The sequence below is a fragment of the Devosia ginsengisoli genome (assembly GCF_007859655.1).
In the GTDB taxonomy this organism is placed as follows: Bacteria; Pseudomonadota; Alphaproteobacteria; order Rhizobiales; family Devosiaceae; genus Devosia; species Devosia ginsengisoli.
Map to the genome: position 1 here is coordinate 3,740,713 of NZ_CP042304.1, position 56,420 is coordinate 3,797,132.

The following is a 56,420-nucleotide window of genomic DNA, read 5'->3' on the forward strand; positions in this document are numbered from 1 at the left end:
TCGCCGATGATTTTCTGCATGCTCGCACCCTGTTATCAGGCAGCAGACTAGCGCTTTGCGCCATCTTGCCCAAGACGGGAAAGGGCAAGCGTGTTACAGTCACACAAGATCAGTTTTGTGATTTTGTGGATTTGTGAAGATGGCGGCACGCAAGGTCTTTGCCGGGGCGCGATTGCGGGCTTTGCGCAGCCAGCACAAGCTGACGCAAAGCGAGCTGGCGGCGCGGCTCGATATTTCGGCCTCCTATGTCAACCAGCTCGAATCCAACCAGCGGCCGCTGACCGCTTCGGTGATGCTGGCGCTGGCCGACGGCTTCAATCTCGACCTATCCGAATTAATGACCGATGCGTCCGACCGGCTGGTGGCCGACCTGCGCGAGGCTTTGGCCGATCCGGTGTTTGGCGAGGCTGTGCCGAACCTGCAGGAACTCAAGACCGTCGCCACCAATGCGCCCGATATGGCGCGGGCCATGCTGCAGCTTTACGAGAGCTATCGGAAAACCAATGAGCGGCTGGCCGGGGTGGATGCGGCGCTGACGCGCGATCCGCAATCATCGATGCAGACGGCCTATGAGGAAGTGCGCGACTTCTTCCACTATGCCGATAATTACATCGACCCGCTCGACCGGGCGGCCGAGGCGCTGGCGACGGAACTGGGTGAATTCGGGCCCGACCGGCTGCGGCGGCTCGTCACCTATTGTGCCGAAATGCACAATATCCGCGTGACGCTGACCCCGCCGCTTCAGGGCGACACTATTATCCAGTTCGACCGCGCCAACCGGGACCTGCTGGTCAACAGCCGGCTCGATCCGTCGACGCAGTTCTTCCAGATCGCGGTGACCTTGGCGGGGCTGGAGCAGGCGACCTTGCTGGGGCAATTGCTCGATGGCGCCAGCTTCAAGACGGCGGAGGCGCGCGACATTGCCCGCATGGGGCTGGCCAATTATTTCGCCGGCGCCCTGCAAATGCCCTATGGCGCTTTTCTCGGCGCGGCCGAGGCGCATCGCTATGATATCGAGGAACTGGGCCATCTGTTCGGCGCCAGTCTCGAACAGGTGGCGCATCGCCTCTCCACCATGCAAAGGCCGCGCGAGCGGGGCGTGCCGTTTTTCTTCGCGCGGGTGGATGCGGCAGGGACGATCACCAAGCGCCATTCGGCGACGGCTTTGCAGTTTGCGCGCTTTGGCGGGGCGTGTCCGCTGTGGAATGTGCATCGCGCCTTCGAAGGGCGCGGCGAGATCATCAGGCAACTGGCCGAGACGCCTGACGGCAACCGCTATCTGTGCCTCGCCTGGTCCTCCGAGAAGCGCTCGGGCGGGTATCACGGCACGACGCGGCGCTATGCCTATGCTTTGGGTTGCGAGGTGAGCCATGCCGGGCGGACGGTTTATGGTGCGGATGTGGACCTGACCCACGCCGCGTTCGACCCGATCGGGATTTCCTGCCGCATCTGCGAGCGGCGCACCTGCCCGCAACGCTCGGTGCCGCCGCTGGCGGCGGCGATCAGCGTGCCCGCGGATCGGCGGAGCATTGTGCCGTATGAGATTGGGTGAGGCGCTACAGTCTCGCCAATGTCATCCCGGCCTTGAGCCGGGACCCAGCCTGAGATGGCACCGTAGCCGCAAGGTGAACCATTCTGCCACCGGACCAAGTCTTGTCATCTCAGGATGGATCCCCGCTTTCGCGGGGATGACACGGTGGTTGGGGCGTGCACCGGGCCTCCACTCGCTCGCCCCCGTGGTTCGACAGGCTCACCATGAGGGCTTTGAGAGAGCGGTGCCAGGCCGTGTCAGGCAGGCTCGAAATCGCTTGGCCTGGCCGTGACATCCACCATGCCGGCGGCGAAGCGCCTGGCGTTTTTCACGTAGCGGTCGGCTGAGGCGGCCAGGGCTTTGACGCCCTCTTCGTCGATTTCGCGGATGACCTTGCCGGGCGCGCCGACGACCATGGAATTTTCGGGGATCACCTTGTTTTCGGTGATGAGGGCATTGGCGCCGATCAGGCAGTTCTTGCCGATTTTCGCGCCGTTGAGCACGGTGGCGCCCATGCCGATCAGCGTATTGTCGCCAATGGTGCAGCCATGCACGATGGCGGAATGGCCGATGGTGCAGTTTTCCCCGATGCTCAGGGGATAGCCCTTGTCGGTGTGGAGGACCGTATTTTCCTGCACATTGGTGCGGGCGCCGATGGTGATGCGCTCGATATCGCCGCGGGCGACCACGCCGAACCAGATGCCGGCCTCGGCGCCGACCACGATATCGCCGACCAGGACGGCAGTGGGCGCGATCCAGCCGATATCGGGGTCGATCTGCGGGGCGATGCCGTCAAGGGCGTAGATGGGCATGGAGGCCTCCTCAGGGAATGATGCCATAGGCATCGCGCATCTCGGCGATTTCCGCCAGCGTACTTTCGAACAGGCCCCAATCGTCGGCTGCGGCAATGGGTGCCCAGACCGCTTCCATCTCCTCGATCAGCATGGTGCGCGGCCGGGGCCGGGCGAAATAGGGGTGATCGAGATTGACGTCACCGGCCGGGGCGTAGCGTTCCAGGCCGTCGGCGACGGCGCGGAAGGCTTCGCTGGCATAGAGTTCCGCCGATGGGCTGCGCGCGGCGCGTTCGGCGCTGAGACTGCCGCCGCGCCAGTCGAAGAAGAATTGTTCATAGGGCGCCTTGCTGGCGGAAAGGAAGCCGAACAGCTCGGTGACGAAGGCGCCATCGCTTTCGGTGTCATCAGGCTTGAGACCGAGGCGAGCCAGCAATTGGCGGGGCAGTTCGGTGCGGAAGGCGGGCCAGACGGTGTTGAGCGCCGGCTCCAGCTTTTCGATGCTGGAGAGGGGCAGCAGGCATTCGGCGAGGCGGGTGAGGTTCCAGGCCAGCGTATCGGGCTGGCGGCCGAAGCTATAGAGGCCGGTTTCGTCGAAATAGGCGGCGGTGAAATCGGGATCGTAGACCGGCAGGAACCGCCACGGGCCGTAGTCGAAGCTTTCGCCGGTAATGTTGATATTGTCGGTATTGAGCACGCCATGCACGAAGCCGGCGGCGATCCATTGCGCACCGAGACGGGCGACCTTGGCCACGACGGCTTCGAGGAAGGCGGCGGGCTTGTCGGGCGCCTCGGCCAGATCGGGATAGTAATTGGCGATGGCGTAATCGAGCAGTTGGGTGAGCCCTTTGGTATCTTCGAGATAGGCCAGGCGTTGGAAGGTGCCGATGCGGATATGGCTGTGGCTGAGCCGGACCAGTACCGATGATCTAGTGGGCGAGGGCTCGTCGCCGCGATAGAGATCTTCGCCGGTTTCGATCAGCGAAAAGCTCTTGGAGGTATAGACGCCCAGCGCCTCGAGCATTTCGGTCGCCAGCACTTCGCGCACGCCGCCCTTGAGCGTCAGCCGCCCATCGCCGCCGCGCGACCATGGCGTCGTGCCGCTTCCCTTGGTGCCGAAATCCATAAGGCGCCCATCGGACAGATCGTAGCCCTGCGCGAAGAGAAAGCCGCGCCCGTCGCCCAGATCGGCATTGTAGCTGCGGAACTGGTGGCCGTGATAGCGCAGCGCCAGGGGTTGCGGCAGCGAGCCGGGCAGGGGCGTAAAGCGGCCGAAATGGGCGAGCCATTCTGCGTCACTGAGATCGGCCAGCCCCATGCGCGTGGCCCAGCGCTGGTCGCGGTGGCGCAATATGGTCTGCGGGAAAATGGCCGGCGCAACGCGATCGAAGAAGGCGTCGCCGAGCATTTCGTGGTTGCGGGCGGGCTGGAAGCGGGTCATGGCGGCCATCATAGGTCATCTGCTGCGTCACTGCGCAACCCAGCCTTTCGCTGCCCCGCCTAGCGCCCAAGCGCAAATCGCCCTATATCGAGCGAGATGAAATCCCACAGCGACATCCTGCGCCTCGCGCCGTTCCAGGCCGTCATCTTCGATATGGACGGCACCCTGCTCGACACAGAAAGCGTCTTCAAGACCATCGTTTTCGAGGTCTGCACCGAGCTCGGCTTCGAGATGACCGATGCGGTGCATATGTCCATGGTCGGCGGCAGCCACGAGCGGACCAGCCAGTTGCTGATCGAAGCCTATGGCGTGACCTTTCCCTATTCCCTGTTCGACGAGCGCTGCCGGGTGATCATGCGCGAGCGCAGCCATGCCGGCGTGCCGGTCAAGCCCGGCGCCCGCGAATTTATTTCCGATCTGCGCGAGCGCGGCATTCCCACGGCGGTGGCGACCTCGTCGCGCAATCCCCATGCCACCCATCACCTGGGCGCGGCCGGCCTGCTCGATCTGTTCGAGACCGTGGTGACCCGCGACGATGTGGTCAATCCCAAGCCCCATCCCGAGCCCTACCTGACGGCGGCGCGGCGGCTGGGAATCGATCCGCTGCATTGCCTGGCGCTGGAGGACAGCAATGCCGGCGTGCGCGCCGCCCATGCCGCCGGCATGCAGACCATCATGGTGCCCGACCTGGTCTATCCGGACGAGGCCATTCGCGCATTGGGCATCGCGGTGATGGAAAGCCTCGACCATGTGCGGCTGGCCGCGTTCGACAAACGCTAGCCCGCTTTCCCTCCCCGCCGGGCTTCCCCGCCACACATCCACAGCAAAGCGCTGGCTTGCGGCACCGTTCCGTAAACTTTTAGCCATTGCCGAAAGTGCCCTTTCACCAAGGGGCAAGTCCTTCAATTTACAGGGTTTTCATTCGCCGCTCCCTAGGTTAACCCTAACTTAAGAAGCTAACCGGCATAGTTAACCAGCCGTAAATTTCGACTTCCATCGCCTTGTAACCTTGGTTAGGGTGCCGGCCGGGAAGTGACGAGGGTCCGCAATGACGGGCCCGAACGAAGGCCCGCCGGATATGGCTGGACGGGCTCAGGGGTAAGGACGGGGCATTGGGGCAGAGCTGGCAGAAGATTGCTGTGCGTGCGGTTTCGCATGTGCTTGCCCTGGGCGCGGTTGCGCTCGTTCTGTTCGTGACGCTCGTGCCTGCCCATGCCGAAACCATCCGTGTCGCCGATGTGACCCCGCTGCCGGTGCCGGCCGATCTGATCGCCCTGCGCGCCCAGCCTGCCATCGGGCCGACCATGGTGCCGCTGGCCCCGGGCCAGCAGCCGCTGACGCCGGCCCTGCTCGCCAATTATGTGGAACGCCAGAAGGCGCTGCGCGCTGTCAACGTGCTCGGCAACGAGGCCGGTGGCGAACTGACCTCCGATGTGCTGATGGGCTATATCGCCCGCGGGTCGCTCGGCGGTAACAGCGCCGTTTCGGCCATTGCCAGCTTTACCAGCCCAACCGCCCGGCCCGAGCCGGCGCTGAACCCGGCAGCGCTCGCCGCCTATATCGAAAATGGCTACCAGCCGCTCGCCCAGCGTCTCGAGCATGCCAATGCCGAGCGCGATTGCCTGGCCCAGGCCATCTATCACGAAGCGCGCGGCGAAAGCGAAGTGGGCCAGCTCGCGGTGGCCAATGTCATCGTCAACCGCGCCCGCTCCGGCAAATTCCCGTCCACGCTGTGCGGCGTCATCTACCAGAATGCCGACAAGGGCTATCACCGCTGCCAGTTCACCTTCGCCTGCGACGGCCGCACCGATGCGCCGGGCGAACGCCGTGCCTGGGCTCGCTCGGCCGCGCTGGCTGAGAATGTCTATGCCGAATTCGCCCTTGGCGAAGCCGTGGGCGCCGTGCCCGGCTCGGCGCTCTACTACCACACGACCAATGTGAGCCCGTCCTGGTCGCACACCTATAACGCCGTCGCCCAGATCGGCTCGCACATCTTCTATTCGCCCAACTGAGGGCGGCTCCCTGATTTCCGGCATGCCGAAGCGCCGCCTCGGCTCGCGCCTCGCGGTGTCATGCCAGGATGGCGGTAGGCGGACCCTGAGACGGCTGACGCCCCTGAGTAAATTAAAAACTGAGACGCTCGCCGCCTCGGGGTGCCGGTTTTTGGAACTGTACGGGGGTCGCGCACACGCTTCCGCCCGGACTCGAACCTGTGGGAGAGGCAAAGCCCCCCCACCCGGCTCACCCCGCCACTGTTCGCCTGCAGGCCGCCGCGCGGGGTGATGGGGAGATCATACGGGCCGTTTTGGGGACGGGGATAAGATGGATAAGGTTGTGCGTGTGACTACCCCCACCCTCATTCCCTCCCCACAAGGGGGAGGGAAGCCTGCTCCGTTACTGCGGAGGCATCGAGTGACGCTCGGAATGCAGTCATGCGCCTCCCTCCCCCTTGTGGGGAGGGAATGAGGGTGGGGGTGTTTGGTCCCGATATCCGGGCTGCCGACACCCAATCCCAACCTCCCCATCAAGGGGGAGGTGCGCTCCGTGGGCGGGGGAGAAATCGCACCGACTCCGACCTGACCCAGCTTGCGGTCGTGGCATGATCTCGGGATGGATTCCGGCTCAAGGTCGGGATGATATCGGGGGCGGGATGGGGCCATGCCACACCACACAAACAAAAAGGGCGCCCGGTGGGGCGCCCTTGGCGTCTCGGGAGGAGACGGTTACTCGGCGGCTTGCGCCAGGCGCGGGCCGGGTTCGGCATTGGCTTCGGTGCCGAATTTCTCGAAATTGCGGCGGAACAGGCCGGCCAGATGCAGGGCCTGGTTGTCATAGGCCTCGGCATCGGTCCAGGTGAGGCGCGGGGTCAAGAGGCGCGTTTCGACGCCGGGGACCGAGAGCGGCACGGCAAAGCCGAACAACTCGTCTTCGCGCATTTCGACAGTGTCGAGGCTACCATCGAGCGCCGCGGTCAGCAGGCGCCTTGTCGAGGCGATGTCGATGCGCTTGCCCACGCCATGCCCACCGCCGGTCCAGCCGGTATTGAGCAGCCAGGTCGCCGCGCCGGTCGCACGCAGCTTTTCGGCCAGCATGTCGCCATAGACGGTGGGATGCAGCGGCATGAAGGGCGCGCCGAAACAGGCCGAGAAGGTGGCCTGCGGCTCGGTGACGCCGCGCTCGGTGCCGGCCACCTTGGCGGTGTAGCCCGAAAGGAAGTGATAGACGGCCTGTTCCGGCGTCAGCCGGGCAATCGGCGGCAGCACGCCGAAGGCATCGGCGGTGAGGAACACCACGGTTTTGGGCGTGCCGCCCACGCTGCCCTTGGCAATGGCCGGCAACACATGGATCGGATAGGCGGCGCGGGTATTTTCGGTGAGCGAGATGTCATCGAAATCGGGCGTCCGATCTTCTTCGAGCACCACATTTTCCAGCACCGTGCCGAACCGTTTGGTGGCGGCGAAGATTTCCGGTTCCGCGCTGGGGCTGAGCTTGACCGTCTTGGCATAGCACCCGCCTTCGAGATTGAAGACGCCGTCTTCGCTCCAGCCATGCTCGTCATCGCCGATCAGGGGGCGATCGGGATCGTTGCTGAGCGTGGTCTTGCCGGTGCCCGACAGGCCGAAGAACAGGGCCGCTTCGCCATCCTTGCCCAGATTGGCCGAGCAATGCATGGGCAGCACGCCCTGGCGCGGGGCGTGGAAGTTGAACAGCGAGAACACCGATTTCTTGATCTCGCCGGCATAGGACGTGCCGGCGATAACCACGATATTGCGGCTCATGTCGAGCGCGATCACCGTCTCGGTGCGGCTGCCATGGCGCGCCGGATCGGCCCGGAAATGGGGGGCATGCACGATGGTGACCTGGGTCGGATTGGCGCCGGCCTCGACCATCTCGCCGGGGCGGATGAGCAGGTTGCGGATGAACAGAGCGTGCCAGGCGCTGGGGGTCATGACGGTAACGGCATATTGGTGGCGCGGGTCGGCGCCGGCCAGCAGATCCTGCCGCAGCACGCTATGCCCGCCCAGCGCGGCGACGGCGTCGGCCAGCAACGTGTCGAAATGTGCAGGGCTCATGGCGCCCGAATTATCCCACCAGACGGTGTTTTCCGTCAGGTTGTCGCGAACGATGAACTTGTCCTTGGGCGAACGGCCGGTAAAGGCGCCTGTGCGCACCGAGACGGCGCCATCGACCGTCAGCTCGGATTCCTCGCCCTGCAGCGACCGTGCAACCAGCACGGGGGCAATATCGTTTGCTGACACCGAGCCGGCCCGGCCGGCAATCTGGCTCCTGAGCGCTTCGTGGTCGAACAAGGTCATCTGGCGTATGCTCCGTCGTCGTCGGTGACATGGGCGCCACCTGCTAATGGAGCTGAAAATACGGGGTGAACTCGTCGTACAACCATCCCGAAATCGGTCTTAAGACGGAAGTTGCATCGCGCCGGAAGGTCGCACCACCGGTTGTGCTTCCCTTGGCCACGCCTTATTTAACGCGTAATTGTCGCCTGCAAGCAGGGTTCACGGCCAATACAGCCGATGCCTGCAAGCGTCCGAACAAGAAAGGCAGACCATGCCAAAGATCGCCCTGGTGGATGACGACCGCAATATCCTGACCTCAGTGTCCCTGACGCTGGAGGCTGAGGGTTACCAGGTCGCCACCTATACCGACGGGGCCTCGGGCCTCGAAGGCCTCACCACCGACAAGCCGGACCTGGCCATTCTCGATATCAAGATGCCCCGCATGGACGGCATGGAATTGCTGCGCCGCCTGCGCCAGAAATCCGACGTGCCGGTGATCTTCCTCACCTCCAAGGACGAGGAAATCGACGAGTTGTTCGGCCTCAAGATGGGGGCCGACGATTTCATCACCAAGCCGTTCAGCCAGCGCCTGCTGGTCGAGCGGGTCAAGGCCATCCTGCGCCGCGCCGCGCCGCGCGATCCGTCGGCTCCGGCCGGCTCCGGGGGCGAACCGGGCACCGGCAAGGCGCTGATCGAGCGCGGTTCGCTGGTCATGGACGAGGAACGCCATACCTGCACCTGGAAGGGCCAGCGCGTGACCCTGACCGTCACCGAATTCCTGATCCTGCAGGCGCTCGCTCTGCGGCCCGGCGTCGTCAAGTCGCGCAATGCCCTGATGGACGCGGCCTATGACGACCAAGTCTATGTCGATGATCGCACCATAGACAGCCACATCAAGCGGCTGCGCAAGAAGTTCAAGGCGACCGACGACGATTTCGAGATGATCGAGACGCTGTATGGCGTCGGCTATCGCTTCAAGGAGCAGTAGGCACGACAGTGGCCATTCTCGACCGGGAGACCGAGCCCAGGCCCGACGAAAAACCCGACGCGGCGCAGGAATGGCGCGCGCCGGGACCGGAGGAGTTTGCCGCGTCGCCCGGATCGGACGAGAGTGTTGCCAAAGCCACGCCCCGCCGCAAGCGCAGTCGCTGGCGACTGGTGGTCACGCCCTTTGCCAAGGTCGTCGGGGCGATTTTCCGCTTTCTCGACTTCACCATCTTTTCCAGCCTCACCCGCCGCATCATGGTGCTCAACCTGGTGGGTTTGCTGGTACTGGTGGTGGGCATTCTGTACCTCAACCAGTGGCGGGCCGGCCTGATCGACGCGCGGGTGCAATCCTTGCGCGTGCAGGGCGAAATCATCGCCGCGGCCATTGCCGCCTCGGCCACGGTCGATAGCGACGTGATCTCGATCAACCCCGAGCGGCTGCTGCAATTGCAGGGCGACGGCACGGTCTCTTCGCTGTCCTACTTCGACCCGATGCTGGAATTCCCCATCAATCCGGAACGGGTGGCGCCGCTGCTGCGCAACCTGATCACCCCGACCCGCACCCGCGCCCGCATCTATGACCAAGGCGGGCTGCTGATCCTCGACAGCGACAATATCTATGCGCGCGGCGAGGTGATGCGGCAGATCATCGAGACCAAGCAGAGCGACAATTTCTTCCTGTGGGACTGGTGGAACGCCATTCTCAACTGGGTGCCGGGCGATAATTTTCCCAAATACCAGGAATATGGCGTCGATGAAGGCAGCCGCTATCCCGAAGTGGCCTCGGCGCTGTCAGGCGCACCGGCCGATTTCGTGCGCGTCGACGGGCAGAACCAGCTTGTCGTCTCGGTGGCCGTGCCAGTGCAGCGCCTGCGCGCCACGGTTGGCGCCATCCTGCTGTCGACCGCGCCGGGCGACATCGATTCCGTGGTGGCGCAGGAGCGCTGGAGCATTCTGCGCATCGCGCTGATCGCCGCGGCGGTGCAGATCGCGCTGTCGCTGGCTTTGGCCGGCACCATTGCCGGGCCGATGCGGCGCCTGTCGGCGGCAGCCGAGCGGGTGCAGACCGCCGGCAATGCCCGCGCCGAAATCCCCGATTTTTCCGACCGGCCCGACGAGATCGGCCATCTGAGCGGGGCTTTGCGGCGCATGACCGACGCGCTTTACAACCGCATCGAGGCCATCGAGCGCTTCGCCGCCGACGTGGCCCACGAGCTCAAGAACCCGCTGACCAGCCTGCGATCGGCCGTGGAAACCCTGCCGCTGGCCAAGCGTCCGGAAGATCGCGAACGGCTCAACGCCATCATCCAGCATGACGTGAAGCGCCTCGACCGGTTGATAACAGACATTTCCAGCGCCAGCCGGCTCGATGCCGAACTGGCCCGCGAAAGCTCGGAACGGGTCGATGTGGAAAAGCTGGCCGAAGCCATGGTGTCGATCCAGGAGGATGTGGCCCAGGGGCGCGGTGTTACGGTGGAAATGGTCAAGCGCAGTGGCCGCGGGCCGGCCATCGTCAATGGCCATGAAAGCCGGCTGGCGCAGGTCTTCGCCAATCTCATCGACAATGCGGTGAGCTTCTCGCCCGAGGGCGGGGTGGTGCGCGTGGCGCTGACGACGGACCCCGAGAATATTACCGCGACGGTCACCGACGAGGGGCGCGGCATTACCGGCGATGTCGGCAAGATCTTCCAGCGCTTCTATACCGACCGCCCCGATACCGAGAGTTTCGGCGACCATTCGGGGCTGGGCCTCTCCATCTCCAAGCAGATCGTGGATGCCCATAAAGGCACGATCCGTGCCGAGAACCGCACCGACCGCTCCGGGGCCGTGTTCACGATTGTGTTGCCGCGCGCCCGCAAATAGATTGCGTTTATGAGCAAGCCTAAAAACGTGCATGGCACGGGTCTGTTGCTGGGATCGACCGGCCTGTTGCTGCGCGGTCCCTCGGGCGCCGGCAAATCGGTGCTGGCATTGTCGCTGCTGGACCGCTGGGAGGGACGCGACCTGCCCGCTTTCCTCGTTTCCGATGACCGGGTCGACCTGGTGCAGACTGGGCGCGATCTCAGCATGAAGGCGCCCGAAACCCTGGCGGGACTGATCGAATTGCGCGGCCGCGGCATCGTCAAGCGCCCGCATAGGAGCCTGGTGACGCTGAACCTAGTCATCGACCTGGTTCCGGACCTGGTGCGCATGTTGGAAGAGGACGCCATGGTCACCGAAATCGCCGGATGCACACTGGCCCGCGCGCCGGTGCCGGCGGCCGATGTGATCGGCGTCAACCACCAGATGCTGCTGGTTCTCGAAGCCATTGCCGCCCTCGATACCGAGACGGTTGCCCCGTGACAAAAAACAACTTGAATCGCTGCCCGTCCAAGCCGAGACTGGCCTCTACTCGTCCTTCTGGGCCGGGTTCGGGTTCGCCTGTTCGCCAGGCGAACGGGGGGGCAGGAATTACTGGAATGTCGTAAGCACCGCTCTGCCGGTGCAAGCTGGCAGGCTGGGGACGTTGCATGATTGGTCTGGTTCTGGTGACGCATGGCGCGCTTGCCAATGAATTCAAGTCGGCTCTCGAACACGTGGTGGGGCCGCAGGACCGCTGCGAAACCATCGCCATCGGTCCCGATGACAATATGGAAAGCCGGCGCAACGACATCCTTGCCGCCATCGACAAGGTGGACGATGGCGCCGGGGTTATCATCCTCACCGACATGTTCGGCGGCACGCCGTCGAACCTGGCCATTTCAGTGATGCAGAATCGCGATGTCGAGGTGATTGCCGGGGTAAACCTGCCCATGCTGGTCAAGCTCGGCCGCGTGCGCGCCGACATGGACATCAAGGATGCGGTGAACCTGGCCCAGGAAGCGGGCCGCAAATACATCACCGTCGCCAATTCCATCCTGGGAGCCGGCTGAGCATGGCCCTGAAAAGTGCGGCGCGGTTTTCAGATCAGGCCATGCGGAGCGACCGGTAATGGACGCGGCCGCAGGAGGCGACCGGGCTGTCGCGCAGCAATTGACCATCGTCAACACCAAGGGCCTGCATGCCCGCGCCTCGGCGCGCTTCGTGCGCACGGCCGAATGTTTCGACGCCACCATCAACGTCATCAAGGACGGCAGCTCGGTCAACGGCAACTCGATCATGGGCCTGATGATGCTGGGCGCCGGCCCGGGTTCGACCATCCTCGTGCAGGCCAGCGGCAAACAGGCTCGCGAGGCGCTGGAGGCCATCGTGGAGCTGGTGAATAACGGCTTTGACGAGGACGTCGAGGGGACGGCGGGTTAGCTGCTTAGGCGGCTGGCCGGGCCTTTGCTTTTCACCGGCCGTCACCCTCGGGCTTGACCCGAGGGCTCTTTACTTGCTGAGCGTTCGGTAAGTGCAACGCCCTCGGGTCAAGCCCGAGGGTGACGGCCGGTGGCAAGCGTCCCTCAGTTCCCGTCCTCGTCCCGGCGCATGCCGCCGCCCATGCCCATGCCCATGCCGCCGCCCCCGGCGCCACCACCACCGCCGCCACCACCTGACCCACCGCCCTCACCTTTGCCGCGGCCGCCGCCGCCGCTTTGCGGGCGGGTGGGGCCTTGCAGGGGGATGGTGACGTCGGTGGGGATGGGGTCGAGGTCGAGTGCCTTGCGGATGAAGTCGCGCAGCAGCACGACCAGTTCGGCGGTGTGGACGGGTTTGCCAGCCGCCAGGTCGCTGGCGGCCTGGGCGGCGAGCCGGACCTGTTCCTGCGTGCCGAGCAGCACGATGTCGGACAGGGCCGCTTCCACCGCGTCACGGATGCGGCGGGCCCGGTCCGATCCGCTCTCGCGACTGGGCGCGGCCGGTTCGTCGGCGGCTTCGGGGTCGATCGGATCCGGCGGGGCGACCCTCAGGTCGTGCAGATGTGCCGGATTGACGGTGAGGCGGCCGGTGAACGAACCGCCCAGCGTCTTGTAGGCCGCTATCAGCGCGCGCAGGCGCTCGTTGATCTGCCGGTTCATGCGCTGCTGCCGCTGCTGGATGGTCAGCATCATGACGATGCGGATACCCACCCCGATCAGGGTGAACATGGCAAGGCCGAGCACCGTGGCCAGGATGCCCTGCCAGGAACTGAAGTCGAAATAACGCACGGCGATCTCCGAACGGTGGTGGAAAGAGGATAGTACCGAACCCGGTTGCGGAACACTCTTTCCTCTCCCACATTGACCCTGCGAGGCGGAGGACAGGCATGCGGCGGATGATTGCCGGGATCGGCGGGTTGGGACTGGCGCTCGTGCTGAGCCAGTTTCCCGAATATGCCCAGCAATATACCCAGCGCCTGGGCGGGGCGGTGGATGAGCTGCGGGTCATCACCGAGGATTTCGATCGCGCCGCCGCCGCGGGCGGGCTGGACCGGCCCGCGGCGCTGGCGCGTTATGAAGCGTCCAATGACAGTTTTCTCGCCGGCCGCGGCACGTCAATGTCCGCCACCTTCCAACGCTATGACCAGCTCAGCGCCACGCTGACCCGCATCGAACATGCCGATGCGGTCGAGCGGCTGCAATCCTTGCCCGCCTATCTCGATACCGATATCGGCCGGCGTACGCTCGAAAGCTACAAGCCGGCCGTGCCTGTCACCATGGAAGGCATTCTCTATGCCGGGGGTGGGTTCATCCTCGGCTATCTGGTGCTGTCGGGCCTGTGGCGCTTCGTGACACTGCCGTTCACGCGGAAGCGGCGGGTGGTTTACCGCTAGGCGCCTTGCGCTTCGCCGACCCCGTGTTTGCTTTGGCGCACGATCAGCCATAGCGCCGAAACGAGGAAGTAGACGGCGCCGAAACCGGCATAGCCGGCGATCACGGGGAGCACGGCCGGCACGGCCTGCTGCGCCTGGAAGACGAAGAAGGCGCCGGCCAGCGCCGATTGACCGCCGCTCAGGACCATCGCCCATTGCGCGCCCGCCTTCCAGCGGCGGATCGCCGTCGCCAGCTGCAGCAGGCCCGACAGGACGGCCCAGACCCCGAAGACCGCAAGGACGGCGCTCAGCCCCATTTGCAGAGCCGCGAGCACGGCCAGGGCGGTAGCCGAGCTGACGAAGACGTTGATCGCCTGTATGCGGTTGCCGGCCAATCCCCCGTTCCCCAGGGCATCGACATAATTGGCCGCAGCATCCCAGAGCGGGTAGATCACCAGCAGGATGGCGCCGAGAACGAAAGATTGCTGGCCGAGCGTAAGAGCAGCGGCCACCCAGACTGCCGAGAACGCCGCACGGTAGAGGTAATATTGCTTGAGCCAGCGTGCCCCGGTGGATCGGGCGGTATTTGCAGCAATGGAAGACATCGGGTTTGTTCCTATCTACTAATTGGTAGGGGTAAAGGTATGGCCGGCCCGAGGGGTCGGTCGGTTAGTTGGAAAGGCGATTGAGCAGAGACGTGGTGATGACCCCGAACAGCTTGGGATCGTCATGGGCGCGCGCGGACAACATCCCGCCATGCACCGTGGCCATGAAACTCTCCGCCTCGGCTCGCGGCGTGGTCGAGGCGCGGAAAATGCCCGCTGCGGCGCCGCGTTCGAATGCCGAGGTCAACCAGGCCGACAGGGTCTCGAAATGCAGCCGCACTTCGGCGGCCACGGGGGCGGCAGCGCCGGAAGTTCGCTGGCCAGAAGGGCGCAGATGCAGAAGGGGTCGCTTGCATCCGCAATGCATTTTTCCCAGTAGCCGACATAGTTTGTGAGCTGATCGCGCGGATCACTGGCCGTCCGCTCGAGCGCGGCAAAGCCGGCTTTGGCGTCTTCGCGATAGCGCTGGACCAGGGTGCGAACCAGATCGACCTTGCTGGGGAAGTGATGGTGGATGCTGGCCTTGCGAATGCCCACCACTGCGGCAATGTCGGCATAGCTGAAACCGTTATAGCCGCCCTTGGTGACAAGGGTGCGGGCGCAGGCAAGGATGTCGTCGGCAGTGGAAGAGGGGTTGCTCATGAGCAGTTATCTACCTAGTGGTAGGTAGATAGTCAAGCCTTGATATGGGTGGCGGGGCTTTCACGAGATATAAGCATTTCTTTATATCCCGGTTGATCCAAGGCGCGCCCTTGCGTATAGCAGGAGGCACACCCCAATTGTCATTGCCGGAGCATTCTGATGAGCCAATCGACCGACTATGCGGTCAAGGATATTTCCCTCGCTGCCTTCGGGCGCAAGGAAATCGAGATCGCCGAGATCGAAATGCCCGGCCTGATGGCTATCCGCGAGGAATATGCCGCCGCCCAGCCGCTCAAGGGCGCCCGCATTGCCGGCTCGCTCCACATGACCATCCAGACCGCCGTGCTCATCGAGACGCTGGTGGCCCTGGGCGCCGAAGTGCGCTGGGTGAGCTGCAACATCTTCTCGACCCAGGATCACGCGGCCGCGGCCATCGCCGCTGCCGGCATCCCGGTCTTTGCCCATAAGGGGGAGAGCCTGGAGGAATACTGGGCCTTTACCGATCGCATGATGGATTGGAGCAATGGCCAGACCCCCAACATGATCCTCGATGATGGCGGCGACGCCACCATGTATATCCTCACCGGCGCCAAGGCCGAGAAGGACATTTCCATCCTCGACAAGCCGGGCAATGAGGAAGAGGAAATCTTCTTCGCGACCATCAAGAAGCGCCTGGCCACTTCGCCGAATTTCTTTTCGACCATTCGCGCTGCCATCCGCGGCGTGTCCGAGGAAACCACGACGGGCGTGATGCGGCTCTACCAGCTCCATGCCCGCGGCGAGCTGCCCTTCCCGGCCATCAACGTCAATGACTCCGTCACCAAGTCCAAGTTCGACAACAAGTATGGCACGCGTGAATCGCTGGTCGACGCCATCAGGCGCGGCACCGACGTCATGCTGGCCGGCAAGGTTGCCGTGGTCTGCGGCTATGGCGATGTGGGCAAGGGTTCGGCCGAAAGCCTGCGCGGCGCCGGCGCCCGCGTGCTGGTGACCGAAGTCGACCCGATCTGCGCCCTGCAGGCGGCCATGGAAGGCTTTGAGGTCGTGACGCTGGAAGAGGCCGCTCCGCGCGCCGACATCGTCGTCACCGCCACCGGCAACAAGGATGTGCTGACGCTCGACGACATGCGCAACCTCAAGGATATGGCCATCGTCGCCAATATCGGCCATTTCGATAACGAAATTCAGGTTGCCGCGCTCCGCAACTTCAAGTGGACCAATGTGAAGCCGCAGGTCGACCTGGTGGAAAAGCCCGACGGCAAGCGCCTGATCCTGCTGTCCGAAGGGCGGCTGGTGAATCTGGGCAATGCCACCGGCCACCCCAGTTTCGTCATGTCGGCGTCGTTCTCCAACCAGACGCTGGCGCAGATCGAGCTGTGGACCAATGGCGAGAAGCTGGAAAAGAAGGTGCATGTGCTGCCCAAGCATCTCGACGAAAAGGTCGCCGAACTGCACCTGGCCAAGCTGGGCGCCAAGCTGACCAAGCTGACCAAGGACCAGGCCGACTATATCGGCGTGAGCCAGAACGGGCCGTTCAAGTCGGGCGAATATCGGTACTGATCGGCTGCGTATGAATAAGGCGCCCGTGGCTTTGGCTGCGGGCGTTTTGTTTGGGATACCCCCTCCTAACCTCCCCCTGATAGGGGGAGGAATCTGGCCGGTGGTTGGGGTAGATCGCGCCAAAAGCTCGATCTGTTCCTCCCCCTATCAGGGGGAGGCTAGGAGGGGGGTATGAGAGCCCCAATGCCGGCATTGACCGCCCGTCGGACGTTTCTGCTTCGTTCTCCGTCAATCCCCGATATCGATACTTTGCCCCTCATGCACAGGCATTAAGACTCTTTTAGCCGATTCCCTGGGCCGGTATGGTCAGGGTGATTCGGCCGCTGGGGGACACGCGGTCGGTTCGAAGCGGACCGGATTCCCTGTGGACTCCGCGTTTGGTCCCTTCGCTCGAGTTGAAGCGTACCGGTTGCTCCGCAGCCGGGCTGGCAACAATGATTTTGACCTAGAGGGCAGCGCATGGCGCCGGATCGGTTCCGGAAGCATTGGGGATTCGCAGCACTGGCGGCGGCCCCTCTTACCCTGATGACGGCGGTCCCCGCCCTCGCACAGGGTCTCAATGCGGCAAGTTTCGCCAGTGCCGCGCCGCTTGCCATCGCGGTCGGCGCAGGCGCCTTCGCGCTGTTGGCCATGGCCGTGGTGCGCACCATGCTGGCCGATGGCAAGACCGCCCGCCGCCGCGCCGCCGGACAGATTGCCGGGCTGCGCGCCATGGTCGACGAATACGAAGCGCTGCTGTCAGGCACGCGCGAAGTCACCGTGCTGTGGACCGAGAACAGCGAGGGCGCGCCGCGCCTGCTCGGCCAGGCCGCCTCGGTGCTGCCGCCGGGGCGCCAGCCCGAAAGCGTGCTCAATTTCCCCTCCTGGCTGTCGCATGGCGATGCCGACAAGCTGGCCCGCCTGCTCGAAGACCTGCGCGTGCATGGCCATGCCTTCGCCGTCAGTCTCGATGCTCTCGATGGCCGCCTGATCCGCGCTGATGGCTGGGTGCTGGGCGGTGGCGCGGCCATGCGGCTGCGGCCCGCCTTCCTGCAACCGCAATCCGAACCGGCTTTGGCGCCGCCGCCCGCCACCGGCGATCTTGCCAGCATCCGTGCCCTTCTCGCCTCGCTCGCCGACCCGGCCTTCATCCGCAGTCGCGATGATCGCCTGGTCTATGCCAACCAGCCCTACCTGCAACTGGCCCGGGCGCTGGGCAAGACCGGCAGCGAAGCAGCGCCGCCCGAACTGCTCGACACCGCCCAGTTGCGCCAGCACCTGCTCGATTGTGCCAGCGCGGACGAGCCGGAAGCCATGACCATCGCCTGGCCGGGACAGGGCGCATTCGAGCTGGTGGAATGCGCCATTGCCGGCGGCCGGGCCGGCTATCTGCGGCCCCAGCCCGAGACAAGGCCGGCCGAAACAGGCCTGGCCCATATCGGCGGCATCATCGGCGCCCTGACCACGCCCATCGCCATTTTCAATGCCAGGCGCGAGCTGATCCAGTTCAACGAAGCCTATGCCAGGTTGTGGAATCTGAGCCCCAAATTCCTGGTACCCGGCCTCGATGAGCGGGCCATTCTCGACAAGCTGCGCACCGATGGCATGCTGCCCAATCAGGTCGATTACCAGACCTGGCGCAGCCAGCATCTGCAGTCCTATACCCGCAAGACGCCGCATGAAAACGAGCCCTGGCACCTGCCTGACGGCCGCACCATCAAGGTGATTTCGGCGCCATCAGGCCCGCAGGGCGGCGTGATCTATGTCTTTGAAGACATTACCGAAAGGCTGAAGCTGGAAAGCACCAACAAGGCGTTTTCCAATGTGCAGCGCGAAACCATCAATGCGCTGAGCGAAGCGGTGGCCGTGTTCGGCACCAATGGGCGGCTGACCCTTTCCAACCCGCGGCTTTCGGCGCTGTGGAAGCTGTCGAGCAACGAATTGGGGCAGAACCCCCATATCGACCAGATCGCCGAAGTCAGCGGCCGGGTTATCCCCGAGGACGGCGCCAGCATCTGGCGCGATCTCAAGCGCGGCATCATCGATCTCAACCCCACCCGCTCCGACCAGACCGGGCGGCTCAACCGCTCGGACGGGCGGCTGCTCGACTATGCCATTACCCGCCTGCCCGACGGGCAGACCATGATGACGTTCCTCGATGTGACCGAAAGCGCCAGCTATTCCAAGGTGTTGAAGGAACGCAACGATGCGCTGGTGGCGGCCGACCTGCTCAAGGACGCCTTCGTCGAGAACGTGTCCTACGAATTGCGCTCGCCGCTGACCAATATCATCGGCTTTGCCGACCTGCTGGCCGGCAGCGAGGGCGGGAGCCTCAACGAGCGGCAGCGGGCCTATATCGACTATATCCGCGCCAGCTCGGTGACGCTGGGCGTGCTGATCGACAACATTCTCGACCTGGCCTCGGTCGATGCCGGCATTGCCGAATTGCGGCCGGAACTGCTTGATATTCCAACGCTTATCGACAAGGCGCGGGCCGGGCTTTCGGCGACTTTCCCCGAAATATCGGGCGAAAAGCCGATCAATCTCGTGGTCGATATCGAGGACGGCATGCCGCCCTTCATCGCCGACGGCACGCGCATCGTGCAGGTGCTCTATAACCTGCTCAGCAACGCTGCCCGCTTCTCGCCGCCCGGTGGTGAAATCCGGCTGTCGGTGAGCCAGCGGGCCGACCGCATGCTCTTCGTCATTGAGGACGAAGGCCCTGGAATCACTGACGAAATGCGCGCCGCCATCCAGACCCGCATCGATACGCCGACCGGGCGCCAGCGCGGCGCTGGGCTGGGGCTGGCCATCGTCAAGACCTTCGTCAACCTGCATGGCGGCACGATCTCGGCCGAGAAGCGGGAGCCGCGGGGCTCGCGCATCATCGTCAACCTGCCGCGCGACAGCGCCATGGCCGGCGTGGCGGAATGAGCCGGCTGCTGGCCGACGACGCCGCGACCGAGGCGCTGGGCGTAGAGCTCGCAAACGCCCTGAAACCGGGCGATCTGGTGGTGCTGGAGGGCGATCTCGGTGCCGGCAAGACGGCTTTGGCGCGGGCCATTATCCGCGCTCTGGCGGGCGATCCGATGTTGGACGTGCCCTCGCCCACCTTCGCGCTAGTGCAGCCCTATGACACGCCGCGCGGGCCGGTTTTGCATGCCGATCTCTACCGGCTGGGTGATGCCCGTGAGGTGGATGAACTGGGGCTGCTCGACAATCCCGAAGCCATCGTGCTGGTCGAATGGGCGGCGCGGGCGCCCGAAATCGTGGCGGCGGCAACGGTCACGGTGAGCCTCGCCATCCCGCCCGGCGGGGTGGGGCGCGTGGTGACGGTGTCGCGTTAACGCGTCGGCCTTAGTGCTAACGGACTGTTAGCATCGAGCACAACCGGGTGCTGCATCCGACGCGGCAGAGTGCGCCTGCCGGGCGGGCAGAACCCGCGTGATCCGTCGGGATTTTCGCCTCTAGAGCCAGCGGCGCGTGGCGCCGGCATAGGTGAACCATTCGGCACCGAAACCCTGGGCCAGCCTCGCCTCCTCATGCGGCACGACGAAGCGGTCGAGCAACAGCCAGAGCAGCGGCAGGCCGAGCAACGCCCATTCGAGGCTGAGCGCCAGACAGGCTCCGGCCAGCACCAGCAGCAGCCCGATATAGAACGGGTTGCGGCTCCACCGGAACGGACCCGATGTCACCAGCGCCTCCGGCACCGCATTGGGCCTGGTAGTCGTTCCCGCCGCCGTCAGCGCCTGCGCCGCAAGCATTTCGAGCGCGAAGCCGCCAAGGGCGAGGATCACGCCGGCCCAGGTGAGCGGCGCGGTGAGCCCGGCCGGTGGCAGCAGCGGCAGCGGCGCGACGAAATCGAGCAGCAGCACGCCGGCAACAACCATGGCGGCATAGGCATCGGGGATAAGTGGCTGGCGCGGGGTTTCTGGCATGGCTCCATGATAGGCGCGGCAGGGCGCCGCGCGCAAACGGGGCGAGTATGGCACGGGCGTGGAGGGCGGGGATAAGCCGATGTTGCCGGCGCGGTGGCGCCATGCTTGTCTCGGTTTATGGGGCGGGATTACTTCGTTTACCTCATCACCAACCGCAAGCATGGGACGCTTTATACCGGCGTCACCAATGATCTCGTTCGTCGCGTGCATGAACATCGCGAGGGACTGGTCGATGGCTTCAGCAGGAGGCATGGCTGCAAGCATCTGGTCTGGTTCGAGATACACGGCGATATCGAAGCCGCCATCCTGCGCGAGAAACAGGTCAAGAAATGGCTGCGGCCATGGAAGGACGCGCTGATCGAGCAGACCAACCCCGATTGGCGGGATTTGTGGTGGGAGATCATCAAGTAGTGGAGGCCCTTCACCCGAAACCGTGTGTGCGGGGACATGGATCTGTGGACATCAAGCCCGCCACCCGCTCGATGTCATCCCGGCCTTGAGCCGGGATCCATCCTGAAATGGTCGGTCTGGTGCGGTGGTCGTTCGATCCACCTCGCGGCCGTGGCACGATCTCGGGATGGGCCCCGGCTCAAGGCCGGGGTGACACCGTGGGTGGGGAGGCGGTAGTGGTCGAGCGGCGCGATGCAGAAAGGGCCCCGCTCCCGTGGTCGCAAGTGCGCCGGGGTGACAAATTGCGGGCATTAATTCCCTAAGTCGTTGAGCAATATTTCGAAGAAAGCCGCATTTCGCTTTTCTGCATCCGAGACTAACTTGTCAAATCCAAAAACTTCAACAAATACATCAAACTCCTCGTGATATTTGTACAGTCCTCGTTTGTCCCATGTTTCATCAAAGTCATAACGCTTGGCCAAGGATCGCAGTGATGGCTCCAAGTCTGCAACAATAATTGCAGTAATTGGGGTGGCGGTCGGAATATCGATAGTTTTGCCAGAAGTAGTCAAAAACGACTTTCGGCGTATGGGGTCCGACCCCTCCTTGCCAAAGGAATAGTCATCCCTGCCAGGGCGTTTGAATTCAACGATAACGACGCTGGTATTACCTTGGCCACCCGTGACGTAACACTCATCGTAAAACGCTATGTCAGTCACTTTGTCGCCTAATTGGCGACGGCCACCATGCAATGTACGGTCACTAGAGATATAGGAGACAAATGCGAGGCGCTCATCAAGCATCCAGAGGTTGTGCTGGAATTGTTTGGCGCTAACAGAGTCTTGGTGTCTCGGGAATATTAGCTGATGAAATGCGTCTTCTCGTGTCATCGTGCCATTGTCATCGGCGCCTCGTAAGCGGTCGGCGATTTCGATTACTGCCTTTCGGTGCACGATGTATTCTGCAAGAGCATCTCGGTACGTATCCGAAACGCGTTGGAGCAACTGGCTTTTTCGTTGGTCAAACAGGTCCTTATCCGCAATTGTGTTCTGAACATATGCCGTCCATCTACGTTCCTCGCGTAGTCTTTGGACAGCTAGGTCGGAAACGAAGTTTTCTTGTCGCCAACTGTTAGGCTTAGATTTCACGTAGTCAGCTACCGTTGATCCACTCAGGCCGTAGCGGAGCAAAGGGTGTCGCTGAAGAAGATCAACCACCGTATCGCGTTGGTCATCTTTAATGAGTTCGTGTTGGGCGCTTTCGGTTTGCAATATTGCTTCACAGGCAATGTCAACAATGGTGGCGATTTGATCTTCGTCGACCTCGAGAGCGGTTCGTGCTTGGTTTGCGTGTGTATCAAGAAATGTGCCTGAAAGAGTGGCAATTACGACGTACTCTGTTCCGTCAGGCCTCTGGAAAGCAGAGCGGCCAATTTTGTTTTCTATCGCTCGTCCAGCACCCAGCAGGCGATTGTCAGCAAAGAAAAGCAATGTGTGCTTTGAAAAGGGTTTTCCTCGCTCGACGCGTGACACGTCGCATCTGAGATCGTGCGAAACGCCCTCAATTTCCACAGCAAGCAAGTGGGTTTGCTCGTGCTTGAAAGTCTTTGCGAAATGATCACGAAGGTTATGGTGCTTTCCTTCAACCTCGACCACGGTCTCCGGCATCCGACCGTCGACTAGGTAGGTAAGGAAATTGCTTGTCAAATGATCGAGAAGTTTCTCTTCCGATACAGCCTCCCACTGGCGATGGTAGGTCGGCCGGACGCTTTCGTATGTTACCGCGCACCCATTTATATACGGGAATTCGGGCTCCAAAACTAACTCGGTAATCTCTTCGTCTTTGGAAACGTCAAATACAAACGCCCTGGTCAGATCTTGGCCATCTTCATTGTACCGCGATTTGTATTGAATGCTTTCAAATACTTTAAAAGCGATAAAGCGGCCGAATCCTTTTCCGCCGCGGCGCAGCTTATTTCCGGTGAATGGAGTTCGGAACGCACGAAAATTCGTGTCATTCAATCCAGCTGCGTTATCTGTGATAGCCACCGAAAACTGTTCAGGCGTAGAACCCTTTGAAAAGGCAAAGGTTAGCTTCCCCTGGGTAGCAACATGATCAGCGCCCAAGTGCTCAATTAAAGAATGTATTGAATTTGAGCCGGCCTCATATACCGGCAGTAGAAATGAATCGAAGCTACCTGAAAGATGCGTTCTCTCTAATACAGCAGCCATGTCTGGCTTGAGTAGGTGGGTCATTGGTCCCCCTCACCAATGTTTGAGAGCGTTAGTGTATTCGAGACCAGCGTTAATGCAATGAACTATCTCGCTTCAATGCGCCCCGTCCCAGTCCCGTGCCGCATGCGCATCAACCTGGATGGGCACGGTTAGCCGCACCGCCGGTTCCGCCGCCCCCTCCATCACCTTCTTGATGACCGGCATGGCCACTTCTTCCGTACCCTCCGGCACTTCGAAGATCAGTTCGTCATGCACCTGCAAGAGCATGTCGGCTTCGATGCCGGCCTGTTTCAGTTCCGGCTCCATGCGGATCATGGCGCGGCGGATGATGTCGGCGGCGGAGCCCTGGATGGGGGCGTTGATGGAGGCGCGTTCGACAAAGCTCCGTTCGGCGGCGTGGCTGGAATTGGCGTTGGGGAAATTGATCTTGCGGCCGAAAATGGTCGAGACATAGCCGTCGGCTTTCACGCGGCGGCGCTGGGCGTCCATATAGTCCTTGATGCCGGGGAAGCGCTCGAAATAGGTCTTGATGTAGTCGCCGGCCACCGAGCGCTCGATGCCGAGCTGGTTGGCCAGGCCAAAGGCCGAAATGCCGTAGATGATGCCGAAATTGATGGCCTTGGCGCGGCGGCGCACGTCCGACGGCATGCCTTCGACCGGGACGCCGAACATTTCCGATGCCGTCATGGCGTGAATGTCGAGGCCTTCCTCGAAGGCGTCCTTGAGGGCCTGGATATCGGCGATATGGGCGAGGACGCGCAGCTCGATCTGGCTGTAGTCGGCCGAGATCAGCAGCTTGCCCGGCGCGGCGACGAAGGCGGTGCGGATCTTGCGGCCGTCTTCGGTGCGGACGGGGATATTCTGCAGGTTGGGATCGTTGGACGAGAGGCGCCCGGTCAGCACCGAGTGCTGGCTATAGGTGGTGTGCACGCGGCCGGTGCGCTGGTTCATGTATTCGGGCAGGGCATTGGTATAGGTGCCCATCAGCTTGGTGAGCTGGCGCCAGTCGACAATGGTGCGGGCCAGCGGAATGCCCTTGGCCGCGAGGTCTTCCAGCACATCGGCGCCGGTGGACCAGGCGCCGGTCTTGGTCTTGGTGCCGCCCTCGAGCCCCATGCGGTCGAAGAGGATTTCGCCGAGCTGCTTGGGCGAGCCGAGGTTGAAATTGCTGCCGGCCAGTTCATAGGCCTCGGCCTCGAGGGCGGCGGCGCGCTGCGCGAAATCGCCCGAGAGGCGGGCGAGAATCTGCCGATCGACAGAAATGCCGCGGCCTTCCATGCGGGCAAGGACCGGGGCCAGGGGCCGCTCGATGGTTTCGTAAAGCGTGGTCATGCCCTCGGCGGCGAGGCGGGGCTTGAGGATGCGCCAGAGGCGGAGCGTCATGTCGCTGTCTTCGGCGGCATAGAGCGCGGCCTTGTCGATCGGTACCTGGGCGAAGGTGATCTGGCTCTTGCCCGAGCCGATCAGGTCCTTGATCGACTGGCCGGGCACGCCCAGCCAGTGATCGGCCAGTTCGCTCATGGTGTTGAATTGCGGGCCATCGAGCGAATAGCTCAGCAGCAGCGTGTCATCGAGGCTGTTGACCGTGACGTCGTAGCGGGCCAGCAGGCCCAGGTCGTATTTGGCATTGTGGAAGATCTTGAGGATCGCCTTGTCGGCCAGCAGCGGCCGCAGCATGTCGAGCGCCTGGCGAATATCCATCTGGCCTTCGGCGTGGCCACCGCCGAATATGTCGCCTTCGCCAGTGCTGTGGCCCAGCGGCAGATAGGCGCCATTGCCGGGCTGCGTAGCGAAGGAGAGGCCGACGAGATCGGCGGTCTGATTGTCGAGGCCGGTGCTTTCGGCATCGACGGCGACGAGACCTTCCTTGTAGGCGGCGTCGATCCAGCGCTGCAGGTGGTCGGCATCGCGGATGATCTCGTAGGCCTCCTTGTTCCAGGGGATGGCGCGGGTCGCCTCATGCATGGCGGCGGCATGCAGCACGACGGGCGAGCCGGCGCGGCCCTCGGCCTCCTGCCTGGCAGCGCGGGCTTCGGAGCGGGCCTCGTTGTTGAAGCCGATTGGCGAAGCGGGCACGGCGGCCAGTTCCGGATCGGCCTCCCAGGCGTCGGGATCGGCGCCGATCAGCCCGCCCAGGCGCTTGGTGATGGTGAGAAATTCCATCGCCTTGAGGAAGGGAAACAGTTTGCCCGGCTCGATGGGCTGGCGGGCAAGGCCATCGAGGTCGATCTCGACCGGGACCTTCTGCTCCAGCGTCACGAGGCGCTTGGAAATGCGGGCCAGCTCGGCATTGGCGATGAGCTTTTCGCGGCGGGCATTCTGCTTGATCTCGCCGGCGCGCTCGAGCAGGGTTTCGAGATCGCCATAGGTATTGATCAGCTCGGCGGCGGTCTTGACGCCGATGCCCGGCACGCCGGGGACATTGTCGACGCTGTCGCCGCACAAAGCCTGGACGTCGATGACCTTGTCGGGCGAAACGCCGAACTTGTTGAACACTTCCTCGACGCCGATCCAGCGGAGGGGCGGCTGGCCGGGGCGGGGAATGGTATCGAGCAGGCGAATGGAGCCATCGGGCTCGACCAGCTGCATCAGGTCCTTGTCGGAGGACACGATGGTCACCTTGCCGCCGGCATCGCGCGCCTGGCAGGCATAGGTAGCGATGATGTCATCGGCCTCCCAGCCCTCCATCTCGATGGAGGGAATGTTATAGGCGCGGGTGGCGGCGCGGGTCAGCGGGAATTGCGGCACCAGCTCGGGCGGCGCCGGGGGCCGCTGGGCTTTGTATTCGGCATAGAAATCGTCACGGAAGGTCTTGCCGGAATGGTCGAAGATGACGGCCATGTGGGTCGGCTCGTCCTCGCCCTTCAAATCTTCCATCAGCTTCCACAGCATGTTGCAGAAGCCCTGCACGGAGCCCACCGGCAGCCCGTCGGACTTGCGATTGAGCGGGGGCAAAGCGTGAAAGGCGCGGAAGATATAACCCGAACCATCGACAAGCAGCAGATGCATGAAACCGATTCCGTCGTGAACGAAGGCTGACTTTAAAGCATCGGGCGGAAAAGTGGGAACCGGTTTTCCGCCGGTAGGCGACGGCGCGGCAAAAGGGTGGGGACGACGCGGTCTTAGTTCCACCTTGTTTGTGTGCCCTTGGTTAGACATCGCGGCCGCCGACGCTTATGCTTGGCCGTGCCGGCTCATTTGCTGCCGAGAGCAGGTCCGTCCCGAAGGCCATCTTTACGACACGCGATGACGGCGTTTGTTGTTGGCCAAGACTGCAGCCGTCTTCCGAAAGTCCCGCTATGGTGGACTCCCAACGACGCACGACCATTCTGGTCGTGGACGATGACGCGCTGATCAATATCGGCACCGTCGACATGCTCGAGGACCTCGGGCTGCGGGCGCTCGAGGCCTATTCCGGCCGCGAAGCCCTCGATATCCTGGAGCGCGGCGACAGCATCGACCTGCTGATCACCGACTATGCCATGCCCGGCATGACCGGCGTGGAACTGGCGGACAGAGCGCGTCAGCTGCGGCCGCATCTGCCCGTGCTGCTGGCCACCGGCTATGACGAGCTGCCGGGCGGCGAGATGAGCGACCTGCCGCGCCTCGGCAAACCCTTCCAGCAGGCCGAACTGCTCGCCTGCCTGCAGCGCGCGCTGGCCGCCGGCCAAAGCCGGGCGGGTCATGACAATCTCCTGGAGGATGCCGAAGGCAGCCGCCTCACGCTCTAGCGCAGGCCGGATTCTTCGAGCAGGCCGGCGCGCTTGGCGTCGTAATAATAGCCGCGGGCATAGAAACGCACGGCCTGGTCCTGATTGCCGCCGGCGGTGACATAGGCCCCGGCGAGGTACCGTACGGCATAACGCAGATTGGTCTCGGCATCGAGCAGGCCGGCGGGCGAACCGCGATAGCCCATGCCGGTGGCAGTGGCGTGGCTGATCTGCATCAGGCCGTAATAGGGGCCATTGCGGGCGGCGGGATTGTAATTGCTCTCGCGCACGATGACGCGGCGCACCAAGGCCTCGGGCACCGCATATTGCTGGGAATAATGGGCGATCAGCGGATCGAGCGAACTATCGGCATAGCCGAGCGCGGTAGGCGCCTCGGGCACCACGGCCGCATCGGGCACATGGCCTTCCGGCGTGGCGAAATTGGCCAAAGCGGCGGTAGCCGGACCGGGCGCTGGCTTGAGCGCGCTCATCGAGCAGCCCGATACCAGCAGCGCCAGCACTATTGCCGCGCCTGCCAGTCTTGCACCATTCCCGATCGTCATTGCCTTAGCCATGCCGTTGCTCTAGCCGATTTTCGCTTTCCGCGCGATAGGGCCCAATCGCGGCAGCAGAAAGGCAATTTGGTGGCATTGCCCCCTGTATGGACGCGATTGTCCGCCACCTCGCCCGGTTTCCGCGTCTCCGATGCCCGGCGTGCGTTCGAGCTCTGCCGCGACGCAAGCGCGGGGATTGCCACAAAACGCCCGTTGCGCGCATCACCCTCTTTGGTTAGGTTGCGCCCTGTTCAGCCGGGGCCCCGCCCCGCGTGACGGATGCACCCGTAGCTCAGCTGGATAGAGCGCTGCCCTCCGAAGGCAGAGGTCGTGAGTTCGAATCTCGCCGGGTGCGCCAAAAGTTTCGATATTTCAGTTACTTAGAGGCCATGGTGGCGAGCGGTGCGTTCGTGGCAAGCTCCGCGTAAGCGCCAGGCGTCGGTACTTTGCCAAAATCGAGGCACTGATCCTGATGGAAAAAGTCGCCACCCCCCTGATTCCGCTCGCAAACCATGCGCCCGCAAAGATCGTAGATGCGTGACCGCTGCCCACGAGGGCAGTGCTCCACGACTGGCAGTTTTGGGGCCGTTTGTAGCCTGTCGGCTTTCGGGCCGACCTAGTGGATTAACTGCCATTCGCTGGCCCTCGCGTTGTCACTCATGAGTGTCAAATGAAAGCCAATACGGGTCTACTGCGGCGCCCATACTGCCAAAGCCACGAGCCAACGCAGCTGTTCAATCAGCCTCTTCCAACTATTTCCAGACCAGCCGTCGGTAGAGGGTCGAGCGGTCGATGCCGAGAGCGCGCGCAGCGGCGGAAAGATTGCCGTTATTCTGGTCCACCGCGCGACGCATTGCGGCTTCGGTGAGACTGCCCAAATCGTTCTGGAACAGCAGAGGTGCCGCGGTGACCTGTTCGGTGAACTGGGGTAGATCGGCCAAAGTGATGGGCTGTTCTGGTTCACACAGCGCTGATAGGGCGCGCAGCGTCCCGGTCAGTTCGCGGAAATTGCCTGGCCATGGCTGGGCGGCGAGGCGGGCAAGCACCGGGGCGGGCAGCGGCGGATGGCCCGTCGCGAGCTGGGACCAGAGGCTCGAGACGACAGTGGCGCGATCGGGGAAATCACACAGGGCCGGCAGGCGGATGGTGAACTGGGCGATGCGGTAGTAGAGATCGGCGCGGAAGGTGCCTGCCTCGACCATGGCCTTGAGATCGCGATTGGTGGCGCAAACGGGCACGAAATCAGCCTTCTGCGCGGTGCCGCCGCCCAGTGGCACGACTTCCTTGTCCTGCAAGACGCGCAGGAGGCGCGACTGCAGCAAGAGCGGCATGTCGCCGATTTCATCGAGGAAGAGAATGCCGCCCTCGGCTTGTTGCACCAGGCCAATGGCGCCCTGCTTGCGGGCGCCGGTGAAGGCGCCGGGCTGGTAGCCGAAGAGTTCGGATTCGATCAGGCTCTCGGGCAGTGCAGCACAGTTGATGGCGACAAAGGGCTTGCCGGCGCGCTGGGTGAGGCCATGCAGGTAGCGGGCGAAGACTTCCTTGCCGGCACCGGTTTCCCCAGCGATGAGCAGGGGGATTTCGGCATTGACCAGGCGGATGGCCTTGGCGAGATCGGCGCGGGTTTCGGGAGTGAGAAAAGGCGCTGGCTCGCCCGACTTGGCGACGCGCGGCAGGGTGCCGGTGACGCGCAGCGGCGACTTGCGCGGCTCGGACACGGCGGCAAAGAAGCGCTCGCCATTGCGGGCGCGCAGTTCGCCGCGCTGTGTGGCGAGCGCCGCGGTTTCAAAGATTTCCTCGGCGGTGGACTGGCGCAGCGCCTTGCGGTCGAGCCCGACGAGATGGAGCGCGCGACGATTGCCGGCGATCAAACGCCCGCCATCAAAGACCAGAATGCCTTCGCGGGCGGTGCCCAGGAGATCAGCGGCACGGTGGAAGCGCACCACGGTCATGTCATCGAAGCCGCGGGCGAAGAAGCGATGTTCGATCTGCTCGACGGCGAGGCGCACCAGGCCCATGGCATGGGTGTGCTCAGCCGAGGCATGGCCGGAGAGATCGAGCACGCCAGCGAGCTTCCCGAAAGGGTCGAAAATGGGCGATGCGGCGCAATGCAGGATACCATGTGGTTCGAAGAAGTGTTCTCCCCCATGTACCTCGATGGCGCGACGTTCGGCGAGAGCCGTGCCGATGGCATTGGTGCCAGTGGCAGTTTCGGACCAGGTGACGCCGGGGCGGAGCGCCACTTCGGCGGCGCGGCCGGCGAATTCGGGGCTTCCCGTGGTATCGAGCACGAGGCCCTTGGCATCGGTGAGGATGACGACACTGTCGGTAAGCCGCGCTTCGGTGCGCAGCGACACCAGTTCAGAGCGCGAGAGGAGGCGTAAGGTGTCGTTCTGCTCATGCAAGGCGCGAAGCTCGGGTGCGGTGACCGGTTCGGCATGAATGACCGCCGAGGCATCGAGGCCCTGTTGTGCGCAGCGCTGCCAGGACCGCAATATGGGCGCAGGCACCAGGCCCTCAGGTAGATCGTGCCCAGAAAAGAAACGCTCGCGCGCGGCTACCAAGGCAGCATCGGACGCCTGTTGCATGGCTCTCTCCCTACCAGTTGTGGCAGTTTGCAACAGGTGTTGCATCGGCCATCGCGTCTGGTTGTTGCAAAGTGTTGCATCCGAATTCGCACCGCGTCCACCCCTGCTTGGTGCCACAAGAATTCCCTCACAGCTTCAACAGGTTGATATCATCTGGCACGCCGGTTGCAATGACGGTGGCATCCAAGAACAAGGGAGGATGCCATGAATAAACCTGAATTCGTCGGCCAGCGGACCAAGTCTCCGTACAAGGCGAAATACGGCAATTATATCGGCGGGCAGTGGGTGGACGCGCTCGACGGCGAGACCTTCGAGAACACCTCGCCAGTCACTGGGCAGGTGATTTGCGAAGTCGCGCGCTCCAAGGCGGCGGATGTCGAGCGGGCGCTGGATGCGGCCCATAAGGCCGCGCCGGGCTGGGGCCAAACCTCGGTGGCGCAGCGCGCGGTGATGCTCAACAAGATTGCCGATCGCATGGAAGAACATCTCGACGAGATCGCGCTGGCCGAGACCTGGGACAATGGCAAGCCAATTCGTGAGACGACTGCTGCCGATATTCCGCTGGCGATCGACCACTTCCGCTATTTCGCCGGTGCCATCCGCGCCCAGGAGGGCGGCATTTCCGAACTTGACCATGACACGGTGGCTTATCATTTCCACGAGCCCCTCGGCGTCGTGGGGCAGATTATTCCGTGGAACTTCCCTATCCTGATGGCGGTCTGGAAACTGGCGCCCGCGCTAGCGGCAGGCAATGCCGTGGTGCTCAAGCCTGCCGAGCAGACGCCGGCATCAATCCTCTTTCTCATGGAATTGATCGAAGACATCCTGCCGCCCGGCGTGGTCAATATCGTCAACGGCTTTGGCCTTGAAGCCGGCAAGCCGCTGGCCAGCTCGAACCGCATCGCCAAGATCGCCTTTACCGGCGAGACCACGACGGGCCGGCTGATCATGCAATATGCCAGCCAGAACCTGATCCCGGTGACGCTGGAACTGGGTGGCAAATCGCCGAACATCTTCTTTGCCGACGTATTGGCCGAAGACGATGATTTCTTCGACAAGGCGCTCGAGGGCTTTGCCATGTTCGCGCTCAATCAGGGCGAGGTGTGTACCTGCCCGAGCCGCGCCCTGATCCAGGAAAGCGTCTATGACCGCTTCATGGAACGGGCGATCAAGCGGGTGGAAGCCATCAAGCAGGGTTCTCCCTTCGAGATGAGCACGATGATCGGGGCCCAGGCCTCGTCCGAGCAACTCGAGAAAATTCTCTCCTATCTCGATATCGGCCGGCAGGAAGGCGCCACGGTGCTGACTGGCGGCGAGCGCAACAATCTGGGTGGCGAGCTGGCGGGTGGTTACTACGTCAAGCCGACGGTGTTTGCTGGCAACAACAAGATGCGCATTTTCCAGGAGGAAATCTTTGGCCCGGTGGTCTCGGTGACGACCTTCAAGACCGATGCCGAAGCCCTCGAGATCGCCAATGACACGCTTTATGGCCTGGGCGCCGGCGTGTGGACGCGTGATGCCAACCGGGCCTATCGCTTCGGCCGAGGCATCCAGGCGGGGCGCGTGTGGACCAATTGCTATCACGCCTATCCTGCCCATGCCGCCTTTGGTGGTTACAAGCAGAGCGGCATCGGACGCGAAAACCACCGCATGATGCTTGACCACTACCAGCAGACCAAGAACATGCTGGTGAGCTACTCGCCCAAGAAGCTGGGCTTCTTCTAAGCCGCTCCTCCCTGAGCGGGCGCCCGGGGAGAGCTCCGGGCGCCAGAAATCATTCCGGCGGGAAGAGCCCTAACCCCACTCTCTCCCTGGCCACCTCCCGCTGGAATGATCGTCGAGCAAGGAACCCGCCATGACTGATCTCGTTCCGCGCGTCGTCGCCACCGACGCCGCCTTAAGTCTCATCGCCACCATCACGGCCCGCCATGGGCCGGTTATGTTTCATCAGTCCGGCGGGTGTTGTGATGGCTCGTCGCCGATGTGCTATCCTGAAGGCGAATTCATCGTCGGCGACCATGACGTCAAGATGGGTGATATCGGCAGCGCTCCCTTCTACATGTCACCCAGCCAGTTCGAATATTGGCAGCATACCCAGTTGATCATCGATGCGATTCCAGGTCGTGGCGGCATGTTCAGTCTCGATAATGGCACCGAGCGGCGGTTCCTCACGCGCTCCCGCTTGTTCACCGATGACGAGTACGCACGCCTTGGGCCAATAGCACGGCGAGGAACGCCAACACTCTTTTCCTGAAGCCTTGTCTCTTGTGCGGAGTGACTGATGCTGAAGTTTGGTCCATTGCGATTTTTTGATTTTGCATTCTCACATCAGGTGACAATCCAGGTCATGTCCGTTTTCTCGTTGATGCAATAATCCGTTGAATGACCGAAATGGGGCGCGTTGGGGATCGGCAGGTCTCGACCCCATTGTCGCCGTTCGGAGCGCCGCGTTCGGCACCCGAAACCTGCCGTTCATTCATTTCACCCGACGGCAAAGCCGGGGCCGTCTGCTGAAGAGGTCATCAGGGAAATCAAGCGGCTCTTCAAGATTGAAAAGAACCCACCCACTGTTACCCGCGCCGAAGGTCGCCTCACGCGGCGCGGTGGCTTCTTGAAGAGTACGGCCTCGTCACCGACGACTATCACCGCACACGATGGGTGTGGTTCGCTGTGACCTTCACCGCAATCTGGCGCAATTTCTCCAGCGCTAAGTGGCGGATTGCGGGCGAGATCTCGAAGAAAAGTAGAACGGACGTTCGAGCGTGATGCCGCGAAAGTCTGGTCTGAGCCCAAAGTGACGAATGCTGCACGATGGGCGAATGTCGATTACCGACCTCACTACGCCAGCGTGCGCGTCATCTCACGGATCAGATCATTTGTCTCTGGTCTCGTCGTTTGGTGCCGATATCGAAGAGCCAAAACAGTTCTTGATAATTCAAGACCATCGATGGGTTTCGACACCAAGCCCATGTCCGAAGGAATAGCGGTGGCTGGCAGGATCACCGCACCTGACCCTTGTCGCGCCAGTTCAACCAACCAATCCACGCGATTTGACCGATAGGCCGCGTAGAGTTCATGACCATGATCCGCGCAGGTTCCATGCAAAGTATCCCGCATTTCGCAATTTAGGCGGTCAAGCATGTCAGTTTTAGCAAGAGTCGAAAGAGAGATCGCACTTAGTTCAGACAACGGATGCGACTTTGACACCACGACCTTGTAGTCCTCTTCATAGAGATGGTCTATGCGATAGAGGTCTTCACTGACCTTCTCTGCGGTGACTACAACGTCAAATTCACCATCTCGTAACCCGGCAAGAAGCTCGGAGGTTGACGCCACGATCAATTCTATTTCGGCTTGCGGCAATCGCGTACGAGTACGCTCCATAGCTGCCGAAATCCTGTTGTGGCCAATCGTTTCTCCGACACCGACAGAGATTGGCACCCGCTCCAAGCGCATATGACGGACCGCCTCCGCCTTCGCCTGTCTCGTCTCATCATGAGCCTTCTGCAATCTTGGCTGCATGAGTTTACCCAGCGTCGTCAGCCTGCATCCCGCACGGTCCCTGACAAACAGGTCACCTCCAAGCTCGTCTTCAAGTTTCTTGATCGCAGTCGTCAAGGAAGGCTGGGAGACATTGGAGGCGCTGGCTGCGTGGGTGAAGTTTCGGTGCTCGCAGACAGCGAGAAAATACCTGATCTGGTTCATTTCCATCGCCGCATTCTCCGTTACATCTTCAGCCACACCATCAAACCAACTTCAATAGTCAATGTCTATCAAAGAATAGAATTTCGGAATTGGGTTCGGGCGCATTCGGCATGGGACAAGAGTGCATCAAAACCAAACATGAAGCACTTCAAATCAGGAGGCGACCATGAAAACGCAAATCCTTCAAACAGTCGCCGCACTGGCGCTGATCACAACTTCTGCAACTGCACAGGACAACCCAATGGTAAATCATACAGCCAGCTACATCGCCATGCCGGCCGCCGAAGGCCAGACCGGAGCTTTCGCGGAGTTTCTGGCTGGTGCCGCAGCGATCGTGCGGGACACAGAGCCGGGCACCGTCCTTTGGTTTGCTCTGCAAGCCGATGACACCCTCGCAATCTTTGACATCTTCGCAGACGAAGAAGCACGCGACGCTCACTTCTCAGGAGCGGTTGCTGCGGCTTTGAACCAAAACGCCGACGCACTGGTCGACGGCGGATGGGACGACGGTGTTGTCGCGAATATCAACAACTCCGATGTCCTGTCGGTCAAGGCGCCGGTTGATCTCTCCACGGCAACAACCGCAACTTACATCAAGCTCGAAGCTGCTCCAGGTAAAGGCCCCGAATTGGCAGCCTTGCTGACCGCCGCCGGCCCCATCGTCGCAGAAACTGAACCCAAGACATTGTTCTGGGCGGCGCTGCAGATTGACGAGACCAACTTCGCCATCTTCGACATCTTTGCCGACAACTCTGGCCGCGAAGCGCACTTTGCCGGACAAGTCGCCGGACTCCTGAATGAAAAGGCTTCAATATTGATCTCAGGTGGATGGGACGACGGTGTGGTGGCAAACGTCCACAATTTCGAAATCCTCGCTACCAAGTAATCTCGAGGTGACTTGAGAAAGAAGTGCCCGGTGCAACCCATCGGGCGCTTTGCTGTTTGAATTTAGATTCACGCCAAAGCGGCCGTGCCGGAACTGGCAAGCGAAGCTCGCACTCGCGTCCGGCTTGGAAAGGGCGGCTATCGGCGGGAACATGTCCGCGCCTTCGCCCAACACGCCGAGATCGCGGACGAAGCGATCTACATCAAGGTCAGCAAAAAACACCCTATTGAGGACGCCGGTAGTCACCAAAGGAGGGAAGTCGGCGAGAATCGGCGTTCCCGATTTTTACCAAAGTGGCGGACCGGGTGGGGTTCGAACATATACGCCGGAATAATCGGCTTGCGCTTGGCTAGGCCGTGAGCAATGTCGGCTTTCGGGACGCCGCAAGCGGCAGTCGAACGGCCGGATAGGAGGCGCATTGTGGTCGAAGTACAGTAGCCTGCTGAACGGCCGCTTTCCCGGCTTGGGCCCCAGAAGCGGTCGGCAGCTTGCCACCCCAAATAAGCCATTCCTAAGAAGAGGAACAACATGTTTGCCGGAGGCGGAACGTCATGAAGGTGCCCAAAAACCGGGGATTCAAACGTTACATGCACGACTCATGCTGGGGCCGACCCCCTGCAATGGTTGTGTCCCATGCCAGGCGCAATGATTTGAATGGCTTAGCCGTTAAGCCGTAGATGCTGCCCTGGTCGGCATTTGCCCCTGTCTTTCGGCGCACCAATGCCATCTCTGGAAAGAAGCCGCAGGCCACGGAAACGGGTAATATCGACTATGAGACTAAACGCGGCGGGCTTGTGAAAGGTCTTGCCGTGCGTCTCTAATGATCGACCATGCCGATTGCAGGAACAGGCCCGCCACGGCGAAGGCAACCAGCAAATCCGGCCATGGATTATTGAGCCACCAAACGAGAGCAGCAGCAGCGACAACGGCCAGATTGCCAATTGCGTCATTGCGCGAGAACAGCCATACGGCCCGCATATTGGCATCTCCTTTTCGGTGCGGGATCAGCACCACGGCAGCCAGCACGTTGACGATGAAAGCCACGAAAGCAAACCCCGCCATCAGCATGGTTTGCGGTTCATGCTCGACAAACACCCGGTAGGCGGTCGAGCCGATCACGCCGAAGCCGAGCAGGGCTAGAAACACGCCTTGCAGCAGGGCTGCTTTAGCGCGGGCAGCAAGACCCCATCCGACAGCGATCAGGCCGAGAAATGAAATCAGACCATCCCCGATAAAGTCGAGGGAGTCGGCTTGAAGGGCTTGTGATCCTGACAGGATTGAGCCGCCAATCTCGATAATGCCATATCCGACATTGAGCAGGACGACGATCCAGAGCGCCCGTTTATACGCCGGGGTGACGTGCGACAGGTCGGGAATTTGGTCGTCGTCATCATCATCGCCCGCGCCTTCGGCCTTGTGTTGGCCTAGGCGGTCGAGTTGATAGCCAAGGTCGGTTATGGCGGATTCCACCACTGGCAGACGCCGCGCCGGGTCATCGACTTTTAGCGTCATGATCTGGGAGGCAATCGACACCTTCACATCATTGACGCCATCGACCTTGCGGGTCGCGCCCTCGATCTTGGCGGCACAGGACGAGCAGTCCATCCCGGTCACATGATAGCGGACTGTGTCGGTTGCGGCGGCCATGGTCGATCCTCGAAATTCTAGCCTTGTTATGCTACAACCTGTAGTCACTACAGGAGCAAGACGAAAAGATGCAGATTGGCGACTTATCCCGACAGGCAGGCGTGAACATCGAAACAATCCGCTATTACGAGCGCATCGGGGTTTTGCCCAAGCCTGCCCGCCAATCCAACGGACGGCGCACTTACAGCACCGTCGATGCAGAGCGGCTGGGCTTTATCCGCCATGCCCGCGATCTTGGTTTCGATCTGCCAAGTGTTCGGGTGTTGCTGGCTTTGCAGGAGCAACCCGAAGCATCGTGCGAGGACGCGAGCCGCATTGCACAGGGACAGCTTGAGGAAGTCGAAAGACGCATCGCCCGCTTGCTCTCTTTGCGCGACGAGTTGGCCCGCATGGTAGGTGAATGTCATCAGGGGCGCGTTTCGGAGTGCCGCGTGATTGAGGCGCTTTCAGTAAGCTGAACTGAATAATCTCACTATGACCATGAGCGGGGCCGTCGCCTTTCCGCCCCATTCCGGGCGATGTGCAGGACGTTGGAAAGGTAGCGAGTTAGGTGAATACATCATCAAAACTATCGAAAGCCGACTTTCTGTTATGTTACATACATGGCTAATGTCAGGGCCAGCCCGCAGCAAATGGTTATGGTCATAGCGGGCGCGGCCGGAGGAGAAGTTTATTCAATAAACTTTCCAGCCCACCTGTGGCAGCAGACGACCCCATATCGGTCATCAACGATGACTGATGTACGCCCGAGAGCTGACATTCAGATGAGGCACACTTCGTCGTTTGGCGGCGGTCATTGGGGGCAGTGCGAGCCTCTTGCGCGGCTGAGTGCCTCATATCACCGATACTGCTTTCCCGAGCTGGAGCTGCGTGAGCGTGATAGGAATAGTGCTTGCAAAGCCTGACCTGACTCGAACCCGGAATGACACGCCTGATGCCCCCGTCACTGCGAAGCCGCCTGAATGTTGCCCTGCTGGTCGTAGCCCTGTCAGGGCTGGTTTCAGGCTTGGGTCTGATGTGGGCCAGCAACAACGAGCTTGCCAGGATTGCGTGGTTCGTTGGCGTCGTTCCTGTCCTCGCAGCCCTTCTTGTCGAAATCGTCCGCAGTCTTGCCAAGGGCGAAGTGGGCTTGGATATCGTGGCCGCACTTTCAATGTCGGCCGCCTTGTTTTTTGGTGAGACGCTGGCGGCGGCCGTCGTTGCCCTGATGTATTCAGGCGGCACGTTCCTCGAGAGCTTTGCGGAAGGCAGAGCCCGTCGCGAAATGAGCCAGCTGCTGTCCCGCGTGCCACGGACCGCCACCCGGCACCGAGACGGCAAGCTCGAAGAGGTGCCGCTCGACGCTATCGAGCCGAGCGATCTGCTCCTGATCCGACAGGGCGACGTGGCGGCCGTGGATGGTGCTGTTGAAAGCAGCACGGCGATGTTGGATCAGTCAGCACTGACAGGCGAGTCGATGCCGGTGCGGCTTGGCCGTGGCCAGAATGTGATGAGCGGCTCGACCAATGCAGGCGAGGCGTTCGATCTTCGGGTTACGCGACGCGCCTCGGAAAGCACTTATGCCGGGATCGTGCGGCTGGTCGAGGCGGCCCAGGCATCAAAGGCGCCGATGGCTGAACTCGCCGACCGCTATTCCCTGCTGTTCCTGCTCATCACCGTGATCCTTGCAACGCTGGCGTGGTGGTTCACCGGCGACCCCATACGCGCTGTGGCGGTCCTTGTGGTCGCAACACCTTGCCCGTTGATCTTGGCTGTTCCGGTGGCGCTTGTGGCAGGGCTGTCGCGGGCAGCGCAGTTTGGCGTGCTGATCAAGGGCGCCAGGCCGCTTGAAGCGCTCGCCAGCATCCGGACGCTGGTATTGGACAAGACCGGCACCCTTACGGATGGACGCCCCCAGATCGTTTCGATCGATACGATTGAGAGCGTGCGCGAGGAAGAACTGCTGTTCCTGGCCGCTTCGCTTGAACAGGCGTCCAAACATCCGATGGCGCAAGCCATCGTGACATCGGCGCGCGAGCGCGGAAGCGTCCTGCGCATTCCCGGGGAGGTTGTGGAGGTCCCAGGAGAAGGCCTTGAGGGTACGGTTGATGGCCGCAAGGTTGTGGTTGGCGGCGCAAGCTTTGTCGCGCATCGCATTGGCAGCGCCGTACCCGAAAGCCGCATTCTCGATGCTGGCGCCGCTCTTGTCGCAGTGGCAATTGACGGAAAGCTCGCCGGACACATCACTATGGCCGATGCATTGCGCTCGGGAACACAAGGGCTGCTGGCAGGCCTACGGCGCTTGGGCATATCCCGGATCATGCTGGCGACCGGCGATCGGCGCGCTGTGGCCGACGCCATCACGGCTGGATTGAACCTCGATGCAGTCCACGCCCAGATGACGCCTGACCAGAAAGTGCAGCTGATCCTGACCGAAAGGGAAGGCCATGCTCCTGTGATGATGGTGGGTGACGGCGTCAATGATGCGCCGGCGCTGGCCGCGGCGGATGTCGGGGTGGCGATGGGCGCGCGTGGCGCTGCCGCCTCTGCAGAGGCAGCCGATGTCGTCCTGCTGGTCGATCACCTCGATCGCCTGCTGCCCGGGATCGAAATAGCGCAAGGCGCGCGGCGGATTGCGCTGCAGAGCGTTGCTGTCGGCATCGGCCTGTCGGTCGCAGGCATGATCGCTGCGGCGCTTGGCTACCTGACGCCAGTTCAGGGGGCGCTGCTGCAGGAGGCCATAGACGTCGCCGTCATTCTCAATGCCCTGCGAGCGTTGCGGATCAAACCACATGCGCTTCCCACGCCAGATATTGCTACCGCGTCCTAGGAGGATAGTGTTGAGCCGCTTTTCGCATCCTGAAGTCCACAGCATGTGTCGGATCTTCGGGGTTAGCGCCGGATAGCGCGGAGGTCGGTTGATCTCGATCAACGCGTGACGGTTGAACAGGCGTAGACTGAGGCCTAAACGGAGGTGTCATGCGTATACAGGACAAGGTTGCGGTCGTCACGGGAGCTGGCTCAGGCATCGGTTTGGCCATTGCCCGCCGGTTCGTGGCGGAAGGGGCAAAGGTTGTTGCCCTAGACTGGCATGCCGACGCCATCGCGGCGGCAGTGAGCGACATCGGAGGCGCCATCATTGGCATGACGGGTGATGTGTCCAAGGAGGCAGACTGCGTTGCGATGATCGATCGTGCAGCAGCCGAATTTGGGCGCGTCGACATTTTGGTCAACAATGCCGGCGTGATGGACCTGTTCCAGTCCGTTGCCGACGTCGACAACGCGACATGGCGCCGCTGCATGGCGGTCAATGTCGACGGGCCTATGTATGCCATGCGACGAGCGGTTCCGCTGATGCTGGAACTGGGAGGCGGCTCAATCGTCAATATCGCATCCGTGGCCGCTACAGGTGGCGGCGCAGCGGGCGCGGCCTATACCGCCTCCAAGCACGCGCTTATCGGCCTGACCAAGAGTACAGCGTTTCAATATGCTAAGCTTGGACTGCGCTGCAATGCGCTAGCAGTGGGCGGCGTCAGCACCAACATCATGGATAGCGTCGAGGGGCACGCGCTCGACCAGGCTGGGCTCGGGCGATTGGGTGCTTATCAGGCCAGCAATCCGGGTATGCTTGAACCGGCCGACATCGCCAATGCCGTTCTGTTTCTCGCCTCCGACGAGGCCCGTCACCTCAATGGCGCGGTGCTGCCGGTGGATATGGGCTGGAGCGCGGCATGACCGATAGAGGACGTGCGACTACCGACACCGCACTGCGTGTTTTTGTCCCGCTTTGGCTGTTCTTTGCCGGTTGCGTCGTCGCACAGGCATTTGATCGAGTTGAAGACGGCCGGGCGTTGGTGACGATGTACTGTGCCGATTGTCATGCGATCGGAACCAATGGCGAAAGCCCCCTGAATATCGCGCCACGGTTTCGTGACTTTCATCTGCGCTACGACGTGGAGTTCCTGAGCGAAGCGCTTGTCGAAGGGATCGTTACAGCCCATCCCGAAATGCCGCAGTTCGAGTTTGACCCTGACCAGGCTGCAGCTATCGTTGCTTACCTCAAGACATTGGAGCCTTGAGGCCAGTGGGGGTACGTCCTGATGAGAGATGGCGCTACGTCCAACAGTTGCGATCCTGTTGACCCGCCATTGCGCTCGCCAGCTAGAGCATGTCAGCTTTCAGATCGGCTGGTCCAGAAGCTGACTGTCTGAAAACCACCCCTAATTCGCGGTAACTCCGTTCAATCGGTAATGTCGGCTTTCCGGCAATCGCGAAACCCCGTTCAACGGCAGGAATGGGGCGCATTGGCGAATGCGCTGCGCTGGTCCCTGCAACCTGCAATGCTCATCCGCCAATATCGGTTCTCAACGCCGTTAACCCCAAATCATAGGAAACGATTGGTGAGTGGGCCCTTTGATGATCCTCGACTTCCTCACCATGCGATCCTGATGGACGACGGTCGGCTAGCGTGGCCGGTGGCCGAAGGCAACGGCGTGGCGATTGAAGTCTTCTACACTAGGCTGAGCATCCGTTGGTCGGCCGAGAAAGCCGCAACTTATCCTGCTCCACCCCGCCAGAGGAGATCGCCGCCACAACGTCCGTCGCTCAAGCTTTCAACATATCTCGCCGACGGTCGATTGGCCTGGCCGGTCGCGGCATCAAGAGGCGTGAGCGAGATGCGCATCGACGGGTACGTTATCCCGCGAACTGAAACGACTAGCTTCTGCCGACCTTGGGTAGGGGAAGTTTTGGGTCCAACAAAGGAATCCCTTCTGTTGGCAAGAGCGCAAACTTGCGCATCTGGGGCCGAGATAACTTCGTTTCCCGATAGGTGTTCTTTAAAACGCGGTACTTCTCGTCAGGGCCATCAGCCGGCTGCAGCATGTCCGAGAAAAACTGTCGGGTGCTTGCGTCTAATTCAAAACCAAGTTCGTCACGGGATAATTGGTTCACAAGTAGCTCAATAGCTTCCTCTGTGGCTGCTCGGCCTTGTCGTCGATCATAGTGCTCAAGGAAATAATGTGAAAACCACACTCGCTGAGCATCGACGCTGACGGCTTGTCCTCCCGCAGCCCCGGCGCGCTTCGCCTCAACGTCTGGCCCCCGCGCCATAACTGCCGCTGTGACGAAGCCGTGACAGCCCAGAAGTACAGACCATTCAGTCAGGAATTCTGTGCTCAATCGGCGGGCTTGGATTTCGATCTCTGTGGCCCCAAGGGCTTCTAGTCCTCGATCATGAAACGCCAGCAAGTTCTCACGGTCATCGGTGTCGCGGTAGCGCGCGACGAACAGACTATCGAGACGTGGATCCTCAGGATCCAGCGCCTTGCTGGTAAACCTTTTCAAGCGCCTCGTCTTCTGTCTCGAAGTGCACGCCCATCAGATCGTCGTGCACAATCCTCCAGATTTCTTCAAGGCGCTGCCAAAGGTGATCATCATCGGAGGGTGTTTTGAGAACTTCGAAAAAATATGGCATTTCCAATCATAGCAGCGGGTTTCAGCCCGCGCATGTAACTGCGCCGCCGCCTAAAAGTGGTGTATCCGGGAAGGATGGTCGTACATGTGTAGTACCGCACCATCTCGGAAATAAAGAGGTGCTGATGGTTAAGCGACAAGTCGAACTGGGAACTGTAAATCAGCACGGTCAGCTGCTCGTGCGTCGTACTGACGAGACGGCACCAGTACATCGCTCAACATCTTGTTCTCCTTTTTGGCCTTGTCGCCGGTACGTTTGCACGGATCGGGTAACCCTGGACCAAATGAAACGTGCCGGCATCCGGCTGAGCCTTCGTGGTGCAGAGTAGCGCAGCGGTCTCGGCTGGGATTTGAGCCAGATCAAAGCAGCACCACTTTGCCGGGCGTAGCGTTACTAGAGGAGGGCCACGACCAACGCTACGGTTGTCTATGACCGTACTCTTGACACTGCCGCTCAGATCGCGAGGCACTAGTGGGGGCGTCCCCCCAGGCGATGCCCGAGAGGAGACACAGACCATGGATGTCCTGCTTCCGATAACAACCTATCCCGATGTCGTCTCCAATGTCGGGCTTGGGCGGGCGCTCAGCCTGTCTGCCAGACTCGGTGCCAGGGTGAAGGCGCTGGTTCAGGAAGTGGAGATAGCGCCCATTCACAGCGCCTTGGGTGAGGCGCTGCTGGGCGCCTCCAACATGGCTTTGGAGGTTGAAGCACTCAATCGCGATCGAGCCGGAAACGCGCGCAAATGGGTTGAGGAACGCGCTGCCAGCCTGGAACTGCCGCTTGAAGTCGCTGCGCTGCGCTGCGGCCCGGAGACGTTCATCGATTGTCTGCTGCCGATCACGCGGTATCATGATCTGACGGCCCTGGCTCTGGATGGCGCCGATCCGCATCGGCGGGCCGACGCAGAGGCGGTCATCTTCGGTTCGGGTGGCCCGGTCATGGTTGTTCCGCCCCAGGAGGCAGCCGTGCCTGTGGCCGAAATACGGTCAACGCCATTAAAGGTCGTCGTCGCGTGGGATGGTGGCTCATTTGCCGCCCGGGCGCTGCGCGATGCGATGACGATCCTTACGCGCGCCGATATCGTGTCGATCGTTACGGTCGGCGACGACAAGACTGTCGATCCAGGTGGCCTGTCGGGCATTCAGAGCTTTCTGCTGCGCCGCGGTGTGAAGGCGCAGCATTTGTCCAGAACACGCGGCACTTCGCCAATCGGCGATATCTTGCAAGCGGTAGCCATCAGCCAGGACGCCGACCTGCTTGTCATGGGAGCAGTCCGGCGCAATCGCGTGCAGGAGATCATCCTGGGAGGCGCAACGCAATCGATCCTGCGAGCTGTACGTCTGCCGATACTGCTGTCTCACTAGAACCGAATTACCAAGGCTGACCGATCTCGCATGAGGATTGAACCTGTTTGACCTGGGACTGCCTAGCGCGTTCGCGATCAACCTGCCGCTAGTCGGCGCAATATATGCCATAGAGCGTGGACAGCACCTGGCGCACATCGTCCGATTGCAGCGAATAGTTCACCTGCTGGCCGTCGCGGCGCGTCTTTACGAATCCCCATGCCCGCAGCTTGGAGAGGTGCTGGGACAGGGGAGACTGCGCCAGATTGACCCGCTCCGCCAATTGGCTGACATTGAGTTCCTGATCAAGCAGGTTGCACAGGATCAGCAGACGCTTGGGATTGGCCATGGCAGTCAGGAGCTGGCTGGCCTGATCGGCATTCTGCTCCATTCTGGAAAGATCCATATTGATCATATTAGAATTCTCGTATATACGAACTTCCGACTATTCGCTTATCGCCGTTTTGGCGACCAATTTCAAGGAGGTTGAGATGAACACCAATGTCGGCTCGGCAGATCGCGTCATCCGTATCGTGCTGGGCCTTGCCCTGGCCATTGCGGCTTTTGTTCCCGGTCTGGGCCTGGCGGGGACCCCGCTGCTGCAATGGGGCGCCGCACTGATCGGCCTCGTTTTGATCGCCACCGCCGTGGTGCGCTTCTGCCCGCTCTATCGAATTCTCGGCTTCTCCACCTGCAAAGTTCGGATCAATGACTGACTTCACTCCCATCAGCGCACTGCTCGGCGGCGCGCTGATCGGCCTCTCGGCCGTTCTTCTCATGGCCTTCAATGGCCGCATCGCCGGCATGACGGGTATCCTGTCAGGTCTGTTGCCCCCGGTGTCCAGCGACTGGGCCTGGCGCGCCGCCTTCCTGTCGGGCGCCATTGTAGCCCCGGCGCTGCTGACAGCACTGTCCGGCTATGACGTCGGCTTCGTGTCGCCCGTGCCCACGCCCTGGATTGTGATCAGCGGGCTTATCGTCGGCGTCGGCGTGTTCCTGGCCTCGGGTTGCACCTCCGGCCACGGCGTCTGCGGCATGGCCCGCCTGTCGCCGCGGTCCATCGCCGCCACTGCAACCTTCATGGTCTCGGCCGTCGCCACGGTCTTCACTATCCGTCACCTCCTGGGAGGCTTCTGATGCAGCGCATCGTGCTCGCCGGCATTTTCGGCCTGATCTTCGGCACGGGCATTGCCATTTCCGGCATGGCCAATCCCGCCAAGGTGCTCAACTTCTTCGACGTGGCCGGAACCTGGGATGCTTCCCTGCTTTTGGTCATGGGATCGGCCCTGGCCGTCACCGCGATCGGCTACCGCTTTGTGCTGCGCCGCGACAAGCCGGTCTGCGAAAGCCGATTTCACCTGCCCACCAGCCGCAAGCTGGATGTGCCGCTGATCGCCGGCTCGGCCGTATTCGGCATTGGCTGGGGCATTTCCGGCTTCTGTCCCGGTGGGGCAATCCCCGCACTGGGACTGGGCGAGACTTCGGCCTGGGCCTTTGTCGGCTCGATGCTGGCCGGAATATTCGCCGCCTTTACCGTCCGGACCGCGTTCGCCCAGCGCAGCCTGAAAAACGCCTGAACCTTTGTGAAAGGAGCCAAGAATGACCATTCCATTCACCCCTGATCTGTCGGTGAAGCCCGAGGTAACGGCCTTTTTCGACGAACCGACCAACACCATTTCCTATGTGGTGAAGGATCCCAATTCGTTCTCCTGTGCCGTGGTCGACTCCGTCATGGACATCGATTATGCCGCTGGCCGCATCACCTATGACGGCGCCGACAAGATCATCGCCTTCATCAAGGAGAACGGCCTGGTCGTCGAATGGCTGATCGAGACCCACGTTCACGCCGACCATCTTTCCGGTGCGCCCTACATCCAGTCCAAGGTCGGCGGCAAGCTGGGAATCGGTGAGAACATCACCATTGTCCAGGATACCTTCGGCAAGATCTTCAACGAGGGTACCGAGTTCCAGCGGGACGGCAGCCAGTTCGACCGGCTCTTCAAGGATGGTGACACCTACCAGATCGGTACGCTGACCGCCCATGTCATGCACACGCCGGGGCACACGCCCGCCTGCATGACCCATGTGGTGGGCGATGCCGCCTTTGTCGGCGACACGCTGTTCATGCCCGATGGTGGCTCGGCCCGTGCCGACTTCCCCGGGGGCGATGCCCGCACGCTCTATCGCTCGATCCAGCGTGTTCTGGCCCTGCCGCGCGAAATGCGCCTCTTCATGTGCCACGACTACGGCCCGAACGGTCGCGACATCCAGTGGGAAACCACGGTGGGCGACGAGATCGACCACAATATCCATGTCGGCCAAGGCACCGACGAAGACACCTTCGTCAAGATGCGCGAGGAGCGGGACGCGACCTTGGCCATGCCCAAGCTCATCATCCCGTCGCTGCAGGTCAATATGCGTGCCGGCCAGCTTCCGCCCAAGGATGAGGATGGCAAGACCTTCCTCAAGGTGCCGGTCAACGGCCTGTAATCGTTGGTCATCCGACCCGTTCGCCACCGTCCTCCGCCATTGTGGCGGAGGATCAGTCCTCTATTGCCGAGACACACCATGTTTTCTTTTCTCAAGCCAAAAGTCAGTGGAATGAACCCCCGCAAGCTAAGCGACGATTTCGCCGTGACCGGCCAGATCACCCCCGAGCAGATCAAGGCCTTTTCCGCGGCCGGCTACAAGTCGATCCTCTGTGCCCGGCCCGACAATGAAGAGTCCGGCCAGCCGAGCTTCGAAGAGGTGGCGCGTGCCGCCGAAGCCGAGGGGCTCCAGATCGTCCATATCCCGGTGTCGGGCATGCTGGGCGAGGGCCAGATCATCCGCTTCCGTCAGGCCTGGGAGACGATGCCCAAGCCCATGCTCGGCTATTGCCGCTCCGGTGCCCGCGCCGGCAGCCTTTACGCCACGCTCTCTCGCTGACCTGGGCATCCGGCCCTCCTGGAACACCGATGAACTTCAAGACCTATTTCCCCATCCTCGACTGGGGCAGCCGCTATAACCGCCAGACCTTCACCAGCGACCTGGTGGCGGCGCTGATTGTCACGATCATGCTGATCCCGCAGTCACTGGCTTATGCCTTGCTCGCTGGATTGCCGCCGGAAGTAGGTCTCTATGCGTCCATCCTGCCACTGATCGCCTATGCCATCTTCGGCACTTCCTCGGCGCTGGCGGTGGGGCCGGTCGCCGTGGTGTCCCTGATGACTGCGACGGCGGTCGGCCGCATGGCGGCGGAGGGCACCGCCGACTATGCCAGCGCGGCCATCATCCTCGCGCTGCTCTCGGGTGCCATGCTCACCTTGATGGGCGTGCTTCGCCTCGGCTTCATCGCCAATTTCCTCTCCCATCCGGTCATCTCCGGCTTCATCACGGCGTCGGGGATCATCATCGCCACCAGCCAGGTCGGCGGGCTGCTCGGTATCAGCACCGAAGGCCATGCCTTGCCGGGGTTGCTGTCGTCGATCATCGACAATATCGGCACCATCAACGTCTATACCGTCGCCATCGGGGCGCTGGCGCTCGGCCTGCTGCTGTGGATCCGGCTCGATCTCAAGAACTGGCTGGCCCGTTTCGGCGTTCCGGCCAGCATTGCCACGGTTATCGTCCGCGCCGGCCCGGTGCTCGTCGTCTTCCTGACCATGGCGCTGGCCGTGCTGCTCGATCTTGGCAGCAAGGGCGTCGCCCTGGTCGGTGATGTGCCGCAGGGCCTGCCCCTGCTGTCGTTGCCCAGCTTCAGTCTCGACACGATCCAGCAATTGCTGGTGCCAGCTCTGATCATCTCCGTCGTGGGCTTTGTCGAATCCATTTCCGTAGCCCAGACGCTAGCTGCCAAGCGCCGCGAGCGCATTTCCCCCAATCAGGAACTGATCGGCCTGGGCGCTTCCAATATCGCCGCCGGCCTGGGTGGCGGATATCCAGTCACCGGCGGCTTTGCCCGCTCGGTCGTCAATTTCGACGCCGGCGCAGCCACCCCGGCTGCCGGCGCCTTCACGGCCATCGGCATCGCCATTGCCACCCTGTTGCTGACGCCGTTCCTTGCTGTCCTGCCCAAGGCTACGCTGGCCGCCACCATCGTCCTCGCCGTTCTCACGCTTGTCGATTTCTCTGTGCTCAAGCGGGCCTGGAACTATTCCAAGGCGGACTTTGCCGCCGTGGCGATAACCCTGGCGGGTACGCTGCTGCTTGGCGTCGAGGTCGGCATCGCGTTGGGTGTCGGCGCCTCCATCCTGATCTTTCTTTATCGCTCATCCAAGCCGCACGCCGCCGTCGTCGGCCAGGTGCCGGGCACGGAGCATTTCCGCAACGTGAAGCGGCACCAGGTCGAGACCGTTCCCGGCATCCTGTCCATTCGCATCGACGAGAGCCTCTATTTCGCCAATGCGCGGTACCTCGAAGACCTCGTCACCAACCTTGCGGCTGAAAACCCCGACCTCAAGGACGTGGTGCTGATGTGCTCGGCGGTGAACTTCATCGACATGTCGGCGCTTGAGAGCCTTGAGGCGGTGGAGCATCGCCTCAAGGACCTGGGAATCCGGCTGCACCTGTCCGAGGTCAAGGGGCCGGTGATGGACAGGCTGGGGGAGACCGATTTTCTGCGCAACCTGTCCGGCAGCACCCATCTCAGCCAGCACCAGGCGATCGAGGCAATCCGGTCGGCACGATCGGCGGCAGGGCATGATCCAGATCAAAAAGTCCATATCCAGGCCGTGCAACAATAGCTCAACTTCGGGAGACTGCCGTGGTCCATGTCGTATGTACACAATGCGGCGCCACCAACCGCATATCCAGGGACAATGATGCCGCCGCAGGTCGCTGCGGCAAATGCGGCGTGCCGCTCTTTGATGGGCAGCCTGCTGACCTGTCCACCAGCATGCTCGAAAAGCAGATCGCCCGCTCCGACATTCCGGTCGTGGTCGACATCTGGGCGCCCTGGTGCGGTCCCTGCCGGGCGATGGCGCCACAATACGAGGAAGCGGCGCGCCGAGGAGAACCGGACATGCGCTTCGTCAAACTGAACTCGGATGAGAATCAGGAACTGGCGGGGCGGCTCGGCATCCGCGGCATTCCCACCATGATCCTGTTTCGCGGCGGCAAGGAAGTTGCTCGCGTCTCCGGTGCGATGTCGAGCGCCGACATCCTGGCATGGGCCAGCCGGCCCAGCCCGTGACCACCTTTTTCAACAACAGCAGAGGATAGTGCAATGAGCGTTCTGATCGGTGAAACCGCACCTGACTTCCAGGCCGAGACCACCAAGGGTCCCATCAGCTTCCACGACTGGATCGGTGACAGCTGGGCCTTCTTTTTCAGCCACCCGGCCGACTTTACGCCAGTCTGCACGACCGAGATGGGCCGCACGGCCCAGCTTGCCGACCGTTTCGCGGCGCTCGATACCAAGCCCATCGGGCTGTCCACCGATACGGTCGAGGAACATCTCAAGTGGATCGGGGACATCAACGATACCCAGTCCACAAATGTGGGCTTCCCAATCATTGCCGATCCCGACCTGCGGGTCGCCAAGCTCTACGGCATGATCCATCCGGCCGAGAGCGAGACCGCAGCCGTGCGCACGGTGTTCATCATCGATCCGAAGAAGAAGGTCCGCCTGACCATGACCTACCCGATGAGCGTCGGGCGCAATTTCGATGAAATCCTGCGGGCCATCACGGCGCTGCAGACCAGCGACGGCAAGCGGCTCTCCATGCCGGCCGACTGGCAGCCCGGCAAGGACGCGATCATCCCGCCCTCGATTTCCAATGCCGACGCAAAGTCGCTCTACCCACAGGGCTGGAACGAGCTTCGTCCGTACCTGCGTCTGACCAAGACCCAGTAGGGCATCGCAATCCGGGTCGTAGCGGCACGCCGCTGCGACCCCTGGAACCGCAGATAGTGCGGGCATTGTTGAGGGAAAGATACGTCATGGACCGTAGACATTTCTTGCAGTTGGGCGCGCTTGCAGGGGCGGGGAGCGCCCTGTCGCTCGGGGTGGCCCAGGCACAGCCAAGCACCAGCACCAATGCCCGTATCGTCATCATCGGCGCGGGTGCCGCGGGCACCGCGCTTGCCAACCGCCTGGCCAGGCGCCTCGATGGCGCCAGCATCACCATCATCGACCCGCGTCGGGAGCACCTCTATCAGCCCGGCCTGACCCTGGTGGCGGCCGGTCTCAAGTCTCCCGGCTATGTTGTCTCACAGACCACGGACTGGCTGCCCCGGGAAGCCACGCTGATCGCTGAATCGGTGATGGCGGTTGACCCGGTCAGCAAGACTGTTTCGACAGAGGGCGGACAGACTATCGGCTATGACTACCTCGTCGTCGCGCCCGGGTTGGTGCTCGACCATGGTGCCATCGAGGGCTTCTCGCTCGATATGGTGGGCAAGGACGGTATCGGCGCCCTTTATGCAGGGCCCGAATATGCGGCCCGGACCTGGCAGGCTGCGCAGCGGTTTACCCAAGAGGGTGGCACGGCCATCTTTACCCGCCCCGCAACCGAAATGAAGTGCGCAGGAGCGCCGCTCAAGCACGCATTCCTCGTCAATGACCTGACCGAACGCGCGGGCAATCTGGGCAAGGCGAAATTCATCTACGCGGCGCAGAATGAAACCTTGTTCGGCGTGCCCATCGTCTCGGAAAAGGTGCGCATGCTCTTTGGCCAACGCGACATCGAGGCCGCCTATTCGCATGTGCTGACGGCCGTCGATCCGTCCCGCCGCATCGCCACATTCCAGACCAAGGATGGCACCCAGGAAATGGGATACGACTATCTCCATGTCATACCGCCCCAGCGTGCGCCCGATTTCGTGCGCCAGTCCGGGCTGTCCTGGGCCGACAAGTGGACCGACCAGGGCTGGGTGGAAGCAGACCAGCAGACGCTGCGACACCTCCGCTATCCCGAAATCTTCGCCCTTGGCGACGTTGCCGGCGTGCCCAAGGGCAAGACGGCGGCCAGCGTCAAATGGCAGGTGCCGGTGGTCGAGGACCACCTCGTCGCCGCCATCGAGGGCAGGGAGGGTACGGCCATCTACGATGGCTATACCTCCTGTCCGCTGATTACCCGGGTCGGCCGGGCCATGCTGATCGAGTTTGACTACAAGAATAACCTTGTTCCATCCTTCCCCGGCATCATTGCCCCTCTCGAGGAGCTCTGGATCAGCTGGTTGATGAAGGAAGTGGCGCTCAAGGCAACCTACAACGCCATGTTGACCGGTCACGCCTAGAGGAGGGCGACATGCAGGAACTTACGCTTGAAACCATGTTCGCCGTCCTCCAGGAGATGTTCGGGGCGCCACTGTTCTGGGGACTGGTCGCGGCGGCAGTGCTGGTGACCGTGGCCTATATCGCCGTCCTGGTCCGGGACCGCGCGGTAAGTTGGAGGAAGTTCCTCCTCGCGCAACTGTCCATGCCTGTGGGCGCCGTCGCGGCGGTTGCCTTCCTCATGGCCATTACCAGCTCAAGTCCGTCAGACCTGGGCGGCCCGATCGACCTGATTGTGCTGCTCGGCGTTGCTGCGGCCGGAGCGATCGGCATGGCGATTCTGGTCTACACCGTGCAGTCGCTGCTCAGACCACCGAGGGGCTAAAGGCGGACCTGCTCTTACGGTTGTGGGCTGTATCAATACCCTTGCGATCCGGAGCGCTCGCGCAGATCATATCGGCTTCGTGTTCCAGGCGCACCTGCTACTGCCAGATTTCACCGCGCTTGAAAACGTGATGTTTCCGGCCGCCGCGCGCTATGGGCGGGAGCGGCGGGAAGACCGGGCGCGAGGAAGAGAACTGCTTGATCGCGTCGGGTTGTCGGATCGGCGTGACTATCTTGCCAGCCAGCTTTCTGGTGGGCAGAAACAGCGAGTCGCCGTCGCCCGCTCCCTGATGAATGCGCCCGAACTGGTGCTCGCCGACGAGCCGACTGGGAACCTCGACCGGGAAAGCGCCGACCGGGTCATGCAGTTGCTGACCGATATCAACACGTCCGACGGTACAGGCTTCCTGATCTCCACCCATGACGAAAAGATCGCTGCCCGCTGCCGCCGTCAGATCTACATGGTCGATGGGAGCATCGCCGAAGACAGCCGCTGAGACGCGGCCGCTAGATTTGTCCCGGAAGCAGATTGCCGCAAGCCCAACAAGACGTCGCAGAACGCGCCGGAGCCCCTGAGCGATCGACTTGGGGCGGTGGGTGCAACTGGTCACTGCACACCTTTTGCAGCGTATCGGCCGGCGTTTCCACGAGCGTCCAAGCAGCTCTACGCCTTGCTGATGGAGCAATGCCGCCATGGACGGATACGATCCGCTGAACGCCACCTTTCACCGAGGTGGATGGGTCGGCGAATGTCGGCTTTTGGGAAATCACAAGCCCGGTCCGGACGGCTGAAATGGGGCGCGAAGCGGACGTTTGATTAAGCTGCAGATCGCTCAGCACTCCTTCCTTTTGGTTTCGGCTTTCCAAGGAAGTGAGCAAGCGCCGATTTCCTTGAAGCCCGATCAAGCGCATAGGCGGTGTGGGGGAACGCGACGCCGTCCAACAGGCCCTGGATGTAGCCGGCGATACTGTCGGCCGCCATAACAAGTGCGGTATCCACGGTGTGGATGTAGCGGCCGGTTATCGTCCCTCGAGAATGGCCAACCAGGGCAGCGATGGTTGCCTCGGTGAAACCGAGGTCATTCCCGATACTCGCGAAGCTGTGCCGCAAAACATGGGGCGTGATGTTGGCCAGATCGGTATCTTTGAACAGCTTGGTCCATTGTCTAGGGAAGGCACCGAATGGCGTGTCATCCTCCCAGCCGGGAAAGACATAGTCCTCGGCATCTTGCTCTTCGTGGCGGCGGCTCTCGAGATACTCCAGCACAGGCAGACCGATTGGACGCACCGAGGCGCCCTCCTTGCTGTCGGTCAGGCGCAGGCAACTGCCTTCTGTATCGACTTCACCACACTGCAGACCAATGACCTCGCTGCGCCGGCACCCGGTTAACGCGATCACCCGGATGATCTCTGCAGTGGTTTCGTATTGCCGATCCACAATGGCCTTCCGCAGGATATCGCCGAGCGTGCGATACTCCTGCTCGCTAAGACGGCGAGCGTTAACCTGGTCCTTCGGCTTGCGGACGCCGTGCACGGGATTCTGATCGATGATGCCGAGTTCGACCGCGTAGGTAAGAATGCCGCCGAAGAGGCCGATCGTCCGGGCCGCAGTGCCGGGGCCGCCACGAACGATGGCGCGCCCGCGCAGCTTGTCGGTCTTGACGTTCGCGCGTGTCTTTCCCGCCATGATGTCCTTCATGGCTTGGGTGATGTCGGACTTGGCCAAATCCCGCACCCGTCGATTGCCGAGCAGGGGAACGATGTGCCGCTCTATGCGGCCCACATCGGTGGAGATTGTCGTTTGCTTCTTCGGCCGCCCTCGCTTCCCGAACACAAGACCATTCCTGAGGTCTTCAAGGTATCGGTTGCAGAGTTCCTTGACGGTGATGGCCTCGCGATCGAGCTTGCGCTCCTCGGCCGGGTTGCCTCCTCGTGCGACCTGGCCGAGCAGGACTTTGGCTTCGCGCCTCGCCTCTTCAGGAGTCCAAACTCCGTGCAGGCCGATCGTGAAGCGACGCGAGCGACCGGCAGTGCGATACTGCACCACATAGCTTCGCTTTCCCGATTTGAAGACGCGCAGTCCAAACCCTGGAAGGTCATCGTCCCATAGGACATAGTCCGAGGACTTGATTTCGGTAGCATCGACGGTTCGTTTGGTCAGCTTTGTCATTCGGGGACCTTTCCTTGACAGAATCCCCGCGTAAGCAATGCGTAAGCAATGCGTAAGCACCAGGGGGAGGGGTATGAGCCGCTCCGTCGTACCGTTGGCGCTGATCCAATTCAAATTTGTTTTGTGATTTCAGTGGCATAGCGCGCAATCGGATAGAAACGGATAGGTTCGGCGAAAGCCACTATCCATTCTCCGAAGGCAGAGGCCACAAGTTCGAATCTTGTCGGGTGCGCCAATTTTCAAGCCATCAAATTTCACGGTATTCGGCTTGCTATGCAGTTGGTCGCAAAGCGTCCTCATTTCAGTCGTTCAGGCATACGCGGCCGGTTCCCAAGGCCGACATCCATCTGCAGCGGACCAAGCGTCAATTCGAGGGTCGCATCTGTCAGCCTGATAACGGAGCATCAGTCGAGCGTTGACCGGATCCGGCCTTTGGCCGCAGCCGTGTCGGCCTTTATGAAATCCTTATGCCAGCCCGCAGCTTTCCGTATGGCAATCTGACGGCGGGCAGGTCCATTGCATGAGCCTCATTTCACGAGGCTTGTCATGCTCGACTTTGCATTCATCATTCTGGGCGCCGGTACCCTGCTCGCCCTGGCGGCCTATGCCGCCGGGCTCAACCGGCTGTGAGCGGCAACATGCTCATCATTTCCCTCCTCGTCGCCATTGTGCTGGCTGTCTACCTCGCGGTGACGCTGCTGGCGCCTGAGCACTTCTGACCTCTCGGAGCCATCATGTCCCTTTCCGGCTGGCTGCAGATCGGCCTGGTGCTGATCGGCGTCTTTGCGCTGGCAAAGCCGCTCGGCCTCTACATGGCCCGCGTGTTTTCCGGCGAACGCAACCTCCTCTCGCCTGTGCTCGGCCCCATCGAGCGCGGCTTTTATGCCTTGTCGGGCGTGCGGCCAGACAAGGAACAGAACTGGCTGAGCTACGCCTTTGGCGTGCTGCTGTTCAGCCTTGTCGGCTTCCTCGTGCTCTATGCCTTGCTGCGCCTGCAACACCTGCTGCCGCTCAATCCGCAGGGCTTCGCCGGGCTTCCGCCCGACCTCGCGTTCAATACTGCTGCGAGCTTCGTCACCAATACCAACTGGCAGAGCTATGGCGGCGAGACCACTATGAGCCATCTCAGCCAGATGCTGGGACTGACGGTGCAGAACTTCGTTTCGGGCGCCACCGGCATCGCGGTGGCCATGGCGCTCACCCGCGCCTTCATGCGCCAGGGCGTCGGCGAACTGGGCAATTTCTGGGTCGACCTGACCCGGGCCACGCTCTACGTGCTGCTGCCGCTGGCCATAATCGTTGCCATGGCCTTCGTTGCCATGGGCCTGCCACAAAATTTCGACGCCAGCTTCGTCGCCACGACACTGGAAGGCGCCCACCAGACCATCGCAACTGGCCCTGTCGCCAGCCAGGAAGCCATCAAGCAGCTTGGTACCAATGGCGGCGGGTTCTTCAACGTTAACGCCGCGCACCCGTTCGAGAACCCCACGGCTTTCTCGAACTACCTCAATATCGTCGCCATGCTGGCCGTATCGGCCGCCTTGTTCTACGCCTTCGGCCAGATGGTGGGCAGTCGACGGCAGGGTTGGGCGCTGTTGGCGGTCACCGCCGTCCTGCTGGTGATCGGCACAGGCACTGTCTATTGGGCCGAAACCGCGGGTAGTCCCCTGCTGACAGCTGTCGGTGTCGATCCGACGCTGGGCAATATGGAAGGCAAGGAAGTCCGCTTCGGCCAGGCCATGAGCGCCCTCTATGCGACGGCTACCACCGGACTTTCCAATGGCGGCGTCAATACCATGCATGGCTCGCTGACCCCGCTGGGTGGCTTGGTGACGATGTTTCTGATGCAGTTGGGCGAAGTGCTGCCCGGCGGCGTCGGCTCGGGCCTCTATGGCATGGTCGTCTTCGCCATCCTCGCGGTCTTCGTGGCAGGCCTCATGGTGGGCCGTACGCCCGAATTGCTGGGCAAGAAAATCGAGGCACGCGAGATAAAGTTCGCCATGCTGGCGGTGCTCCTCCCGCCGCTGCTGATCCTGGGCTTTACCGCCATTTCGGCCGTGGCCGAATTTGGCACCAGCTCGATCCTCACGCCCGGCCCGCATGGCCTCAGCGAAATCCTCTACGCCTACACGTCTGCTGCGGCGAATAACGGCTCGGCCTTTGGTGGGCTCTCCGCCAATACGCCCTGGTACAATACGACGCTAGGTATCGCCATGCTGCTGGGGCGCTTCGCCTCGATCGTGCCGGTGCTGGCCATTGCCGGGTCGCTGGCGAGCAAGCCCCGCGCCGCGCCGTCATCGGGCACTTTCCCCACCGATCGGCCGCTCTTCGTCGGCCTCCTCATCGGCATCATCATCATCCTGGGCGGGTTGCAATTCTTCCCGGCCCTGGCTCTCGGACCCATCGTCGAGCACTTCGCCATGCTCGCCGGCCAGAGCTTCTAGGAAATACCTCAATGTCCACAAAACCTGTCTCCATGCTCGATCCGGCTATTTTCGGGCCGGCCCTGCGCGACGCCGTCATCAAGCTCGATCCACGCCAGCTGATCCGCAACCCGGTGATCTTCGTCACCGAAATCATCGCCGTGCTGGTCACCGTTCTCTTCGTGCAGGACGCAATGGGTGCTGGGGATGCCCCGGCCTTTACCGGCCAGATCGCACTCTGGCTGTGGTTTACCGTGCTGTTCGCCACTTTCGCCGAGGCCGTCGCCGAAGGGCGCGGCAAGGCACAGGCCGACAGTCTGCGGCGCGGCAAGTCTGACCTCATCGCCAAGAAACTTCTGTTTCCCGACCAGCGGGACAATCGCGGCTGCGAGGTCATTCCGGCGACCGGCCTCAAGATCGGCGACATCGTGCTGGTCGAGGTCAACGACCTTATTCCCGGCGATGGCGACGTCATCGAGGGCGTCGCCTCGGTCAATGAAAGCGCCATTACCGGGGAATCCGCGCCTGTCATCCGCGAGGCCGGTGGCGACCGCTCTGCCGTGACCGGCGGCACGCAGGTGATTTCCGACTGGCTCAAGGTGCGCATCACCACCAAGCCGGGCGAGAGTTTCGTCGACCGCATGATTGCGCTGATCGAAGGCGCCAGGCGGCAGAAGACGCCAAATGAGATCGCCCTGTCGATCCTGCTGAGCGGACTGACGCTGGTATTCCTGATCGCCGTGGTGTCGCTCTATGGGCTGGCCGCCTATTCGGGCACCGACCTCTCCGTGGCGGTGCTGGCGGCTCTGCTGGTGACGCTGATCCCGACGACAATCGGCGGCCTGCTTTCGGCCATAGGCATTGCCGGCATGGATCGACTGATCCGCTTCAACGTCATCGCCACCTCCGGTCGTGCCGTGGAAGCGGCAGGCGATGTCGACACGTTGCTGCTCGACAAGACCGGCACCATCACCTTCGGCAACCGCATGGCGTCCGAATTCCTGCCGGTGGCCGGGGTCAGCGAAAGAGAGCTGGCCGAGGCCGTGCTGGTGGCGTCCCTTGCCGACGAAACCGCCGAGGGCCGCTCCATCGTGGCCCTGGCCAAATCCGATTTCGGTCTCGCCGAACCGCGCATCATCGACAATGCGACGACATTTATTGCCTTCTCGGCCCAGACCCGCCTTTCGGGCATCGACATCGAGGGGCGCCGCATTCGCAAGGGCGCGGTCGATGCCGTGCTGCGCTTTGTCGGACTCGACAAGGCGCAGGCC

General features: G+C 62.1%; 51 protein-coding genes, 1 tRNA gene and 2 pseudogenes (2 of these 54 only partly in view). 37 read left to right on the top strand and 17 right to left on the bottom strand.

The window, feature by feature from the left end; translation table 11 throughout:
- Positions 1-20: the start of an acyl-CoA carboxylase subunit beta gene (locus tag FPZ08_RS18330; RefSeq protein ID WP_146291647.1), read on the bottom strand. It extends 1,513 nt beyond the left edge of the window; only the first 20 of its 1,533 coding nucleotides appear in the window; it begins with the start codon at positions 18-20; the stop codon falls past the left edge of the window.
- A gap of 119 nt (positions 21-139) precedes the next feature.
- On the opposite strand from FPZ08_RS18330, the gene FPZ08_RS18335 reads away from it, so the two are divergent.
- Entirely contained in the window at positions 140-1,552 is a 1,413-nt protein-coding gene (locus tag FPZ08_RS18335) for a helix-turn-helix domain-containing protein (protein ID WP_146291649.1), read from the top strand.
- 236 nt (positions 1,553-1,788) lie between these two features.
- Here FPZ08_RS18335 and FPZ08_RS18340 read toward each other — a convergent pair whose 3' ends face one another.
- On the bottom strand, positions 1,789-2,343 hold the full coding sequence (locus FPZ08_RS18340; RefSeq protein ID WP_146291651.1) for a gamma carbonic anhydrase family protein: 555 nt from the start codon (positions 2,341-2,343) through the stop codon (positions 1,789-1,791).
- Positions 2,344-2,353: 10 nt separating this feature from the next.
- Positions 2,354-3,772, bottom strand: a complete 1,419-nt coding sequence (locus FPZ08_RS18345) for a protein adenylyltransferase SelO (RefSeq protein WP_146291653.1) — start codon at positions 3,770-3,772, stop codon at positions 2,354-2,356.
- 87 nt (positions 3,773-3,859) lie between these two features.
- On the opposite strand from FPZ08_RS18345, the gene FPZ08_RS18350 reads away from it, so the two are divergent.
- Positions 3,860-4,543: an HAD family hydrolase gene (locus FPZ08_RS18350; RefSeq protein ID WP_246132704.1), complete on the top strand. Its 684-nt coding sequence runs from the start codon at positions 3,860-3,862 to the stop codon at positions 4,541-4,543.
- A gap of 359 nt (positions 4,544-4,902) precedes the next feature.
- Positions 4,903-5,775 carry a cell wall hydrolase gene (locus FPZ08_RS18355; protein WP_146291655.1) on the top strand — a complete coding sequence of 291 codons (873 nt, stop codon included), beginning with the start codon at positions 4,903-4,905 and terminating at the stop codon, positions 5,773-5,775.
- Between the two features lie 711 nt (positions 5,776-6,486).
- Here the strand turns inward: FPZ08_RS18355 and pckA are convergent.
- Positions 6,487-8,079 (bottom strand): phosphoenolpyruvate carboxykinase (ATP), encoded by a 1,593-nt coding sequence (pckA, locus tag FPZ08_RS18360; protein WP_146291658.1) that lies wholly within the window; start codon positions 8,077-8,079, stop codon positions 6,487-6,489.
- 250 nt (positions 8,080-8,329) lie between these two features.
- Here pckA and FPZ08_RS18365 point away from each other — a divergent pair, with 250 nt between their 5' ends.
- The 5 genes from FPZ08_RS18365 to FPZ08_RS18385 all read left to right on the top strand — a co-directional run bounded on the left by FPZ08_RS18365 (position 8,330) and on the right by FPZ08_RS18385 (position 12,327).
- Complete coding sequence (locus tag FPZ08_RS18365; RefSeq protein WP_146291660.1) at positions 8,330-9,046, top strand: response regulator transcription factor; 717 nt, start codon at positions 8,330-8,332, stop codon at positions 9,044-9,046.
- Positions 9,047-9,054: 8 nt separating this feature from the next.
- Positions 9,055-10,908, top strand: a complete 1,854-nt coding sequence (locus FPZ08_RS18370) for a stimulus-sensing domain-containing protein (protein ID WP_246132705.1) — start codon at positions 9,055-9,057, stop codon at positions 10,906-10,908.
- A gap of 9 nt (positions 10,909-10,917) precedes the next feature.
- Positions 10,918-11,388 (top strand): HPr kinase/phosphorylase, encoded by a 471-nt coding sequence (locus FPZ08_RS18375; RefSeq protein ID WP_146291662.1) that lies wholly within the window; start codon positions 10,918-10,920, stop codon positions 11,386-11,388.
- Positions 11,389-11,555: 167 nt separating this feature from the next.
- Positions 11,556-11,957 (top strand): PTS sugar transporter subunit IIA, encoded by a 402-nt coding sequence (locus FPZ08_RS18380; protein ID WP_146291664.1) that lies wholly within the window; start codon positions 11,556-11,558, stop codon positions 11,955-11,957.
- A 58-nt stretch (positions 11,958-12,015) separates the two neighbouring features.
- Positions 12,016-12,327: an HPr family phosphocarrier protein gene (locus tag FPZ08_RS18385; protein WP_146291666.1), complete on the top strand. Its 312-nt coding sequence runs from the start codon at positions 12,016-12,018 to the stop codon at positions 12,325-12,327.
- Positions 12,328-12,470: 143 nt separating this feature from the next.
- On the opposite strand, the gene FPZ08_RS22070 is transcribed toward FPZ08_RS18385, so the two are convergent.
- A complete protein-coding gene (locus FPZ08_RS22070) occupies positions 12,471-13,154 on the bottom strand; it encodes a hypothetical protein (RefSeq protein WP_186767074.1) in 684 nt (227 codons plus the stop codon).
- Positions 13,155-13,252: 98 nt separating this feature from the next.
- Here FPZ08_RS22070 and FPZ08_RS18395 point away from each other — a divergent pair, with 98 nt between their 5' ends.
- The gene (locus tag FPZ08_RS18395) at positions 13,253-13,759 is read left to right on the top strand and encodes a DUF2937 family protein (RefSeq protein WP_146291668.1); all 507 of its coding nucleotides are present in this window, start codon (positions 13,253-13,255) and stop codon (positions 13,757-13,759) included.
- On the opposite strand, the gene FPZ08_RS18400 is transcribed toward FPZ08_RS18395, so the two are convergent.
- Positions 13,756-14,343, bottom strand: coding sequence for a DUF308 domain-containing protein (locus FPZ08_RS18400; protein WP_146291670.1), 588 nt, complete (start codon positions 14,341-14,343; stop codon positions 13,756-13,758). The genes FPZ08_RS18395 and FPZ08_RS18400 overlap by 4 nt on opposite strands.
- Positions 14,344-14,407: 64 nt before the next feature.
- Positions 14,408-14,985: pseudogene (locus FPZ08_RS18405) on the bottom strand (TetR/AcrR family transcriptional regulator).
- A 159-nt stretch (positions 14,986-15,144) separates the two neighbouring features.
- Here FPZ08_RS18405 and ahcY point away from each other — a divergent pair.
- From ahcY to tsaE, 3 genes are all read left to right on the top strand, one after another.
- Positions 15,145-16,545 (top strand): adenosylhomocysteinase, encoded by a 1,401-nt coding sequence (gene ahcY, locus FPZ08_RS18410; RefSeq protein WP_146291672.1) that lies wholly within the window; start codon positions 15,145-15,147, stop codon positions 16,543-16,545.
- 459 nt (positions 16,546-17,004) lie between these two features.
- Positions 17,005-19,458, top strand: a complete 2,454-nt coding sequence (locus FPZ08_RS18415) for a sensor histidine kinase (protein WP_146291674.1) — start codon at positions 17,005-17,007, stop codon at positions 19,456-19,458.
- On the top strand, positions 19,455-19,871 hold the full coding sequence (gene tsaE, locus FPZ08_RS18420) for a tRNA (adenosine(37)-N6)-threonylcarbamoyltransferase complex ATPase subunit type 1 TsaE (protein WP_146291676.1): 417 nt from the start codon (positions 19,455-19,457) through the stop codon (positions 19,869-19,871). The genes FPZ08_RS18415 and tsaE overlap by 4 nt, the downstream gene beginning before the upstream one ends.
- A gap of 120 nt (positions 19,872-19,991) precedes the next feature.
- Here the strand turns inward: tsaE and FPZ08_RS18425 are convergent, their stop codons facing one another.
- Positions 19,992-20,462: a methyltransferase family protein gene (locus tag FPZ08_RS18425; protein ID WP_186767075.1), complete on the bottom strand. Its 471-nt coding sequence runs from the start codon at positions 20,460-20,462 to the stop codon at positions 19,992-19,994.
- 105 nt (positions 20,463-20,567) lie between these two features.
- Between FPZ08_RS18425 and FPZ08_RS18430 the strand changes: the two genes are divergently transcribed.
- Positions 20,568-20,873: a GIY-YIG nuclease family protein gene (locus tag FPZ08_RS18430; protein ID WP_425457554.1), complete on the top strand. Its 306-nt coding sequence runs from the start codon at positions 20,568-20,570 to the stop codon at positions 20,871-20,873.
- Between the two features lie 290 nt (positions 20,874-21,163).
- Here FPZ08_RS18430 and FPZ08_RS18435 read toward each other — a convergent pair whose 3' ends face one another.
- Both FPZ08_RS18435 and polA read right to left on the bottom strand, forming a co-directional pair.
- Complete coding sequence (locus tag FPZ08_RS18435; RefSeq protein ID WP_146291678.1) at positions 21,164-23,107, bottom strand: hypothetical protein; 1,944 nt, start codon at positions 23,105-23,107, stop codon at positions 21,164-21,166.
- Between the two features lie 72 nt (positions 23,108-23,179).
- Complete coding sequence (gene polA / locus FPZ08_RS18440) at positions 23,180-26,095, bottom strand: DNA polymerase I (protein WP_146291680.1); 2,916 nt, start codon at positions 26,093-26,095, stop codon at positions 23,180-23,182.
- A 290-nt stretch (positions 26,096-26,385) separates the two neighbouring features.
- Between polA and FPZ08_RS18445 the strand changes: the two genes are divergently transcribed.
- Positions 26,386-26,817, top strand: coding sequence for a response regulator (locus FPZ08_RS18445; RefSeq protein WP_246132706.1), 432 nt, complete (start codon positions 26,386-26,388; stop codon positions 26,815-26,817).
- Here FPZ08_RS18445 and FPZ08_RS22460 read toward each other — a convergent pair.
- A pseudogene (locus FPZ08_RS22460) lies at positions 26,814-27,167 on the bottom strand (transglycosylase SLT domain-containing protein); the annotation flags it as partial. The gene FPZ08_RS18445 and the pseudogene FPZ08_RS22460 overlap by 4 nt on opposite strands.
- A 464-nt stretch (positions 27,168-27,631) precedes the next feature.
- Between FPZ08_RS22460 and FPZ08_RS18455 the strand changes: the two are divergent.
- Positions 27,632-27,708: transfer RNA gene (locus tag FPZ08_RS18455), tRNA-Arg, on the top strand.
- Between the two features lie 394 nt (positions 27,709-28,102).
- On the opposite strand, the gene FPZ08_RS18460 is transcribed toward FPZ08_RS18455, so the two are convergent.
- Positions 28,103-29,938 (bottom strand): sigma-54-dependent Fis family transcriptional regulator, encoded by a 1,836-nt coding sequence (locus tag FPZ08_RS18460; protein ID WP_146291686.1) that lies wholly within the window; start codon positions 29,936-29,938, stop codon positions 28,103-28,105.
- Between the two features lie 204 nt (positions 29,939-30,142).
- Between FPZ08_RS18460 and adh the strand changes: the two genes are divergently transcribed.
- Positions 30,143-31,663 (top strand): aldehyde dehydrogenase, encoded by a 1,521-nt coding sequence (adh, locus tag FPZ08_RS18465; RefSeq protein ID WP_090597854.1) that lies wholly within the window; start codon positions 30,143-30,145, stop codon positions 31,661-31,663.
- A 130-nt stretch (positions 31,664-31,793) separates the two neighbouring features.
- The gene (locus FPZ08_RS18470; protein ID WP_090597856.1) at positions 31,794-32,192 is read left to right on the top strand and encodes a DUF779 domain-containing protein; all 399 of its coding nucleotides are present in this window, start codon (positions 31,794-31,796) and stop codon (positions 32,190-32,192) included.
- Between the two features lie 584 nt (positions 32,193-32,776).
- Here FPZ08_RS18470 and FPZ08_RS18480 read toward each other — a convergent pair.
- Complete coding sequence (locus tag FPZ08_RS18480; protein WP_246132707.1) at positions 32,777-33,679, bottom strand: LysR family transcriptional regulator; 903 nt, start codon at positions 33,677-33,679, stop codon at positions 32,777-32,779.
- A 130-nt stretch (positions 33,680-33,809) separates the two neighbouring features.
- Here FPZ08_RS18480 and FPZ08_RS18485 point away from each other — a divergent pair, with 130 nt between their 5' ends.
- Positions 33,810-34,529 carry a hypothetical protein gene (locus FPZ08_RS18485; protein ID WP_146291688.1) on the top strand — a complete coding sequence of 240 codons (720 nt, stop codon included), beginning with the start codon at positions 33,810-33,812 and terminating at the stop codon, positions 34,527-34,529.
- A 777-nt stretch (positions 34,530-35,306) separates the two neighbouring features.
- Here FPZ08_RS18485 and FPZ08_RS18490 read toward each other — a convergent pair.
- Positions 35,307-36,176 (bottom strand): cation efflux transmembrane domain-containing protein, encoded by an 870-nt coding sequence (locus FPZ08_RS18490; RefSeq protein ID WP_246132708.1) that lies wholly within the window; start codon positions 36,174-36,176, stop codon positions 35,307-35,309.
- Positions 36,177-36,244: 68 nt separating this feature from the next.
- On the opposite strand from FPZ08_RS18490, the gene FPZ08_RS18495 reads away from it, so the two are divergent.
- The 4 genes from FPZ08_RS18495 (at position 36,245) to FPZ08_RS18510 (ending at position 40,234) form a co-directional block, all read left to right on the top strand.
- The gene (locus FPZ08_RS18495; protein WP_146291690.1) at positions 36,245-36,634 is read left to right on the top strand and encodes a MerR family transcriptional regulator; all 390 of its coding nucleotides are present in this window, start codon (positions 36,245-36,247) and stop codon (positions 36,632-36,634) included.
- A gap of 464 nt (positions 36,635-37,098) precedes the next feature.
- The gene (locus FPZ08_RS18500; protein ID WP_246132709.1) at positions 37,099-38,985 is read left to right on the top strand and encodes a heavy metal translocating P-type ATPase; all 1,887 of its coding nucleotides are present in this window, start codon (positions 37,099-37,101) and stop codon (positions 38,983-38,985) included.
- Positions 38,986-39,134: 149 nt separating this feature from the next.
- Positions 39,135-39,890 carry an SDR family NAD(P)-dependent oxidoreductase gene (locus FPZ08_RS18505; protein WP_146291693.1) on the top strand — a complete coding sequence of 252 codons (756 nt, stop codon included), beginning with the start codon at positions 39,135-39,137 and terminating at the stop codon, positions 39,888-39,890.
- Positions 39,887-40,234, top strand: a complete 348-nt coding sequence (locus tag FPZ08_RS18510; RefSeq protein WP_146291695.1) for a c-type cytochrome — start codon at positions 39,887-39,889, stop codon at positions 40,232-40,234. Before FPZ08_RS18505 ends, FPZ08_RS18510 begins: the two co-directional genes overlap by 4 nt.
- 637 nt (positions 40,235-40,871) lie before the next feature.
- On the opposite strand, the gene FPZ08_RS18515 is transcribed toward FPZ08_RS18510, so the two are convergent.
- Positions 40,872-41,501, bottom strand: a complete 630-nt coding sequence (locus FPZ08_RS18515; RefSeq protein ID WP_146291697.1) for a hypothetical protein — start codon at positions 41,499-41,501, stop codon at positions 40,872-40,874.
- A 645-nt stretch (positions 41,502-42,146) separates the two neighbouring features.
- On the opposite strand from FPZ08_RS18515, the gene FPZ08_RS18520 reads away from it, so the two are divergent.
- Entirely contained in the window at positions 42,147-42,995 is an 849-nt protein-coding gene (locus tag FPZ08_RS18520) for a universal stress protein (RefSeq protein WP_186767076.1), read from the top strand.
- 88 nt (positions 42,996-43,083) lie between these two features.
- Here FPZ08_RS18520 and FPZ08_RS18525 read toward each other — a convergent pair whose 3' ends face one another.
- A complete protein-coding gene (locus FPZ08_RS18525) occupies positions 43,084-43,389 on the bottom strand; it encodes an ArsR/SmtB family transcription factor (protein WP_146291700.1) in 306 nt (101 codons plus the stop codon).
- Between the two features lie 76 nt (positions 43,390-43,465).
- Between FPZ08_RS18525 and FPZ08_RS18530 the strand changes: the two genes are divergently transcribed.
- From FPZ08_RS18530 to FPZ08_RS18580, 11 genes are all read left to right on the top strand, one after another.
- Positions 43,466-43,690, top strand: a complete 225-nt coding sequence (locus FPZ08_RS18530) for a YgaP family membrane protein (protein WP_146291701.1) — start codon at positions 43,466-43,468, stop codon at positions 43,688-43,690.
- Positions 43,683-44,111, top strand: coding sequence for a YeeE/YedE family protein (locus FPZ08_RS18535; protein WP_146291702.1), 429 nt, complete (start codon positions 43,683-43,685; stop codon positions 44,109-44,111). The genes FPZ08_RS18530 and FPZ08_RS18535 overlap by 8 nt, the downstream gene beginning before the upstream one ends.
- On the top strand, positions 44,111-44,551 hold the full coding sequence (locus tag FPZ08_RS18540) for a DUF6691 family protein (RefSeq protein WP_146291703.1): 441 nt from the start codon (positions 44,111-44,113) through the stop codon (positions 44,549-44,551). The genes FPZ08_RS18535 and FPZ08_RS18540 overlap by 1 nt, the downstream gene beginning before the upstream one ends.
- Before the next feature lie 22 nt (positions 44,552-44,573).
- The gene (locus tag FPZ08_RS18545) at positions 44,574-45,464 is read left to right on the top strand and encodes an MBL fold metallo-hydrolase (RefSeq protein WP_146291704.1); all 891 of its coding nucleotides are present in this window, start codon (positions 44,574-44,576) and stop codon (positions 45,462-45,464) included.
- Positions 45,465-45,575: 111 nt separating this feature from the next.
- The gene (locus FPZ08_RS18550) at positions 45,576-45,902 is read left to right on the top strand and encodes a protein tyrosine phosphatase family protein (RefSeq protein ID WP_146291705.1); all 327 of its coding nucleotides are present in this window, start codon (positions 45,576-45,578) and stop codon (positions 45,900-45,902) included.
- Between the two features lie 29 nt (positions 45,903-45,931).
- On the top strand, positions 45,932-47,698 hold the full coding sequence (locus FPZ08_RS18555; RefSeq protein ID WP_146291707.1) for a SulP family inorganic anion transporter: 1,767 nt from the start codon (positions 45,932-45,934) through the stop codon (positions 47,696-47,698).
- A gap of 20 nt (positions 47,699-47,718) precedes the next feature.
- Entirely contained in the window at positions 47,719-48,147 is a 429-nt protein-coding gene (trxC, locus tag FPZ08_RS18560) for a thioredoxin TrxC (RefSeq protein ID WP_146291709.1), read from the top strand.
- Between the two features lie 33 nt (positions 48,148-48,180).
- Positions 48,181-48,810, top strand: a complete 630-nt coding sequence (locus FPZ08_RS18565) for a peroxiredoxin (protein WP_146291711.1) — start codon at positions 48,181-48,183, stop codon at positions 48,808-48,810.
- 86 nt (positions 48,811-48,896) lie between these two features.
- Positions 48,897-50,195, top strand: a complete 1,299-nt coding sequence (locus FPZ08_RS18570) for an NAD(P)/FAD-dependent oxidoreductase (protein ID WP_146291713.1) — start codon at positions 48,897-48,899, stop codon at positions 50,193-50,195.
- Between the two features lie 11 nt (positions 50,196-50,206).
- Complete coding sequence (locus tag FPZ08_RS18575; RefSeq protein ID WP_146291715.1) at positions 50,207-50,557, top strand: DUF5368 domain-containing protein; 351 nt, start codon at positions 50,207-50,209, stop codon at positions 50,555-50,557.
- A gap of 79 nt (positions 50,558-50,636) precedes the next feature.
- On the top strand, positions 50,637-51,053 hold the full coding sequence (locus FPZ08_RS18580; RefSeq protein ID WP_246132710.1) for an ABC transporter ATP-binding protein: 417 nt from the start codon (positions 50,637-50,639) through the stop codon (positions 51,051-51,053).
- Positions 51,054-51,373: 320 nt separating this feature from the next.
- Here FPZ08_RS18580 and FPZ08_RS18585 read toward each other — a convergent pair whose 3' ends face one another.
- The gene (locus FPZ08_RS18585; protein WP_146291719.1) at positions 51,374-52,726 is read right to left on the bottom strand and encodes a tyrosine-type recombinase/integrase; all 1,353 of its coding nucleotides are present in this window, start codon (positions 52,724-52,726) and stop codon (positions 51,374-51,376) included.
- 626 nt (positions 52,727-53,352) lie between these two features.
- Here FPZ08_RS18585 and FPZ08_RS18590 point away from each other — a divergent pair.
- The 3 genes in view from FPZ08_RS18590 to kdpB are tightly spaced (at most 15 nt apart) and all read left to right on the top strand, a layout consistent with a single transcriptional unit that may run on beyond the window.
- Positions 53,353-53,445 carry a potassium-transporting ATPase subunit F gene (locus tag FPZ08_RS18590; protein ID WP_146291721.1) on the top strand — a complete coding sequence of 31 codons (93 nt, stop codon included), beginning with the start codon at positions 53,353-53,355 and terminating at the stop codon, positions 53,443-53,445.
- A 15-nt stretch (positions 53,446-53,460) separates the two neighbouring features.
- Positions 53,461-55,170 (top strand): potassium-transporting ATPase subunit KdpA, encoded by a 1,710-nt coding sequence (kdpA, locus tag FPZ08_RS18595; RefSeq protein ID WP_146291723.1) that lies wholly within the window; start codon positions 53,461-53,463, stop codon positions 55,168-55,170.
- Positions 55,171-55,181: 11 nt separating this feature from the next.
- On the top strand, positions 55,182-56,420 hold the 5' portion of the coding sequence (kdpB, locus tag FPZ08_RS18600; protein ID WP_146291725.1) for a potassium-transporting ATPase subunit KdpB. It continues 813 nt past the right edge of the window; 1,239 of the gene's 2,052 nt are visible here — the first part of the coding sequence; it begins with the start codon at positions 55,182-55,184; its stop codon lies beyond the right edge, outside the window.

Excerpts from the sequence above, each read along its gene's own strand:
- FPZ08_RS18335 (WP_146291649.1), top strand. The coding sequence starts at position 140 with ATGGCGGCACGCAAGGTCTTTGCCGGGGCGCGATTGCGGGCTTTGCGC.
- FPZ08_RS18340 (WP_146291651.1), bottom strand. The coding sequence starts at position 2,343 with ATGCCCATCTACGCCCTTGACGGCATCGCCCCGCAGATCGACCCCGAT.
- FPZ08_RS18345 (WP_146291653.1), bottom strand. The coding sequence starts at position 3,772 with ATGGCCGCCATGACCCGCTTCCAGCCCGCCCGCAACCACGAAATGCTC.
- FPZ08_RS18350 (WP_246132704.1), top strand. The coding sequence starts at position 3,860 with ATGAAATCCCACAGCGACATCCTGCGCCTCGCGCCGTTCCAGGCCGTC.
- pckA (WP_146291658.1), bottom strand. The coding sequence starts at position 8,079 with ATGACCTTGTTCGACCACGAAGCGCTCAGGAGCCAGATTGCCGGCCGG.
- FPZ08_RS18365 (WP_146291660.1), top strand. The coding sequence starts at position 8,330 with ATGCCAAAGATCGCCCTGGTGGATGACGACCGCAATATCCTGACCTCA.
- FPZ08_RS18375 (WP_146291662.1), top strand. The coding sequence starts at position 10,918 with ATGAGCAAGCCTAAAAACGTGCATGGCACGGGTCTGTTGCTGGGATCG.
- FPZ08_RS18380 (WP_146291664.1), top strand. The coding sequence starts at position 11,556 with ATGATTGGTCTGGTTCTGGTGACGCATGGCGCGCTTGCCAATGAATTC.
- FPZ08_RS18385 (WP_146291666.1), top strand. The coding sequence starts at position 12,016 with ATGGACGCGGCCGCAGGAGGCGACCGGGCTGTCGCGCAGCAATTGACC.
- FPZ08_RS18395 (WP_146291668.1), top strand. The coding sequence starts at position 13,253 with ATGCGGCGGATGATTGCCGGGATCGGCGGGTTGGGACTGGCGCTCGTG.
- FPZ08_RS18400 (WP_146291670.1), bottom strand. The coding sequence starts at position 14,343 with ATGTCTTCCATTGCTGCAAATACCGCCCGATCCACCGGGGCACGCTGG.
- ahcY (WP_146291672.1), top strand. The coding sequence starts at position 15,145 with ATGAGCCAATCGACCGACTATGCGGTCAAGGATATTTCCCTCGCTGCC.
- FPZ08_RS18415 (WP_146291674.1), top strand. The coding sequence starts at position 17,005 with ATGGCGCCGGATCGGTTCCGGAAGCATTGGGGATTCGCAGCACTGGCG.
- tsaE (WP_146291676.1), top strand. The coding sequence starts at position 19,455 with ATGAGCCGGCTGCTGGCCGACGACGCCGCGACCGAGGCGCTGGGCGTA.
- FPZ08_RS18425 (WP_186767075.1), bottom strand. The coding sequence starts at position 20,462 with ATGCCAGAAACCCCGCGCCAGCCACTTATCCCCGATGCCTATGCCGCC.
- FPZ08_RS18435 (WP_146291678.1), bottom strand. The coding sequence starts at position 23,107 with ATGACCCACCTACTCAAGCCAGACATGGCTGCTGTATTAGAGAGAACG.
- polA (WP_146291680.1), bottom strand. The coding sequence starts at position 26,095 with ATGCATCTGCTGCTTGTCGATGGTTCGGGTTATATCTTCCGCGCCTTT.
- FPZ08_RS18445 (WP_246132706.1), top strand. The coding sequence starts at position 26,386 with ATGGTGGACTCCCAACGACGCACGACCATTCTGGTCGTGGACGATGAC.
- FPZ08_RS18460 (WP_146291686.1), bottom strand. The coding sequence starts at position 29,938 with ATGCAACAGGCGTCCGATGCTGCCTTGGTAGCCGCGCGCGAGCGTTTC.
- adh (WP_090597854.1), top strand. The coding sequence starts at position 30,143 with ATGAATAAACCTGAATTCGTCGGCCAGCGGACCAAGTCTCCGTACAAG.
- FPZ08_RS18470 (WP_090597856.1), top strand. The coding sequence starts at position 31,794 with ATGACTGATCTCGTTCCGCGCGTCGTCGCCACCGACGCCGCCTTAAGT.
- FPZ08_RS18485 (WP_146291688.1), top strand. The coding sequence starts at position 33,810 with ATGAAAACGCAAATCCTTCAAACAGTCGCCGCACTGGCGCTGATCACA.
- FPZ08_RS18490 (WP_246132708.1), bottom strand. The coding sequence starts at position 36,176 with ATGGCCGCCGCAACCGACACAGTCCGCTATCATGTGACCGGGATGGAC.
- FPZ08_RS18495 (WP_146291690.1), top strand. The coding sequence starts at position 36,245 with ATGCAGATTGGCGACTTATCCCGACAGGCAGGCGTGAACATCGAAACA.
- FPZ08_RS18500 (WP_246132709.1), top strand. The coding sequence starts at position 37,099 with ATGACACGCCTGATGCCCCCGTCACTGCGAAGCCGCCTGAATGTTGCC.
- FPZ08_RS18505 (WP_146291693.1), top strand. The coding sequence starts at position 39,135 with ATGCGTATACAGGACAAGGTTGCGGTCGTCACGGGAGCTGGCTCAGGC.
- FPZ08_RS18510 (WP_146291695.1), top strand. The coding sequence starts at position 39,887 with ATGACCGATAGAGGACGTGCGACTACCGACACCGCACTGCGTGTTTTT.
- FPZ08_RS18520 (WP_186767076.1), top strand. The coding sequence starts at position 42,147 with ATGGATGTCCTGCTTCCGATAACAACCTATCCCGATGTCGTCTCCAAT.
- FPZ08_RS18525 (WP_146291700.1), bottom strand. The coding sequence starts at position 43,389 with ATGATCAATATGGATCTTTCCAGAATGGAGCAGAATGCCGATCAGGCC.
- FPZ08_RS18530 (WP_146291701.1), top strand. The coding sequence starts at position 43,466 with ATGAACACCAATGTCGGCTCGGCAGATCGCGTCATCCGTATCGTGCTG.
- FPZ08_RS18535 (WP_146291702.1), top strand. The coding sequence starts at position 43,683 with ATGACTGACTTCACTCCCATCAGCGCACTGCTCGGCGGCGCGCTGATC.
- FPZ08_RS18540 (WP_146291703.1), top strand. The coding sequence starts at position 44,111 with ATGCAGCGCATCGTGCTCGCCGGCATTTTCGGCCTGATCTTCGGCACG.
- FPZ08_RS18545 (WP_146291704.1), top strand. The coding sequence starts at position 44,574 with ATGACCATTCCATTCACCCCTGATCTGTCGGTGAAGCCCGAGGTAACG.
- FPZ08_RS18550 (WP_146291705.1), top strand. The coding sequence starts at position 45,576 with ATGAACCCCCGCAAGCTAAGCGACGATTTCGCCGTGACCGGCCAGATC.
- FPZ08_RS18555 (WP_146291707.1), top strand. The coding sequence starts at position 45,932 with ATGAACTTCAAGACCTATTTCCCCATCCTCGACTGGGGCAGCCGCTAT.
- FPZ08_RS18565 (WP_146291711.1), top strand. The coding sequence starts at position 48,181 with ATGAGCGTTCTGATCGGTGAAACCGCACCTGACTTCCAGGCCGAGACC.
- FPZ08_RS18570 (WP_146291713.1), top strand. The coding sequence starts at position 48,897 with ATGGACCGTAGACATTTCTTGCAGTTGGGCGCGCTTGCAGGGGCGGGG.
- FPZ08_RS18575 (WP_146291715.1), top strand. The coding sequence starts at position 50,207 with ATGCAGGAACTTACGCTTGAAACCATGTTCGCCGTCCTCCAGGAGATG.
- FPZ08_RS18585 (WP_146291719.1), bottom strand. The coding sequence starts at position 52,726 with ATGACAAAGCTGACCAAACGAACCGTCGATGCTACCGAAATCAAGTCC.
- kdpA (WP_146291723.1), top strand. The coding sequence starts at position 53,461 with ATGTCCCTTTCCGGCTGGCTGCAGATCGGCCTGGTGCTGATCGGCGTC.